Source organism: Streptomyces sp. NPDC012466, assembly GCF_042955215.1.
Classification (GTDB): Bacteria; Actinomycetota; Actinomycetes; order Streptomycetales; family Streptomycetaceae; genus Streptomyces.
Genome location: NZ_JBIBEQ010000001.1, coordinates 168,188 through 223,704, shown reverse-complemented (window position 1 = coordinate 223,704; position 55,517 = coordinate 168,188). Strand labels below are relative to the sequence as shown.

At 72.7% G+C, this 55,517-nt stretch carries 50 protein-coding genes, 2 pseudogenes and 1 riboswitch (2 of these 53 running past the window's edge); of the genes and pseudogenes, 18 read left to right on the top strand and 34 right to left on the bottom strand.

The window, feature by feature from the left end; genetic code table 11:
- Positions 1 to 571: the end of a PepSY domain-containing protein gene (locus ACFY9E_RS01035; protein WP_390978077.1), read on the top strand. 833 nt of this gene lie to the left of the window's left edge; only the last 571 of its 1,404 coding nucleotides appear in the window; the start codon falls outside the window, past its left edge; it ends in the stop codon at positions 569 to 571.
- Positions 572 to 638: 67 nt separating this feature from the next.
- Here the strand turns inward: ACFY9E_RS01035 and ACFY9E_RS01030 are convergent, their stop codons facing one another.
- The 3 genes from ACFY9E_RS01030 to ACFY9E_RS01020 form a co-directional block, all read right to left on the bottom strand.
- Positions 639 to 998 (bottom strand): tetratricopeptide repeat protein, encoded by a 360-nt coding sequence (locus tag ACFY9E_RS01030; protein WP_390978075.1) that lies wholly within the window; start codon positions 996 to 998, stop codon positions 639 to 641.
- A gap of 70 nt (positions 999 to 1,068) precedes the next feature.
- Positions 1,069 to 1,515 carry a MarR family transcriptional regulator gene (locus tag ACFY9E_RS01025; protein ID WP_390978073.1) on the bottom strand — a complete coding sequence of 149 codons (447 nt, stop codon included), beginning with the start codon at positions 1,513 to 1,515 and terminating at the stop codon, positions 1,069 to 1,071.
- Positions 1,512 to 1,994 (bottom strand): MarR family transcriptional regulator, encoded by a 483-nt coding sequence (locus ACFY9E_RS01020; RefSeq protein ID WP_390978071.1) that lies wholly within the window; start codon positions 1,992 to 1,994, stop codon positions 1,512 to 1,514. The genes ACFY9E_RS01025 and ACFY9E_RS01020 overlap by 4 nt, the downstream gene beginning before the upstream one ends.
- Positions 1,995 to 2,107: 113 nt before the next feature.
- Between ACFY9E_RS01020 and ACFY9E_RS01015 the strand changes: the two genes are divergently transcribed.
- Entirely contained in the window at positions 2,108 to 3,073 is a 966-nt protein-coding gene (locus ACFY9E_RS01015) for a pirin family protein (protein ID WP_390978069.1), read from the top strand.
- Positions 3,074 to 3,538: 465 nt separating this feature from the next.
- Here ACFY9E_RS01015 and ACFY9E_RS01010 read toward each other — a convergent pair whose 3' ends face one another.
- The 6 genes and pseudogenes from ACFY9E_RS01010 to ACFY9E_RS00985 all read right to left on the bottom strand — a co-directional run bounded on the left by ACFY9E_RS01010 (position 3,539) and on the right by ACFY9E_RS00985 (position 11,218).
- On the bottom strand, positions 3,539 to 4,066 hold the full coding sequence (locus tag ACFY9E_RS01010; protein ID WP_390978068.1) for a hypothetical protein: 528 nt from the start codon (positions 4,064 to 4,066) through the stop codon (positions 3,539 to 3,541).
- A 2-nt stretch (positions 4,067 to 4,068) separates the two neighbouring features.
- Complete coding sequence (locus ACFY9E_RS01005; protein ID WP_390980232.1) at positions 4,069 to 6,066, bottom strand: amidase domain-containing protein; 1,998 nt, start codon at positions 6,064 to 6,066, stop codon at positions 4,069 to 4,071.
- A 258-nt stretch (positions 6,067 to 6,324) separates the two neighbouring features.
- A pseudogene (locus ACFY9E_RS01000) lies at positions 6,325 to 8,160 on the bottom strand (DNRLRE domain-containing protein); the annotation flags it as partial.
- 347 nt (positions 8,161 to 8,507) lie between these two features.
- Positions 8,508 to 8,707, bottom strand: a pseudogene (locus ACFY9E_RS00995) (serine hydrolase); the annotation flags it as partial.
- 707 nt (positions 8,708 to 9,414) lie between these two features.
- On the bottom strand, positions 9,415 to 10,233 hold the full coding sequence (locus ACFY9E_RS00990; RefSeq protein WP_390978066.1) for a beta-glucanase: 819 nt from the start codon (positions 10,231 to 10,233) through the stop codon (positions 9,415 to 9,417).
- 289 nt (positions 10,234 to 10,522) lie between these two features.
- Positions 10,523 to 11,218 carry an ANTAR domain-containing protein gene (locus ACFY9E_RS00985; RefSeq protein ID WP_390978064.1) on the bottom strand — a complete coding sequence of 232 codons (696 nt, stop codon included), beginning with the start codon at positions 11,216 to 11,218 and terminating at the stop codon, positions 10,523 to 10,525.
- Positions 11,219 to 11,483: 265 nt separating this feature from the next.
- On the opposite strand from ACFY9E_RS00985, the gene ACFY9E_RS00980 reads away from it, so the two are divergent.
- The 8 genes from ACFY9E_RS00980 to ACFY9E_RS00945 all read left to right on the top strand — a co-directional run bounded on the left by ACFY9E_RS00980 (position 11,484) and on the right by ACFY9E_RS00945 (position 22,857).
- Complete coding sequence (locus ACFY9E_RS00980) at positions 11,484 to 12,287, top strand: endonuclease/exonuclease/phosphatase family protein (RefSeq protein ID WP_390980230.1); 804 nt, start codon at positions 11,484 to 11,486, stop codon at positions 12,285 to 12,287.
- Positions 12,288 to 12,491: 204 nt separating this feature from the next.
- A complete protein-coding gene (locus ACFY9E_RS00975) occupies positions 12,492 to 14,210 on the top strand; it encodes a SpoIIE family protein phosphatase (protein WP_390978062.1) in 1,719 nt (572 codons plus the stop codon).
- Positions 14,211 to 14,396: 186 nt separating this feature from the next.
- Positions 14,397 to 15,383: a hypothetical protein gene (locus ACFY9E_RS00970; RefSeq protein ID WP_390978060.1), complete on the top strand. Its 987-nt coding sequence runs from the start codon at positions 14,397 to 14,399 to the stop codon at positions 15,381 to 15,383.
- 193 nt (positions 15,384 to 15,576) lie between these two features.
- Positions 15,577 to 17,445, top strand: coding sequence for an HSP90 family protein (locus tag ACFY9E_RS00965; protein ID WP_390978058.1), 1,869 nt, complete (start codon positions 15,577 to 15,579; stop codon positions 17,443 to 17,445).
- 2 nt (positions 17,446 to 17,447) lie between these two features.
- On the top strand, positions 17,448 to 20,384 hold the full coding sequence (locus tag ACFY9E_RS00960; protein WP_390978056.1) for a hypothetical protein: 2,937 nt from the start codon (positions 17,448 to 17,450) through the stop codon (positions 20,382 to 20,384).
- A gap of 68 nt (positions 20,385 to 20,452) precedes the next feature.
- On the top strand, positions 20,453 to 20,983 hold the full coding sequence (locus tag ACFY9E_RS00955) for a GNAT family N-acetyltransferase (RefSeq protein WP_390978054.1): 531 nt from the start codon (positions 20,453 to 20,455) through the stop codon (positions 20,981 to 20,983).
- A 9-nt stretch (positions 20,984 to 20,992) separates the two neighbouring features.
- Complete coding sequence (locus tag ACFY9E_RS00950; protein WP_390978052.1) at positions 20,993 to 21,526, top strand: AAA family ATPase; 534 nt, start codon at positions 20,993 to 20,995, stop codon at positions 21,524 to 21,526.
- Between the two features lie 173 nt (positions 21,527 to 21,699).
- Positions 21,700 to 22,857 carry a Rieske 2Fe-2S domain-containing protein gene (locus ACFY9E_RS00945; protein WP_390978049.1) on the top strand — a complete coding sequence of 386 codons (1,158 nt, stop codon included), beginning with the start codon at positions 21,700 to 21,702 and terminating at the stop codon, positions 22,855 to 22,857.
- Positions 22,858 to 22,921: 64 nt separating this feature from the next.
- On the opposite strand, the gene ACFY9E_RS00940 is transcribed toward ACFY9E_RS00945, so the two are convergent.
- Positions 22,922 to 23,761 carry an alpha/beta fold hydrolase gene (locus ACFY9E_RS00940; RefSeq protein WP_390978047.1) on the bottom strand — a complete coding sequence of 280 codons (840 nt, stop codon included), beginning with the start codon at positions 23,759 to 23,761 and terminating at the stop codon, positions 22,922 to 22,924.
- 64 nt (positions 23,762 to 23,825) lie between these two features.
- Between ACFY9E_RS00940 and ACFY9E_RS00935 the strand changes: the two genes are divergently transcribed.
- A complete protein-coding gene (locus ACFY9E_RS00935; protein ID WP_390978045.1) occupies positions 23,826 to 24,305 on the top strand; it encodes a MarR family transcriptional regulator in 480 nt (159 codons plus the stop codon).
- Between the two features lie 106 nt (positions 24,306 to 24,411).
- On the opposite strand, the gene ACFY9E_RS00930 is transcribed toward ACFY9E_RS00935, so the two are convergent.
- The 3 genes from ACFY9E_RS00930 to proP form a co-directional block, all read right to left on the bottom strand.
- Positions 24,412 to 24,720, bottom strand: a complete 309-nt coding sequence (locus ACFY9E_RS00930) for a hypothetical protein (protein ID WP_390978043.1) — start codon at positions 24,718 to 24,720, stop codon at positions 24,412 to 24,414.
- Positions 24,721 to 24,726: 6 nt separating this feature from the next.
- A complete protein-coding gene (locus tag ACFY9E_RS00925) occupies positions 24,727 to 25,140 on the bottom strand; it encodes an SRPBCC family protein (RefSeq protein ID WP_390978041.1) in 414 nt (137 codons plus the stop codon).
- Between the two features lie 115 nt (positions 25,141 to 25,255).
- Positions 25,256 to 26,752: a glycine betaine/L-proline transporter ProP gene (gene proP / locus ACFY9E_RS00920; protein ID WP_390978039.1), complete on the bottom strand. Its 1,497-nt coding sequence runs from the start codon at positions 26,750 to 26,752 to the stop codon at positions 25,256 to 25,258.
- A 227-nt stretch (positions 26,753 to 26,979) separates the two neighbouring features.
- On the opposite strand from proP, the gene ACFY9E_RS00915 reads away from it, so the two are divergent.
- Entirely contained in the window at positions 26,980 to 28,494 is a 1,515-nt protein-coding gene (locus tag ACFY9E_RS00915; RefSeq protein ID WP_390978037.1) for an MFS transporter, read from the top strand.
- A gap of 12 nt (positions 28,495 to 28,506) precedes the next feature.
- On the opposite strand, the gene ACFY9E_RS00910 is transcribed toward ACFY9E_RS00915, so the two are convergent.
- The 3 genes from ACFY9E_RS00910 to ACFY9E_RS00900 form a co-directional block, all read right to left on the bottom strand.
- A complete protein-coding gene (locus tag ACFY9E_RS00910) occupies positions 28,507 to 29,241 on the bottom strand; it encodes a hypothetical protein (RefSeq protein WP_390978035.1) in 735 nt (244 codons plus the stop codon).
- A 75-nt stretch (positions 29,242 to 29,316) separates the two neighbouring features.
- Positions 29,317 to 30,978: an amidohydrolase family protein gene (locus tag ACFY9E_RS00905; RefSeq protein ID WP_390978033.1), complete on the bottom strand. Its 1,662-nt coding sequence runs from the start codon at positions 30,976 to 30,978 to the stop codon at positions 29,317 to 29,319.
- Between the two features lie 21 nt (positions 30,979 to 30,999).
- Positions 31,000 to 32,496 (bottom strand): amino acid permease, encoded by a 1,497-nt coding sequence (locus ACFY9E_RS00900; protein WP_390978031.1) that lies wholly within the window; start codon positions 32,494 to 32,496, stop codon positions 31,000 to 31,002.
- A 194-nt stretch (positions 32,497 to 32,690) separates the two neighbouring features.
- Here ACFY9E_RS00900 and ACFY9E_RS00895 point away from each other — a divergent pair, with 194 nt between their 5' ends.
- Entirely contained in the window at positions 32,691 to 33,398 is a 708-nt protein-coding gene (locus tag ACFY9E_RS00895) for a TetR family transcriptional regulator (RefSeq protein ID WP_390978029.1), read from the top strand.
- Between the two features lie 5 nt (positions 33,399 to 33,403).
- Here the strand turns inward: ACFY9E_RS00895 and ACFY9E_RS00890 are convergent, their stop codons facing one another.
- Both ACFY9E_RS00890 and ACFY9E_RS00885 read right to left on the bottom strand, forming a co-directional pair.
- Positions 33,404 to 35,218, bottom strand: a complete 1,815-nt coding sequence (locus tag ACFY9E_RS00890; protein WP_390978027.1) for an ATP-binding cassette domain-containing protein — start codon at positions 35,216 to 35,218, stop codon at positions 33,404 to 33,406.
- A 243-nt stretch (positions 35,219 to 35,461) separates the two neighbouring features.
- Entirely contained in the window at positions 35,462 to 36,316 is an 855-nt protein-coding gene (locus ACFY9E_RS00885) for an oxidoreductase (protein ID WP_390978026.1), read from the bottom strand.
- Positions 36,317 to 36,390: 74 nt separating this feature from the next.
- Between ACFY9E_RS00885 and ACFY9E_RS00880 the strand changes: the two genes are divergently transcribed.
- Positions 36,391 to 37,047 carry a DNA-binding response regulator gene (locus ACFY9E_RS00880; RefSeq protein ID WP_390978024.1) on the top strand — a complete coding sequence of 219 codons (657 nt, stop codon included), beginning with the start codon at positions 36,391 to 36,393 and terminating at the stop codon, positions 37,045 to 37,047.
- Between the two features lie 32 nt (positions 37,048 to 37,079).
- Here ACFY9E_RS00880 and ACFY9E_RS00875 read toward each other — a convergent pair whose 3' ends face one another.
- The 15 genes from ACFY9E_RS00875 to ACFY9E_RS00805 all read right to left on the bottom strand — a co-directional run bounded on the left by ACFY9E_RS00875 (position 37,080) and on the right by ACFY9E_RS00805 (position 52,071).
- Entirely contained in the window at positions 37,080 to 37,664 is a 585-nt protein-coding gene (locus ACFY9E_RS00875) for a TetR family transcriptional regulator C-terminal domain-containing protein (protein WP_390978022.1), read from the bottom strand.
- Positions 37,665 to 37,952: 288 nt separating this feature from the next.
- A complete protein-coding gene (locus tag ACFY9E_RS00870) occupies positions 37,953 to 38,285 on the bottom strand; it encodes an anti-sigma factor antagonist (protein WP_390978020.1) in 333 nt (110 codons plus the stop codon).
- Positions 38,282 to 39,604 (bottom strand): SpoIIE family protein phosphatase, encoded by a 1,323-nt coding sequence (locus ACFY9E_RS00865; protein ID WP_390978018.1) that lies wholly within the window; start codon positions 39,602 to 39,604, stop codon positions 38,282 to 38,284. Before ACFY9E_RS00865 ends, ACFY9E_RS00870 begins: the two co-directional genes overlap by 4 nt.
- Entirely contained in the window at positions 39,604 to 40,407 is an 804-nt protein-coding gene (locus ACFY9E_RS00860) for an alpha/beta fold hydrolase (protein WP_390980228.1), read from the bottom strand. The genes ACFY9E_RS00865 and ACFY9E_RS00860 overlap by 1 nt, the downstream gene beginning before the upstream one ends.
- 73 nt (positions 40,408 to 40,480) lie before the next feature.
- Entirely contained in the window at positions 40,481 to 41,137 is a 657-nt protein-coding gene (locus ACFY9E_RS00855) for a maleylpyruvate isomerase N-terminal domain-containing protein (protein WP_390978016.1), read from the bottom strand.
- Between the two features lie 90 nt (positions 41,138 to 41,227).
- Positions 41,228 to 42,082 carry an ATP-binding cassette domain-containing protein gene (locus ACFY9E_RS00850; protein WP_390978014.1) on the bottom strand — a complete coding sequence of 285 codons (855 nt, stop codon included), beginning with the start codon at positions 42,080 to 42,082 and terminating at the stop codon, positions 41,228 to 41,230.
- Complete coding sequence (gene cbiQ, locus ACFY9E_RS00845) at positions 42,079 to 42,828, bottom strand: cobalt ECF transporter T component CbiQ (protein WP_390978012.1); 750 nt, start codon at positions 42,826 to 42,828, stop codon at positions 42,079 to 42,081. Before cbiQ ends, ACFY9E_RS00850 begins: the two co-directional genes overlap by 4 nt.
- A 5-nt stretch (positions 42,829 to 42,833) precedes the next feature.
- Positions 42,834 to 43,202 carry an energy-coupling factor ABC transporter substrate-binding protein gene (locus tag ACFY9E_RS00840; protein WP_390978010.1) on the bottom strand — a complete coding sequence of 123 codons (369 nt, stop codon included), beginning with the start codon at positions 43,200 to 43,202 and terminating at the stop codon, positions 42,834 to 42,836.
- Entirely contained in the window at positions 43,199 to 43,900 is a 702-nt protein-coding gene (locus tag ACFY9E_RS00835; RefSeq protein WP_390978008.1) for an energy-coupling factor ABC transporter permease, read from the bottom strand. Before ACFY9E_RS00835 ends, ACFY9E_RS00840 begins: the two co-directional genes overlap by 4 nt.
- Positions 43,901 to 43,929: 29 nt before the next feature.
- A riboswitch (cobalamin riboswitch) is annotated at positions 43,930 to 44,115 on the bottom strand.
- A gap of 129 nt (positions 44,116 to 44,244) precedes the next feature.
- Positions 44,245 to 45,636: a protein kinase gene (locus tag ACFY9E_RS00830; protein WP_390980226.1), complete on the bottom strand. Its 1,392-nt coding sequence runs from the start codon at positions 45,634 to 45,636 to the stop codon at positions 44,245 to 44,247.
- A gap of 294 nt (positions 45,637 to 45,930) precedes the next feature.
- Entirely contained in the window at positions 45,931 to 47,238 is a 1,308-nt protein-coding gene (locus ACFY9E_RS00825) for an MFS transporter (protein ID WP_390978006.1), read from the bottom strand.
- On the bottom strand, positions 47,235 to 49,112 hold the full coding sequence (locus ACFY9E_RS00820) for an ABC transporter permease subunit (RefSeq protein ID WP_390978004.1): 1,878 nt from the start codon (positions 49,110 to 49,112) through the stop codon (positions 47,235 to 47,237). Before ACFY9E_RS00820 ends, ACFY9E_RS00825 begins: the two co-directional genes overlap by 4 nt.
- A 20-nt stretch (positions 49,113 to 49,132) precedes the next feature.
- Positions 49,133 to 50,635, bottom strand: a complete 1,503-nt coding sequence (locus ACFY9E_RS00815; RefSeq protein ID WP_390978002.1) for an ABC transporter substrate-binding protein — start codon at positions 50,633 to 50,635, stop codon at positions 49,133 to 49,135.
- 23 nt (positions 50,636 to 50,658) lie between these two features.
- Positions 50,659 to 51,195, bottom strand: coding sequence for a GNAT family N-acetyltransferase (locus tag ACFY9E_RS00810; RefSeq protein ID WP_390978000.1), 537 nt, complete (start codon positions 51,193 to 51,195; stop codon positions 50,659 to 50,661).
- Positions 51,196 to 51,273: 78 nt separating this feature from the next.
- Positions 51,274 to 52,071, bottom strand: coding sequence for a VOC family protein (locus ACFY9E_RS00805; RefSeq protein ID WP_390977998.1), 798 nt, complete (start codon positions 52,069 to 52,071; stop codon positions 51,274 to 51,276).
- 178 nt (positions 52,072 to 52,249) lie between these two features.
- Between ACFY9E_RS00805 and ACFY9E_RS00800 the strand changes: the two genes are divergently transcribed.
- A complete protein-coding gene (locus ACFY9E_RS00800) occupies positions 52,250 to 53,098 on the top strand; it encodes a methyltransferase domain-containing protein (protein WP_390980224.1) in 849 nt (282 codons plus the stop codon).
- Between the two features lie 20 nt (positions 53,099 to 53,118).
- On the opposite strand, the gene ACFY9E_RS00795 is transcribed toward ACFY9E_RS00800, so the two are convergent.
- Positions 53,119 to 53,934 (bottom strand): SDR family oxidoreductase, encoded by an 816-nt coding sequence (locus ACFY9E_RS00795; RefSeq protein WP_390977996.1) that lies wholly within the window; start codon positions 53,932 to 53,934, stop codon positions 53,119 to 53,121.
- A gap of 72 nt (positions 53,935 to 54,006) precedes the next feature.
- On the opposite strand from ACFY9E_RS00795, the gene ACFY9E_RS00790 reads away from it, so the two are divergent.
- From ACFY9E_RS00790 to ACFY9E_RS00780, 3 genes are all read left to right on the top strand, one after another.
- Positions 54,007 to 54,483: a DUF4396 domain-containing protein gene (locus tag ACFY9E_RS00790; RefSeq protein WP_390977994.1), complete on the top strand. Its 477-nt coding sequence runs from the start codon at positions 54,007 to 54,009 to the stop codon at positions 54,481 to 54,483.
- Between the two features lie 63 nt (positions 54,484 to 54,546).
- Positions 54,547 to 54,915 carry a hypothetical protein gene (locus ACFY9E_RS00785; RefSeq protein ID WP_390977992.1) on the top strand — a complete coding sequence of 123 codons (369 nt, stop codon included), beginning with the start codon at positions 54,547 to 54,549 and terminating at the stop codon, positions 54,913 to 54,915.
- A gap of 144 nt (positions 54,916 to 55,059) precedes the next feature.
- A protein-coding gene (locus ACFY9E_RS00780; RefSeq protein WP_390977990.1) for a hypothetical protein crosses the window boundary here: on the top strand, positions 55,060 to 55,517 show its 5' portion. The gene runs 232 nt beyond the window's last position; the window shows 458 of its 690 coding nt (coding positions 1-458); the start codon lies at positions 55,060 to 55,062; its stop codon lies off the right edge, out of view.

Genomic DNA, 55,517 nt, shown 5'->3' with positions numbered 1-55,517 from the left:
TGACGCCGCGCACGGCGTGGGACTGGACAAGGTCCTTGCCGCGGCGCGGGCCGAGGGACTCGGTGACCCGGTGGAGATCGTGCCGCCCGCCGACGCCGAATCGGCGTACGTCGTGAAGCAGGTGCAGCGCGGCTGGCCCTCGAAGCAGGACGCCGTCGCGATCGACCCGTCCGACGGCGAGGTCACGGACGTCGTACGGTTCGCCGACTACCCGGTGCTCGCCAAGCTCACCCGGTGGGGCATCGACCTGCACACCGGCATTTTGTTCGGTCTGGCCAACCAGATCGCCCTGATGCTCCTCGCGCTCTCCCTGATCCTGCTGATCGTCTGGGGCTACCGCATGTGGTGGCAGCGCGGCCGCGGCACCGCCTTCGGCCGTCCGATCCCACGCGGCGCCTGGCAGCAGGTCCCGCCGCAGCTCCTCGTACCGCTGCTGGCGGGCATCGCCGTCCTCGGGTACTTCCTGCCGCTGTTCGGCATCCCGCTGGCGGGCTTCCTCGCCGCAGACATCGTGCTGGGGGAGATCGCCTACCGGCGGGGGCGGCGGTCGTACGGGACACCGGTCGAGTAGCGGACCGCCGCCGGTACACGGATGCCCGGCTCCTCGTGGAGCCGGGCACCCTCATGTACGGCGCGGGTCAGCGCTGCTCGAAGTCACCGCCGAGCGCCGAGGCGATCCGCAAGTGCGACTCCGCCTCCTCGTGCCGGTTCTGCCGCTGCAGGGTGCGGCCGAGCATCAGCCGGGCGTAGTACTCCACGGGGTCCCGCTCGACGATCGTCCGCAGCTCGCCCTCGGCCCGCCGCAGTTGGGCCGAGTGGTAGTAGGAGCGCGCCAGGAGCAGCCGGGGCCCGGTCTGCTCGGGCACCTCCTCGACCAGCCCGACCAGGACGCGCGCGGCGGCGGCGTAGTCCTTGGCGTCGAAGAACAGCTGCGCGCGCTCCCAGCGCTCGGCCGGGGTTCCGTGGGCGTAGTACGTGGTGTCCTGGGTGGTGTTCACTCGGTGCCTCCTTCGAGGCCGACAACCGCGCCCGGCGGTGCGATATTCCACTGGCCGGACGCGGCCCGGACTAGCGGGTCAGGGCGGCCAGTTCGGCGTCGGCCCGCTCGGTGATCAGGCTCAGCACGCGGCCCGTGACGGCCAGGTCCTGCGCCGGTATGCCGTCGTAGATCCGGGCCGTGATGGGCGCCGTCTCGCCGGAGGTCGTGGCGTACAGCTCGCGGCCGGCGTCCGTGATCCGTACCTCCGACGCCCCGGCGGGGGTCAGCAACTGCGCGGCGATCAGCTCGTCGAGCACGTGGTGCGCCTCGGCCGCGTCGATCTTCAGGGCGCCGGTGACACCGTCGGCGAGCTGCTCGCGCCGGACCGGGCCGTCGGCGACGGCGGCGAGCCGCAGGGTCACGGACTGCTGGAAGGTGATGCCGTGCCGGGTCAGCACGTTCTCGAGGAGAGCGCGGCCGGCGTAGTGGGCCAGGGCGATGACGCGTGGGTCGACGCGGGGTGTGGCGGTGGTCATGACTGCTCCGTCTCGTTCTCGCTGAAGGGATCAAGCTGTGTGTCGAGCAGGATCGTGAGGTCGCGCGTGAACTCCCGGGTGCGCGCGCTGTCGAGGCCGCCGAGCGGGTCGAGGAGCTGCTGGAGCAGCCCGTGGACGACCTCGATCGCCCGCCGGGTGACCTCCTGGCCCTGCTCGGTGAGCGCGAGCTGCACCGCGCGCGGGTCGCGGGGGTCCCGGGTCCGTTCCAGGAGGCCGGCGGTCTCCAGTGCCCGGGCGAGCTTGGACACGTAGAGCGGCTCCAGCCCGGTGTGGTCGGCGAGGCGGCGCTGGCTGGGCCGCTCACCGGAGCGCTGCATGCCGTGCAGCGAGGCCACCAGCGAGTACTGCGCGTGGGTGAGCCCCAGCGGGGCCACCGCACGGTCGACCGCGACCCGCCACTTCATCGACAGCCGCCACACCAGGAACCCGGGCGTCGCGCCTTCGGAACCGTTGCTCATGCCGGATACCGTACATGGCTACTATGTACATGGCTACTGTTTTACGAGGTACCTGCGGCGCGGCCCTGAGGTGACGCTGACGCGAGCCCCCGTGCCGGACTAGGTTGTGCGCCATGAGCAATCTTGAGCGCGAGGCGGCCCCGTCCCTGTGCGGCGGCCGTGGCTTCGTGGTGGCGGAGCCGGTGCGTGAACTCCTCAGCCCTCGCCAGGTCAAGCTGGGAGAGTCCAGCGAAGTCCGCCGGCTGCTGCCCAACCTCGGCCGCCGGATGGTCGGGGCCTGGTGCTTCGTCGACCACTACGGTCCCGACGACATCGCCGACGAGCCCGGCATGCAGGTGCCGCCGCATCCCCACATGGGCCTGCAGACGGTGAGCTGGCTGCACGAGGGGGAGGTGCTGCACCGCGACTCCACCGGCAGCCTCCAGACGATCCGCCCGCGCGAACTCGGCCTGATGACCTCCGGCCGGGCGATCAGCCACTCGGAGGAGAGCCCGCGCTCGCACGCCCGCTTCCTGCACGGCGCGCAACTGTGGGTCGCCCTCCCCGACAGCCACCGCCACACCGAGCCACGCTTCGAACACCACGCCGATCTGCCGGTCGTCACGGCCTCCGGCCTCACGGCCACGCTGATCCTCGGCGACCTCGACGGCGCGACCTCACCCGGCACCGCGTACACCCCGATCGTCGGCGCCGACCTGGCGCTGACCCGAGGTGCGGACGTCCGCCTCCCCCTGCAACCGGACTTCGAGTACGCCGTCCTGTCCATGTCCGGCGAGGCCCACGTCGACGGCGTCCCGCTCCTGCCCGGCTCCATGCTCTACCTCGGCTGCGGCCGCACCGAACTGCCCCTGCGCGCCGAGTCGGACGCGGGCCTGATGCTCCTGGGCGGCGAACCGTTCGAGGAGGAACTGATCATGTTCTGGAACTGGATCGGACGGACGCAGGAGGAGATCGAGCAGGCGCGCCGGGACTGGATGGAAGGGACACGGTTCGGCGAGGTGAAGGGCTACGACGGGGCGCCACTGCCCGCGCCGAAACTGCCGCCGGTGCCGTTGAAACCGCGGGGAAGGGTGCGCTGACCTGCGGAAACGCGTCAGCGTTGGTGATCGCAGGGCGGAAGGTGGTCGGGTCGTTCTCGCTGTCTTCCACCCGCTTGTCTGCGGGCGGCTGTGGCAGGACTCCTGCTGACCTGATGCCGACTTTGCTGACACCTCGTCAGGATCGGGCAGGGGCTGCGGCACCCTGGACGTCCTGTTGCCGATCGCCCAGGACTCCGACGCCTACGCCCGCCTGGTGCGCCAAGCCGGCCGCGGCCAACTGCACCGCTACCACCGCTACTACCGCGTCGACGACGGCACCCGCACGGACGCCCTCGTCGACACCTGCCCGGATCGTCTGCGCCGAACGTGTCCGGTGAGGGGCTTGCGGCGGTGTTCCCCGGATGGTGGACCTGCTTCGGGACGGCGGCGATCCGTGAGATGCGCAGGACCGCACCCCGGATGTCCGGAGTGCGGTCCTCGAAAGGCGGTGCGGGCAGGTGACCGCTAGCTCTCCGACGGGGTGCCGGAGGTGCCGGAACCGGAGCCGCCCGGTTTCGGCGGAGCCCAGGTGGGCTTGGCCGTCGCCTCCTTCGGGTCGGGCTCGGCGAGGGTGAGTCCCCAGGAGTCGTCCTCGCCGATGCGGGCCTCGATCTCCTTGACCTGGCCGCTCTTGGCGAAGTACAGGACCACGACCTGCCGCACGGACCCCTCGTCGTAGAAGTCCGCCGTCACGTCTCCCTTGGCGGCGGCTCCGAAGGCCTTGACCCAGTTGCGGGCCGTGGCGTCGGCGTCCGCGTCGTCGACGGCGAGCGCGGCCAGCCCGTCGGCGTCACCGTCGGCGAGCCGCCACACGGCCTTCTGAACCGTCTCCAGACTTCCCGTGGAGGGGTAGCCGACGACCCGCAGCGGCTGGTGATTGCTGTAATCCGTCTGATACGTCAGGGACGCGTCGTCCGACGAGCAGCCCGTCAGAAGTCCGCCCGCGAGGAGGCCGGCCAGTGCGAGGGCGGAGAGCCTTGCCTTGCGCACCATGATCAGGACCTCGCCTTCGGACGGAGGATGGTGACTCGCTCGATGTAGTTGGGCTTGCCGCGGTACCGCAGGATCGCAGCCGCGAGGCTGGTCCTGTTCGAGCTGCCGTGCTGGATCAGTTGGAGCCCGTGCCGCTTGCGCTCGACGATGGCCACGTGGTTGTAGCCCCGTTCCCGCTTCCACTTGAAGAGCACGAGATCTCCCGGCTTGGCGGACAGGGCCGTGACGTGTTTGGCCCCGCGGTAGCGGATCATGTGCCGGCGGAAGTTCTCGGCGGCGGCCCAGGTGTAGCTCTTGTTCTTGATCTTGCCGAAGAGGTAGTACTGCTGCCACCAGGCGCGGTCGTGCTTGCGCCCGCCGTGCCGCGTCTTCATCTTGCCACCGTGGTACAGCGCCTTGGACACGAAGTTGGTGCAGTCCTGGCCGTACTCCCAGCGGGTTCTGACGTTGTGGGAGGCCCACTTGACCGTCCCGGAGCCGGACACCTGCGCGGCGGCGCGCTTGACGCGCAGTGACGCCTTCTGAGCGGCCGGGGCGGGTTCCTCGACCGGCAGGCCGTCAGCGTCGAGCGCGATCGGCTCGTCGGGCACCTCGCTGATCGGACCCAGTGAGGCGTCGGTGGTCTCCAGGCCGTTGGCGGCCGAAGCCGACGCCGAGAGCACGGTCTCCACCGCCGGGGCGTCCGCCTCGACGTGGAGGATCGGCGCGCCGCTGTTGGTGCTGAAGGTGAAGCGCTGCTCCCGCCGTCCTTCCTCCGGTTCGCCGCCCGGGTCGCCCGGGTCCGCCGGGGTCCCGCCCGTCAGCACGGCCGAGTCCTCGAGGACCGCGCGCAGGAACACCGTGCCGTTGTCGTCGACACCGACCAGGACGTCGGACAGCTTGGTCGTCATCTCGGTGTAGCGCTGACCGCGCCGGGCCAGTATGTCCCGGGCCTCCGCGAGGTCCGCGGCCTGGGCGCCGAGCAGGTCCTGGAACGCGGCCCCGCGCGAGCTCGCCGTGAGCGCCGCCGCGGCGGTCGGACGCTTGTCGGTGAGGATCGCGCCACGGGCATCGACGTACTGCTGCACGATCTCCCGGTAGGTGGCCGCACCGCCCGGAACGGCCACGGGTGTGAGAGCTTCCGACGTCGTGCCGGGACCGGTGCCGTGCGGGGTGCGCGCCGTCACGGTCACTCGATGCGCGGTGCCGTTCTTGAGCCCGTCCACGACGATGTGCGCGTCGCGGGTGGTGGCCCTGGCGGCCTCGCTGCCGTCCGGCTTCGTGACGACGACGGTGTATTCCGCGCCGTCCGTCGACGAACCCGGATCCAGCGGCGGGTTCCAGGTCGCCAGGAGCCCGCCGTCACCGGCACTCACGCGCAGGTCCTGCGGTGCTCCGGGCGCGGTCGGTGCCACGTAGGTGATGACCAGCCGCGGCCGCTTCGCCTGGTCCGTGCTGCGGCTGGAGTGGTAGGCGACTGCCGACGCGGTGTCGGCGGCGGGCAGCCGCACCGCGACCCCATCGCCTGCCTGCTCGTCGATCCAGGACTGCACCAGTGGCGCGAGGTCCTGGGTGTCGGCGAGGGCGGATTCGGTGAACGGGGCGTCGTCCAGTACGTCCAGCAGACCGGTTCCGGTGCGCGGCGTGGCCCAGGGCTCGTGCAGCTGGTACACCTCGACCGGCCGCTGCGCGCAGGTGCCGGTGCCGCATTCGGCCGGAGTCAGCACGAGCCGGGCCCGGGTCACTCTGGCGCCTTCCGGCACCTTGCCGAGGTCCGGCTTGAGCCAGGCGGCCCGCTCACCGTCGGTGCCGCCGCCCAGCGTCAGCCGGCCGTCGGTGACGGCGGGGCAGCCGCCGTCCGCACAGGCCTTGGTGCCGACCGGCACCGTTGCGTCATCGAGGGAGGGGCCCGTGAGGGTGACGGACGTGGTGTCGGGTGCCTTCGGGTCGCCGGCGTCGGTAGCGGTGAACTCCTGCTCGTAGGACCAGGCCGAGCAGCCCCGGTCGGTGCAGGCGCGCATCGCCCAGAGGTACGTCGTGCCCGCGCGCAGTGCGCCATCGGGGACGCGTGCCGCGGCGCGCTGACCGCTGTCCACCCAGGCCTCCGGGACGCTCACCCCCGGAAGCTGCTTTCCGTCGGCGTCGCGCAGGACGAACTCGGCCCGAACGCGGCCCTGTTCGGGGCTGGATACCAGCCCGGACAGCAAGGGGGTGAGGGACTGTGTGGCCCCGGACTCCAGTGCCTGCGGCATGTCCGGCAGACCGCCGGGACGGCGCCCGGTGGCGACCGTGAAGGTGGCCCAGTCGGACCAGGCGAGGTTGAAGTGCGAGCCGTCATAGGGGCTGGTGCGGAACCGGTAGGTCGCACCGTCCTTGAGCGTACCGTCCGGGACCGTCACGGCCGCGGCGCGTCCGGAGTCCACTCGCGGCGAGACGAGGTAGTCCCCGACCCGCTTGCCGGTCGCCGCGTCGACGATTTCGAAGGTGCCGGTGACGCGGTCGCCGTCCTTGTCGGAGAACGTGTCCCGCAGCGTCGGCGTCGTGGTGTTGACCTGCCAGGCGCCCGAGGCGTCCGCGGTGAACGGAGGGCCGGCCTGGCGGTTGTTGCCCGACCGCGGGCGGAAGTTGTAAGTGACCGTCAGTTTGGGCGGGTTGCTGGTGGCGTTGGCGGAGTTGACCCGCTTCCACTGCCCGACGACCGACTCGTCGGCGGCCCTCAGGCCCATGCTGGACTGCGGCGCCTTCGCGGAGGCCCAGGTCTGCACGAGCGAGGTCACATCCGCGTTGATCCAGCCGCCCGCGCCGCACTTCGGATTGCCCTTGGTCTCGGTGGACGTCGAGTGCTGAGTGTGCAAGGCGGGCTGCGACGTCCAGCGGCTGGAGACCGAGGCCTTGTCGGCCGACCAGACAGCCCAGGGCTGGGCCTTGCAGTCGATGTTGCCCGAGTGGAAGTTCCACAGGCTGAGCTCGGCGCTCGTCACCAGGGCGTCCGCGAGGGGGGCCGTTCCCCAGGTGATGAAGGACCGTGCCGTGCGCGGTGTGCCGTTGGCGTTCTCCGTACCCGGGTTGCCGAAGTCCAGCTCGGTGTCGGTGGACCAGTCGCGGGCTTCTCCCTGCTGGACGTACGTGTCGAAGACGTTGCTGAGGACGGAGGTCGACGGGTCCACGGTGACCGGGTACCGCGTCGCGGGGTCGGCCAGGAACGCGGCGTCGGGTTTGACCACGAGGTCGATCTGCGAGCCCCGCTGCTTCACCTGCATCGCCACCGGCACGCGGCGGGTGTGCTCGCCGGACCGTTCGTCGACGGTCGCGTCCCACATCACCGGGGCGGGCATGACGGCCCGCTCCTGACCGGTCTCGCGGTCCGTGAACAGCACACTGCCGTCCGGCTGTTGATCGGCACGCAGTCCTTCGGCGCGCAGCGGGAGGGTGTAGCCGTAGTCCTTCGTGGACGGGCGCTGCTTGATCTCGACGTACTGCTCGAATCCCGTACGGGTGGCTTCCACGACGACGTCGGCGCCCGGGACGGCGTCGGGGTAGGTGGCGCGGTTGCCGTCCAGTTCGGGCTGCGGCAGGCCGCCCTTCCACTGGAGGGTGACCTGCTGCTCGCCCTCGCCGAGAGTGACGAGGTCGCGCGCACCTGCCGTGCGGGCGGCGCCGAGGGAGGAGGCGGGTGTCCCGCCCTTGCCCGCGAGGGTCAGTGAGGCGGGGTGTGCCTTGGGCGCCACGGTGCCGTCACGGCGTTCGGTGAGATCCGTGTCGACGGTGACCCAGCTGCCGTTGCGGTCGAACCGTACGGGACCGGCGGTGAGTTCGGTCGTCAGTGAGCCGTCCTGGTTGACCCACGTGGTGGTCGTCTCGGTGCGCTCGGACAGCGCCTCCACCCGCTTGCCGGAACGCTTCGCCTCGGCGAGGGCGGACGGCACGTCGGGAGCGGAGGGCTTCCCGGCCGACTCGTTCACGGCGGGTGTCGCCGCGACGGCCGGCCGGGGCGCCGTCAGGGCCGCCCCGCTCAGCAGCGTGAGTGAGAGGGTGATCAGAGCAGTGGTGCGCGGCAGGCGTCTGAGCGCACGCGAGGGGTGCCGTTCCCCCGGAACGGGCGGTGGTATGTGCATGGTGTGCATTCGACCCTTGGTCAGATGGTCATGGAGCAATGAAGAAGTCGCAAAGCTAATGCCTGGCTGGTGTGCACACATCACCGAGCGGGGTGTTTTGCTCCACTCTGATCATGGATGGGCTGCGGTGGGCTTTGTCACGGCGAAGTGAGGGAACCTCAGGCTCCCTCTGCCCTCCGCCCCTGCGGTGCCCTCGGATTCTGGCCCGGTCGTACCGTCCGCCACCTGAATTCCGGGTCAGCCGTACATCGCCACGCGGTACGGCGTCATAAGCGCGTCGTCGATCGGGTGGGGCTGCGGCTTGCGGGAGGGGTCGAGCTGCGAATGCGTCCCGGTGCGGTGCGGTAAACCGTGATCGCGGCACCGCGTTCTCCGGGACCGGCTTCGGAAGGTTCCGGCCGGTCGGTGTGTCGAGCCCGAGCTGACCGCTCTCGGCCTGCCGCAGCACCGCGGCGGCGGTGAACGTCTCGGTGATGCTGCCGACCCGGTGCCGCATGCCGACGGTGACGGGCCGGCCGGTGGCGACATCGGCGATGCGCACCCGGCCGGCCAACGGGCTCGGCCCGGCGGAAGGGGGCGAAGCGGGCGAGGAACGGGACAGGTGGGGGAGCCGGCCGTCCGGGAGGCCCCGGCATTCCCGGTCGGTTCCCCGCCCGGGGCGTACGGCAGCCATGCGCCGACGGCACCGGCCAGCAGCACGGCAACCGCCACCGCCTCCATCAGCGCGGGCTTCGCCACGGCCGAGCGGCGCGGTGAGGTGCGGCCCAGGTCGCCGGCCCCTTCGCGCCCGCAGGAACCTCGTCGGCGAGTCCGGCTACGGCTGGCAGGTCTGCACGGGCCCGGCCGGGCACCCGTTCCGCCTCTGCCGCAACCGGTCGTCGTGCCGGTCCGACGCGGCGCGGCCGCGGTCGAGGTCCGAGCCAGTCCCGCCGCTCGGGCCCGGAGACAACCGCCGGGCACGGACTGATGCACGGCGGTCGGTTGAGAAGGACCGGGAGAGCGCCTGCACCTGGCCCCCGAGCCGGCCGGGCCGGCCCAGCGGGCCCGGTCTAGCCCACCGAGTGGGAGACCACGCTCGGAAACGACTGCCTCGACACCGTGGACGGGACCCTTCTGCGCCGGGACTACGGGCTGGTGGAGCCAGGGCAGTCGGGTGTGGTCCGGCGTATCTCCCGCGTGGGGGAGCGAGGCGGGCTGACCGGACCCTCGGGACCCGCCCGCCCAACGCCTCGATCCTGATCTGCCTGGACTCGGTCACGGCGGCGGTTCTGTTTCCCCCTGCGGCGTGGCTGCTGGTCCGTGGTCGCTTGTGCCGGGGGCGAGCTCGTGCTCACGTGCTTCCGATGTGGCGCCGGCCGGGGTGTTGAACGTTGTCGGTCGTCGGACGAGAAGGTGGCTCACCTCGTACGACATCTCGGTCGTTCCCGGTCGCGGTGCTGGGTGGTACCGCCCGGCGCACACGGACAGGTTGACGATGAGATAGGCGTGCCAGGTCCGGCCGACACCTCGGCCGTCGGTGAAGACCGGTCTGCCGTTGAGCCACCAGTCCACCGAGCGGGTGCCGAAGACGGTACGCAGGTCCACCCATGCGCCCGGGCGGATTGCCTGGTCGCGGTGGTAGCGGTTGGTGCCGCGCACGTGGTTGGTGAATTCGAGGAGGTCGGGGTTGTCCGGGTGGTATTCGAAGATGTCGATTTCCTGGTCACCGTCGCGCCAGGTCCAGATCGCCGGCCACGCGCCGATCTCTTCCGGCAGACGCACCCGGGCTTCGAGAACATCCCCGGCACGAACGGTGAAGCCGTCCTGGCTTCCCTCGGTGGTGAGCAGTCCGGTGTTCCACCGGCCGTCCTGCCGTCGTCGGGCCCGGAAAACGCCGGAGCGGCTGTATACGGCGTCGGCCACCAGGTGGTCGAGCTTGTCATCGCGTGGGTTGACCGGGCCGCCGCCGGGATAGGCCCAGGAACGGCCCGCGACCCACTGGGTGGTGGAAGTGAAGTCGGCGGTGAAGACGACCGGTGTGGACGGTGGGCGGCCGGGAGCCGGAAGTGAGCCGGGCGGTAAGGATTCGGTCATGGCGAATTACTCACCGGTTGGCGGCCTGATATACGCCCACGCCCCTTCCCGGAAGCAGATTTGATCCCTTCAGGTGAATGGCAGGGAACAGGACCGTCGGGAGTTTACGCCCGTGCCGCTATGGAGCTTTCGAATGCCTGGATGTCAGTCCCGTGCGTTGAAGAGCACGCCGCCCGGCCGGTGACTCGTCGGCATAGCATCGCTGATCGCCTGCACCTGTCTCACCGGCGAGGTCGTCGTGCTCGACGGCGGGCTGAATCCGACCTGAGGAACCGTCCCGGTCGAGCCGTCACGCCGGATCACCGGTGCGCTTGTCACGGATCCGCTGTGCGACATCGCGCAGCTTGATGTTGTGATGCTGGGAGATGTTGCGCAGCACGTTGAAGGCGTCGTCCTCACTCATCCCGTGGCGTTCCATGAGCATGCCCATGGCCTCGCCGATGGCGTGCCGGGTCTCCAGAGCGTGCTCCAGCTGGTCGATGGTGCGGGCGTCCGCGAGGGCGACGGCGGCGTGCGAGGCCAGCAGCCAGCCGGCGGTGGCGTTCTCCTCGGTGAAGACCCCCGGGCGGTGGGCGTACAGGTTCAGCGCGCCGAAGTCCTCGTCGTGGGTGTAGAGCAGAATCCCGGTCATGCTCCCGATGCCCAGTGCGCGGGCGGCCTCGGCGTACCGCGGCCAGTCCGGCTGGGGCCGGGTCATGTCGGTGATCCGGAACACGCGGTCCTCGTCCGCGCGACGGGCGAGATCGAAGCACGGCCCCTCACCCAGTTCACCCTGCACCCGGTCGGATTCCTCGACCATGTCGCCGTAGGAGGACAGCGTGACGGCGCGGCCCTTGCGCACCGCGAGGATCCCGGCCGCGTCACAGCCGTCCACCAGTTTCACGGCCGACGCCGCGATCTCGTCCAGCGTCTGCTGCACCGAGTCCTGCTTGAGCAGGGTCCGGGCGAGCACGGCCATCTCCTCGGCGAACTTCTGCCAGTCCATGTGCCACCGCCCGTGTCGATCACCAGTTCAGTCACCCTACGCACAGCCTGGCCGCTCCCGGCCGAAGGCGCCAGGACCGGGGAGCGTGGCGCGGGCCCCGGCGGCGTCTCCCCGGGGCAAAGCGATACGAGAGGACTCCGCCCCCGCGTGCCCGACGACCCCGTCCCCTAACCTCGTACAAGGAGACTCGGACGTCGGGTGTATCCGCCGTGAGGAGGCGAGGGTGCTCGGTAGGGGGACGGGCGCGCGGTTGTTCGCGGGCGCCATGGCGGCGGTTTTCGTGGTGCTCGTCGGCCCCAGCGCACCGGGCGGCGCCTTCTACGCCGGGGCGCGGCGCGCCGACGCCGTCCGGGACGTCGTGGCGAACCGTGTCATGACGTGGAACATCTGCAACCCCTGCGAGACGAGCGACGTCGACCGGGCCGCGGAGATCGCCGCGTACGCGCCCCAGGTCATCGGCCTCCAGGAGGCGTGCGTGCGTGACGTCGAGAGGATCCGGGAGTACCTGGAGAACCTTTACGGGCTGGTCTACCGCGTCGAGTACGGGAGCGTGCTGCGGAAGTGGGGCCGCTGCGGCGGCGCGCCGTGGAGTCCGGGCGCCTACGGCCAGGCCATCCTCTCGGCCGCGCCGATGACGGACCCCGTCACCGTGGAGTATCCCGACGGCGGATCCGAGGACCGCGGGTACATGGCCGTGACCACCACCGTGGGCGACCGGTCCGTGCGGGTCTTCAACACACATCTCGCCCAACGGCGGCAGGAGGATGTCCGGGCCGGTCAGACCCGTGTGCTCGCCGCGGAGTTCGCCCGGCACGACCGTGCGATCCTGCTCGGCGACCTCAACGCCGTGCCGGAGGCCCCCGAACTCGGCCGGATATGGGCACTGGCCACGGACGCGGACCCGCAGTGCCGTCCGTCGCCCACCGGGGCCTGCCGGCCGACCACCGACTGGCAGAGCAAGTTCGACTACGTGTTCCTGCGGGGCATCGTCCCGCTCGGGCACCGTGTGCTTCCCAGTCCGTACTCGGACCACCACCCCCTGTACGCGGACCTGGACGTGACCCCCTGAGCGGTCGCCCGGCCGCCGCCGGGCCAGGGCCGACGTCGGCCCGGCCAGGTCCGGCCCGATTCCCCGAAACGCCAGGTCAGGGGCCCGCACGCTCTGCGCGTCGCCGTATGACGTGGAATTCTTCCTCGTAGGGGCATACGGGGAAGGCAAGCAAGCAGGGCATGCCGGCGACAGGACGCCGGTCCGATCAGCAGGGAGGCCGCGATGACGGGGCCGGAGCACACGGAGACCTTTCACGGGTCGTCCGTGCCGACAGCGTCCGTCGTGCTGGCCGGGACTCTGGAAGTCATCGGCACCGGTGCCTACGTCGTGAACGAGCAGGGCTGCATCGTCGCCGCGAACACCCGCGCCGAGCAGCTCCTGGGCCGCTCCGCCGACGAACTGATCGGCCATGACGCGCACGACCTGCTGCACCGAGGCCCGCAGGGGCAGCCCCTGCCGAGAACCCAGTGCGCCATGCGGCAGCCGTTCCACGCCGGGCGCACGGCCCAGGCCGACGAGGCCTACTTCGTCTGCGGCGACGGCACCCTGCTGCGCATCTCCTGGCTGATCACGCCGTACGACGTCGGTGGCCGGCACGCGGGCACGCTCGTCGTCTTCCACGCCCCCGGCCACCAGGACTTCGCCGACCCGCAACCGGAACCGGTGGCCCAGCCGCTGTCCGAGCTGCACCGGCTGGCGCTGCTCGCCGAGACCACCGCGCAGCTGACCTCCACGCTGGACGTCGACGAGGCGCTGCGCCGCCTGGTGGGCCTGGTCGTGCCGCGCCTCGCGGACTGGGTCGTCGTCGACCTGATCACCGAACGCGACGAGGTGTGGCGCAGCGTCGTGGTCCACGCCGAAGGTGACACGTTCACGCACCGCGAAGACCTCCAGGGGCCGATGCCACCGATCCCGGAGGAATCTCCGATGCCCCTGTCCAGAGCCCTGCGCGGCGTCGCGTCCAACCTGGCCGGACCGCAGACCTACCAGGGGCCACCGGATTCCGGCATCGCGGTCGAGCAGCGCCGCCTGTTCGAAGCCACGGGGATGCACTCGGCGGCCATCGCACCCATCCGCAGCACCCGCTCGGTCCTGGGAGCGCTGACCCTGGGGCGCGACGAGAACCGGCCGGCGTTCACGCCGGTGGATCTCCCGCTGATCGAGGACATCGCCCGCCGTGCCGGTCTCGCCCTGGACAACGCGCGCCTCTACCAGCGTCAGCGCAAGGTGGCCGAGACCATGCAGAACCATCTGCTGCCGCAGATGCCGGGCGTCACGGGCCTGGAGATGACCGTCCGCTACCTGCCCGCCCCCGACGCCTCACAGGTGGGCGGCGACTGGTACGACGCCTTCGCCCTGGCCGACGAGTCCACTGCCCTGGCCATCGGAGATGTCGTCGGCCACGACCTGGAGGCGGCGGCCGGCATGGCGCAGGTCCGCAACATGCTCCGCGCCTACGCCTGGTCCCAGCACGAACCCCCCAGCCGGATCGTCGAACGGCTCGACGAGGCGATCCAGCACATCACCGACGTCAGCATGGCCACGACGATCTTCGCCCGGGTCGAACCGGCCGACGACGGGCAGTGGAAGTTGTCCTGGACCAACGCCGGGCACCCTCCGCCGCTGCTCATCAGCCGGGACGGCCTGGCCCGCTACCTCACCGAGGGCCACGGCATCCTCCTGGGCACCCAGACGGGCACCCGGCGCCCTGACGCCACCGTGCTGCTCCCGCCCGGTTCCACCCTGGTGCTGTACACGGACGGCCTCATCGAGGCGCCCCGCCACACCCTCGACGAGGGACTGGAGCGACTGCGCCAGCACGCCGCCGCCCTCGCGCACCGTCCCCTCGCCTCGTTCACCGACCAGCTCCTGCGTCGTGTCCGGCCCGTCGGCAACGACGACGACGTGGCCCTCTTGGCGGTGCGCGTCCCCGCGAGCTGACCAGATGTGCGCCGCCGTGCCCGTGGCGCCCACCCCTTCCCCGACGGCAGGCGCGGCCGCGTCCGCCTCCTGCCGGGGCAGGCGTTCTGACCTGGTGAAGTGACGGTGAAAACCCGGTGGAGACAGTGTCGGTGGGTCCGCTTATGCTGCACCGGACGATCACGCGGGACCAGGGGAGGGCGCGGCATGTTCGGCAAGCTGTTCGGCAGGGGTGCGGAGAGACCGGCGGCGGATCCGCACGTCCTTCCGGCGCCACGCAGACAGAAGAACGGGATGTACACGCTGCGCGCGCTCGGGGACGCTCGAGTGCTCGCGCTGATCGAGGCGGCCGAGGCGGGCGACTGGGAGGCGGTCAAGGCGGCGCTGGTCCCCTTCGACCTCGGCCGCGACCACGGCGTCCTCGGGGAACTCGCCGAAGTGGACGGCGTGCAGGACTGGATCGGCCGGGCCGTCGAGGACGACAAGGAGCACCGGGCGACGGCCCTGCTGATATCCGGAGCGCGGCACATCACGTGGGGCTGGGAGGCGCGCACCGCCGAGCGGGCCGTGAACGTCACGCAGGAGCAGTGGCGGGTCTTCCACGAGCGGCTCGAGATCGCCGAGGAACAGCTCCTGGAGGCCGCCGAGTTGCGGCCGGAATGGGTCACGCCCTGGTGCCACCTCCTGACCTCCGGCCGCGGCATGTCACTGGACCGCGCCGTGACCGAGACCCGCCGCGACGCCGCCCTGCGCCGTGACCCGCTGGACCTGGAGACCCACCTCGAGTGGCTGTCGCAGCTCCAGCCCCGCTGGGGCGGCGAGCCGGGACAGGCCCTGGCGTTCGCCCAGGAGGCGTTCTCCCGCGCCCCGCACGGGCACCGCCTCGGGTGCCTGATCGCCATGGCGTACATCGAGGAGTGGGTCGAGGCGGATCGCGGGGACTACCTCGTCACCCCCGAGATCCAGGCCCAGTTGCGCGAGGCGGCCGACCACAGCATCCTCCACCCCGCCTACGTGTGGCGCCCGGGCTGGCAGAACGACTTCAACATGTTCGCCATGGCCCTGTCCCTGGCCGGTGAGCGCCACACGGTCCGGCGCGTCTTCCAGACCCTGGACGGTGCCTACACCAGGTGGCCGTGGACCTACTTCGCCGAGCCCGAGAAGCAGTTCGCCCGAGCGCAGCGGCGCGCCTAGCACGCCGACGCGAGCGCCCGCACCCCGGCGCCCGTGCGTGAGTGAGCCCGCGCGGCCGGCCCACCGCCCGTGCCCCAGCCCTCCGCGCGCCCTCCACGTCGCGCCGTCCGGCCTCACCGCCCGCTCGGCCCCCCGGTGCCGACCGCGGCCCACCACCCGTCACCCCGCCACCCTTCCCACCCCGGACTGCCTCATGACTCTCCCCGACACCGCCCCGACCCCGCCCGGCGCCGACCGCACCTTCCAGGTGGACCTGCGCGGCCTCGTCGATCTCCTCTCCCACCACCTCTACTCCAGCCCACGCGTCTACCTGCGCGAACTGATGCAGAACGCGGTGGACGCGCTGACCGCCCGGCACGCCCTCGAACCGGCCGCCCCCGCCGACGCCTTCGGTGTCCGGCTGTACGCCGACGGCTCGGTCGTACGCGTCGAGGACGACGGCGTCGGTCTCACCGAGGCCGATGTGCACAGCTTCCTCGCCACCATCGGCCGCAGCAGCAAGCGCGCCGACCGGATCGCCGAGCAGCGCGGGGACTTCATCGGGCAGTTCGGCATCGGCCTGCTCTCCTGCTTCCTCGTCGCGGACGAGATCCACGTCCTGAGCCGCTCCGCCCGTACCCCCGACGCGCCGGCCGTCGAGTGGCGGGGCCGCGGCGACGGCAGCTACACCGTCCGCACCCTGCCCGCCACCGCCCGCCCCCGTCCCGGCACCACCGTCACGCTGACGCCGCGCGCCGACGCGGGGGAGTGGACCCGTCCGGCCCCCGTGCACGCGCTGGCCCGTCACTTCGGCTCCCTGCTGCGCCACCCGGTGACCTTCGACGACGGCACAGGCGGCTCGGGCGCCGGCACCGGCGGTCCGGGCGTGTCCGTCAATCCCGAGCCCGCCCCCTGGGCACGTACGTACCCCACACCGGGAGCCCGTTCCCGCGCGCTCGCCGCGTACGGCGAGGAGGTCTTCGGCTTCAAGCCGCTGGACACCATCGAACTGGACCTGCCGGCCGTGGGCCTCAAGGGCATCGCCTGCGTGCTGCCCGAGACGGTGCCGGCCGGGCGCCGCCACGGCCATCGCGTGCACGTCAAGGGCATGCTGCTGTCCGAGCAGGCCGAGGAGATCCTGCCCGAGTGGGCGTTCTTCGTCCGCTGCGTCGTCGACGCCGAGAGCCTGCGTCCGACGGCGTCCCGCGAGTCCCTCTACGAGGACGACACCCTCGCCGCCGTCCGCGACGCCCTCGCCGAGCGGCTGCGCGCGTGGATCGCCCGGGCCGCCGCCAGCGATCCGGAGCTGCTGCACCGCTTCCTCCAGGCCCACCACCTGGCCGTGAAGTCCCTCGCGGTGCACGACGACGAGATCCTGCGGATGCTGCTGCCCTGGCTGCCGTTCGAGACCACCGACGGGCACACCACCCTCGACGAGTTCGCCCGCACCCACCGCACCGTCCTCGTCACCTCGAGCGTGGAGGAGTTCCGGCAGGTCGCGGCGATCGCCTCGGCCGCCGGACTCGGCGTCGTCAACGGCGGCTACACCTACGACCGTGAACTGGTCCACCGGCTGCCCGAGATCAGGCCCGAGGCCACCGTCGCCGATCTCGACCCCGCGACCCTCACCGCCCACCTCGACCCCGTCGACCGGGAGACGGAACTCGCCGCCGCGGCCTACCTCGCCCTGGCCCGTGACACCCTCGCCGTCTTCGACTGCGACGTCGCCCTGCGCACCTTCCAGCCCGTCTCCGCGCCCGCCCTCCTCATCGACAGCCGCGAGGCACGGCACGAGCGCACCCGCTCCCAGCTCGCCCGCGAGCAGGAGGGCGGCCTGTGGGGCGACATCCTCGGCGCCCTGCGCCAGGAGGCACCGCGGGCCCAGCTGATCCTCAACCAGCTCAACCCCCTGGTCCGCACCGCCGTCTCGATCGACGAACCCGAACTGGCCCGCACCAGCGCCGAAGCCCTCTACGGGCAGGCCGCGATGCTGTCCCGGCGCCCGCTCAGGCCCGCCGAGTCGAGCCTCATCAACCGCTCCTTCCTCGACCTTCTCGCCCACGCCCTCCGCAAGGACAGCTGACGATGCCGACGACCGCACCCCAGACCACCGACGAGCTGTACCAGGCGCTCCAGGACAACGACCGGCGCCCCTACGGCCGCACCCGCACCGTCACCGCTGAGGAACTCGTCGAGGCCGCCGAGCAGTTCGCGGAGCCCGTGCCGCTCGTCCACGCGCTCCTCGAACTCCAGGAGGCCTACACCTACGGCTCGGAGCCCCGGAAGTCGCCCGTCGTCTTCGCCCGCCTGCTCACCCTCTTCGACGAGCAGCCCGATGTCTTCGACGACCGCCTGCGCCACATGCTGTTCTGGCGGTTCAAGTGGGTGAGCCACGCCCTGCGCCAGCTGCCCGAGATACCGCTGGCCAGCCTGCGCCAGTGGCTGACGGAGATGCGCGACCGCTACGAGAAGGCCGGCCTCGGCCTCCACCCCTACTACGGACAGGCGTACCAGCTCGCCGTCCACGTGGGTGAGGACACCACCCACGCCTACGAGTTGTGGGCGGGCCGCGCCCGCACCCGGCTCAGCGACTGCGAGGCCTGCGAGATCTGCGAGCGCGCCCTGCACCACCTCACCGCGGGCGACGACGCGCGGGCGCTGCGCGCCTGGGAGCCCGTCCTGGCCGGCAAGGAATCCTGCCAGGAGGAGCCGGCCCGCTCCCTGTCCTACGCGCTGCTGCCCCTGCTGCGCACCGGCAGCGCCGACCGGGCCCGCGAGCTGCACCTGGCCGGTTACCGCGGCTGCCGCCGCAACCCCTCGATGTCCGGGGAGGTCGGCCGGCACCTGGAGTTCTGCGCGCTGAGCGGCAACGAGGCGCGCGGACTGGAGCTGCTCGCCGAGAACCGGAGCCTGTTCGACGAGGTCGACTCGCCGCTGGACCAGCTCGACTTCCTCACCGGCGTGGAGGTCCTCCTCCAGCGCGTCGAGGTCCTCGGCCACGGCGACCTGCCCGCCGCCGGGTACGCGGGCCGCACCTGGACCGTGGCCGGTCTGCGCGCGGAGGTGCGAAGCCGCGCCGACGACCTCGCCGCCCGCTTCGACGCCCGCAACGGCACCACGGCCCACACCGACCGCCGCCGGGTCCGCCTCGACCGCGCCCCGCTCCTGGACACACTGGAGCTGACCCTGCGCACCCGCAGCCTCGACGACGTGGCCCCGGCCGCCCCCGTCGCCCCCGCCACCACCCGCCCGGCCGCCGCCGTCCCCGACTCCCTTCCCGAACTCATCCTCAGGGCAAGGACGTTGGACGAGCAGGGACACCCGGACGCGGCGGCCTGCTGGGCGCGGCTGCGCACGCTCGTCGCCGCCCGCGACTACAGCCACCCCGACGACCCGGCCGTGGGCCCGCTCGCGCGGCTGCGCGCGGACCTGCTGGCCGACGAGGCGAACAAGGCGGGTGAGAAGGACGAGTTCGCCGAAGCCGCCGCCCTCCACGACGAGGCCGCAGGCCTGTACGACGACGCCGGCGCACCGGGTGACGCGGCGCTCGCCCGCGCCGCCGTCCTGCTCGCCACGGCCGAGATCCCCGCCGAGGGCACCGACGAACCCGAGGCGAAGGCCGCCGCGCTGACCACCGCCCACGCCTCCATGGTCCGCCTGCACGAGGAGACCCCCGGTCTCACCCCGCGCCAGGAGGCCCGCCTGCTGCGGCTGCGGGCGACCGCGCTCGCGCTCCGCCTGCAGACGACGCGCAGCGAGGAGCACGTCGCGCCGGTCTTCGCCGAGGCGGACCTGCTGAGCGCCTTCGCCACCCGGCACGACATCGCCGGACAAATCTCCGGTGCCCGACTGCTGCGGGCCACCACGTACGCCCTCTCCGGCGACCTGCCCGCCGCGGTCACCGAGACCGACGCCCTCCTCGACCGACTCAAGGCGCAGGGCCCCGCCTGGCACCTGCCTCGCACACTCGGACTGCGCGGCCGGCTCCAGCTCGTCCTCCAGGACCCCGAGGCCGCGTACGGCGACCTGGCCGAGGGGCTGCGCCTGGCCGCCGACTGGCCGGCCGAGACGGTCGGAGCCACCCGTCTCCACGCCGACCTGGCCGAGGCCTGCATGCGCCTGGGCCGCCCCGACGAGGCACTGCGGCACCTGACGCGCTCGGCTGAACTGGACCTGCGCGGCGGCAACCGTACCGACGCCTACTGCACCTACAGCAACGCCGCCCAGCTCAGCCTCGACCTGGGTCGTGTCGAGGACTGCATCGCCCTGCTCGACTCCCTGCTGGCCGAGCCGGACGTCGCCGCCGGAGAGCTGGACGACCGGCTCGTCGCCCAACTGCGCCTGACCCGCGCCCGCGCCCTGCACGCGGGGGAAGACCTCAAGGCCGCCACGGCGGAGTTCGTCGCCCTCGCGTCCGAGTCGGCCGGCTGGGACGACGACCCGGGCAGCCACGCCATGATCGCCGCGGAGACGGCCGTACTCCTCGCCGAGTCCGGTGAGTTCGGCCGGGCCCGCGAGGCCGCCGACCAGGCACTCGCCGCCCACGCCCGGGACCCGCGCTACGAACTCCTCAGCAACTCCCTGCGCGAGATCGCCCGCCTCCAGGCACAGCGGCAGGGCCCCGACGGTCTCCCCGACGCCCTCGCCCTGCTCGCCGACGCCGGCCGGATCGCCGACGAGGCCCGCGCCGCCGGGTACGAGGCGCACGGCCGCTCCCTGGACACGGCCCTGGCCTACGAACACGGGCGGGTCAACGCCTACGCCGGCGCGTACGAGGACGCCCTGGCCGCCCTGGAGAAGGCCCTTGCCCTGCTCGGCGAGCCGGGCCGGGAGGACGACCGCGTCGGCGAGTGGGCCGAGTGTGTCCGCCTCGCGGGAGCGGTGGAGGGCCTGTACCTGGAACGCCCCGCTCCCGCCCTCACCCGCCTGGACGCGGCGATCACCCGGCTGACCGCCCTGGGCCACACCGGGGAGACGGAGTCGCTGGTCTCCCTGGCGGGCAGGCTGCGCGACGAGGAGTGACACGGGGGCACGGGGCCGGGACGGAAATTCGCTGTCCGTGGGCCATGGCGCGCGCTCATACTGACGCGGTGGATCCAGTGACTCTTGAGACCGAGCGTCTGGTACTGAGGGCCTTCGAGCCGGGAGACGCGGACGCCGTGCTCGACGCCTGCCAGGACGAGGACATCCAGTTCTACACGCCGGTCCCCGTGCCCTTCACACGACAGCACGCCGAGAAGAAGGTCGGTGAGGAGTGGCCCGAGGGCTGGTCCACCGACAAGGACTACGTCCTCGGAGCGTTCCGCAAGGACACCGCGGCGCTCGTCGGCTCCTACTGCCTGACCAAGGTGAGCCAGGGCGTCTACGAACTGGGCTACTGGGCGGTCAAGGAGCAGCGTGGCCAGGGCTTCTCGGTCGAGGCCGCGCGGGCGCTGTGCGACTGGGGGTGGGCCACGCTCGACGTCCACCGCATCGAGTGGTGGGCCATGACCGGGAACACCGGCTCACGGGCCGTCGCCGAGAAGCTCGGCTTCACCGTGGAAGGGACACTGCGCCACCGCGGCATCGCCAACGACGGCAAGCCCCACGACTGGTGGGTCGGCGGACTGATCAGGCCCTGACGTGGGGGCGTGGTAGGGAGCGATGAGACCCGGCTGGTCGTGTTGCGGGGCAACAGCGGGTCGGGGAAGTCGTCCGTGGCGGCCGGGGTCCGTGAGAGGTTCGGGCGGGGGCTGGCGCTGGTCGGACAGGACCATCTGCGCCGCGTCGTGCTGCGGGAGAGGGACCGGCCCGGCGCGGCGAACATCGGTCTGATCGACCTGACCGCCCGTTACGCGCTCGACGCCGGGTACCACGTCGTGGTCGAAGGGCTCCTGTACGCCGACCACTACGGCGAGATGCTCACCCGGCTGCGGGCCGACCACCGGGGGCCGACCCACGCGTACTACCTGCACGTGCCCTTCGAGGAGACCCTCGTCCGCCACGCCACCAAGCCGATCGCGAACGAGGTCGGCGAGGCGCGGTTGCGGGACTGGTACCGGGAACTGGACCTCCTGCCCGGCGGCATCGAGACCGTCATCGGCGCCGACAGCACCCTGCGGGAGAGCGTGGACCGCGTCATGCTCGACACCGGCCTGGCCGGTCTGCCCGCACGCGACCTCTAGTCCTGCCCTCGGCTCGTCTCCCGAGTGCACCGGGGTCACCCGTCCGTACGCGCCGGGCAGGGCGTGACCGGCGCGCCGCGACCAGGATGGGCGGTGCCGGGGCGTCCGCCGGCAGCTCGGTGCTGCCTGATGTGACGCGCGGCTGTCGCTGCCCGTACGCGCGAGGGAGAGGTATGACCGAGACCGACGAGGCCGGGACCTTCTCTGCCGGGGCCGAGTGGCCCTCGGAGCATCGCGACCCGGTCACCGGCACCATCGACCTCCGGCGAGTCGGGGCGAACCCGGACTTCTGGTATCCCGTGGCGCTGTCGAAGAACGTGCGCAGCAAGGGGACGTTCGCGACGACGTTCGCCGGGGAGCGCATCGCGCTGTACCGCGGCGAGAGCGGCACCGTGTACGCGCTGGAGGACCGCTGCGCCCACCGTCAGGTGCCGCTGAGCATGGGCGTCGTGGAGGGCGAGGCACTGCGCTGCTGCTATCACGCCTGGGCCTACCGCGGTGACGGCCGCATCTCGCAGATCCCTTACCTCTCCAAGGGCGACGGCCGGCCGCCGCGGGGCGTGCGCGGCTACCCCGTCCGGGAGGCGTACGGCCTGGTGTTCGCGTTCCCGGGCGACCCCGACAAGGCGGCCGACACGCCGCTGCCCGACCTGCCGGCGTTCGGGTCACCGCGCTACAAGACCATGACCTACTCCCGGACCGTGCACTGCCATTACTCGTTCATGCACGAGAACCTGCTCGACATGAACCACCAGTTCCTCCACCGGGGCGTCGTCGGCAGACTCCATCCCGAACTGCTGGACTACCGGACCGACGAGCGGTCGGTGGAGGCCAGGTACCTCTTCCGTCATGCCGGGGGCAAGCGGAACCGCGGGGCCAGCCTGCTGGCCTCCGAGGGCATCGGCGGCAGCGACTCCCGCGACGTCATGACGATCCGCACCGCGTACCCGTACCAGACCCTCGATCTGGTCCCGGAGAACGCGGAGCGGCCCGCCTTCCGCCTCTGGGTCGCCTACGTGCCCGAGGACGCCGAGCAGCGCAGGTGTCACACCTTCGGCCTGCTCATGATCGAGAAACCGCGGGTCCCCGGCGCCCTGCAGCTCGCCTGGCCCCTCATCAGGCGCTTCACCGAGCGTGTGTTCGCCGAGGACCGGATGGCTGTCGAGGCCGAGCAGCGGGCCTGGGACGAGCAGGGCGAGGACCGCAACCGCGAGGTGTTCTCGCTGATCCTGGACGTCCGCGAGGTACTGCGCACCAACGGTGTCCCCATCCGCCCCCGGCCTGCCGTGTGCGGCGCCGCCTCGGTGTGCGACGGCCGGGGGCGCGGCTAGACGGAGGGGCGGCGGGTGCCGCAGGCCCCGCGCTCCGGACCCGCGGACGCGGACCCGCACGGCTTCAGGCCAGGAACTCCGTCAGCAGCCGGTTCAGCTCCGCGGGCCGTTCGGTGGGGAGGGAATGGTGAGAGGCGCCGGGCAGGGTGACGACGCTCGCCGCGGGCAGAAGCCGGCGTGCGGCGGTCGCCGCGCGTCGCGGATCGTGGGCTCGGCTCCGTTCGGCCAGGACCACCAGGGCCGGCACGGTGCACGTCGCGAGATCCCGCGCCGTGGGGCGCCGCATGGCGACGACCTTCGACCGGCGGACGGTCGCGGTGCTCTCCAGGAACGCCTGCCACACGGGATCCTCCGGGGCCCGGCCGGTCTCCCACCGGTGGAAGGCGCGCACCCGCTCGGCGGTGGGCCTCAACAGCATCGGCAGGGCGTGCGCGAGGTAGCGCGGGCTCATGCCGGTGAAGCAGTTCACCGGGTCGAGCAGCGCGAGCCTGCCGAGCCGACGGGGCGCGTGCAGCGCGTAGCCGAGGGCGATCCGGGCTCCGTAGGAATGGCCGCACAGGTGCGCGCCGTCCAGGCGCAGGGCGTCGAAGAGGGCGTCGAGCCAGGCCGTCAGGTCGGCGGCGCCCCGTAGCGGTGCTCCGTCGTGCACGCTGCGGCCGATGTCGCCCATCAGATCGACCGCGTGGATCCGGTGAGTGGGGGCCAGGGCGCCGACGTTGGCGAACCAGGCGGTCGAGGTCGTTCCGCCGCCGGGCAGCAGGACGAGCGGCACACCGTCCTCGCGCCCGCTGATGTGGACCCGGGTGCTGCCGTAGGGGGTGGGGACGTCGACGCCGTGCACCTCGACGGGCCAGCGCCGGAGCACCGCGTCGTACGCCGCCAGGAAGGTCGCCTTGTCGTCCATGGTCCCACCCCGTATGACTCGTTCACCGATAGTCTCGACCACCGAGATATTAGGGGAGTGAACCATGGACGACCAGGATCCCGGGCTGCGACTGGTCCATCTGCTGCGAGCCGTGACGCTGGAACTGGACCTGTTCGCAGCGGAGTTCGCCGGCCGCAACGGCCTGCATCCCACGGATGTGCGCGCGTTGATCCACCTGCTCGACGCCGGCCGCGAAGGGGTGCGGGCCACGCCCGGGTGGCTGGGCGCGCAGTTGGGGCTGAACTCGGCGTCGACCACGGCCCTGGTCGACCGGCTGGAGCGGCTGGGGCTGGTGCGCCGGGAACGGGACACGCAGGACCGTCGGCGCGTGCTGCTGGTCGTGCGGGAGGAGGCCGTCAGTCTGGGCTGGTCCTTCTTCGGGCCGCTGATCCACGAGATGGTCGACTCGATGCGCTCCTTCGACGAGGCGGAGCTGGCCGTGGTGCGGCGCTTCCTTCTGGCCATGCGCGATGTCGCCGCGGCGGGGCGGCGGGTCCAGCGGGACGGCCCCGGGGAACGGTGAGGTTCCGGCGGCGACGGTCCGGACAGGGGCGGGACCGCCCCCGGCACGCGGGTCGGAGCGCGACCCGCACGGCCGGGCTCGGGCTCCGGCGCAGCCGGGATCGGCCTCACGGACGAGGACGGGTGCGCTGCCACCGCGGGCGGGCATCGGTGCCCCGGCGTCCCGCCACCGAGGCGCAGCGCGGGCATTGCCGCTGTACCCGGTCGGCCGCGCCGCCCGACTCCGGGAAGGTGTCCGGCCAGTCGACGTGCGGGAAACGGACCAGCCGGGAGCGGCTGAGGGACAGGCCGCAGACCGTCTCGTTGCGGCCGGGCACCCACGCGTGCACCTCACCGGCGGGCAGCCTGCGCCGGCCTTCCTCCTCGTCGGTCCACTGCCCGGACGCTGCGACGCCGTACCTCTTGGCGCGCGCCATGGCGGCTCAGCCGGCCGCGTGGTCGACGTGCAGCCGCACCTGCTCCTCCAGCCGCCGCAGGCTGGTGTCCAGGGCGTCGGCGACGGCCCGCTCGCCCGGGTCATGGCTGTCGTCGAAGAACGACAGGTGCACGGTCACCTCACTGGCACCGCCGTCGATCCCGGCCACCTGGAGCCAGCCCGCGTAGCCGCCCTGGTCGCGGGTCCCCCACTCGAGCCGCATCTGGTCCCGCCGGGCGCGCAGCAGGGCCGAGGTGTCCTCGTCGGTGCGGTCCTCGTGCACGGTGACGGCCGGCAGTTCCCCGGCCTCCACGTGCAGGGCCTCCGGCAGCCAGCTGTCCAGCCGGCCGACGTTCGCGGCCTGGTCGAAGACCTGCTCGGCCTGTGTGGGCATCGTGCGGGAACGTTCGTCCTCGGTCATCGCCTCACCGGCCCTCGCCTCGGGTGTCGTGGCGCGTACCGCGTTCCCGGCCCGGCCGGGCCCAACCGGGAAAGGCCCCGTCCGCGTTCCGTGCGGACGGGGCCTTTCGCGTCGGTCAGAACCGGGGCTGGGGGGACTGCGCCTGGACGAGTTCCCGCGCTTCCGCCTCCGTCTCCACGGACGGCGGAGACCCTGCCAGGGGCTTGTTCGCGGTCTCCCGCATGCACAGCACCGCGATGACGCCGACGACCGCGGCGCCGGTGGCGTAGTACGCCGGCATGAGGGTCGAGTCGAAGGCGCTGATCAGGGCGGTGATCACCAGCGGTGTGGTGCCGCCGAAGATCGAGGTGGCCAGGTTGTAGGCCACCGAGAGCGACCCGTAGCGCACCTGGGTGGGGAATATCGCCGGGAGCGCCGCCGACATCGTGCCGAGCATCGCCACCAGCGAGAGCCCCATCAACAGCAGGCCCAGGGTGATGAGGACGACACCGCCCTGCCGGATGAGCAGGAACGACGGCAGGGACAGGAACAGGAACCCGAGCATCCCCGTCATCAGCAGCGGCTTGCGCCCGAAGCGGTCCGAGAGCCGTCCGACCTGGTTGATGAGGCACATCTGCACCACCATCACGACGAGCAGGATCAGCAGCCCGTGGTTGGTGCCGTAGCCCAGCTCGTCGGACAGGTACGTCGGCATGTACGACAGCAGCATGTAGTCGGTGATGTTGTACGCCGCGACCAGCGCCAGGCACAGCAGCAGGGGCCGCCAGTACCGGGTGAAGATCTTGCCGAGGTCGGCCGCCGCCGAGGTCTCCACGGCGTCGGCTGCCTCGCTCGCCTTGGCCTGGCCGCCCTCCAGCTTCTGGAAGGCGGGCGTCTCGTCCAGCTTGAGCCGCAGGTACAGGCCGATGAGGCCGAGCGGGGCCGCGACCAGGAACGGCACGCGCCAGCCCCAGGCCAGCATCTGCTCGTCGCTGAGGAGGGTCTGGAGGGCGACGACGAGGCCGGAGGCCCCGACGTATCCGGCGAGGGTGCCGAGCTCCAGGAAGCTGCCGAAGAAGCCGCGCCGCTTGTCGGGCGCGTACTCCGCGATGAACGTCGAGGCGCCCCCGTACTCCCCGCCGGTCGAGAAGCCCTGCACCAGCCGGAAGAAGATCAGCAGCGCCGGGGCCCACAGACCGATCACGGCGTGCGAGGGCACCAGACCGATCGCGAAGGTCCCCACCGCCATCAAGATCATGGTGAGGGAGAGGATGCGCTTGCGCCCGACCTTGTCCCCGAGCGGCCCGAAGACCATGCCCCCGAGAGGACGCACCAGGAAGGCCACCGCGAAGGTCGCGAAGGAGCCCAGCAGCTGGGCGGTGTCGTTGCCCGAGGGGAAGAAGACCCTCCCGATGGTCGACGCCAGATAGCTGTAGATGCCGAAGTCGTACCATTCCATCGCGTTGCCGAGAGCGGCGGCCTTGGTGGCGCGCTTGACCGCCGCCTCGTCGGTCACCGTGATGTCGCTGCGACGCAGCTTCGGATTGCGTCGTTTGTCGATCGCCCGGAACAGCACCCGGTGTCGTCTCACAGCCGCGGGATCCACCGACTCGTCGTTGTCGGTCGCCGCCATCACGTGGTTCCTTTCGCCGTTCGTCTTTCCCGCACCACGCCTGCACAGATCTCGTGCACTCAAACGAACCCCTTCGCGCGGCGTCCGTCCGAACACGCAACGTGATGCACGGGCGCTCAGGGTGAGTAGGGCGGGCGCCGCGCCGGGAGGATCCCCGGCGCGGGGTGTGCCCCCGAGACGGCGGGGAACCTGGTTCGCCGGGTGCGTGCCTGGTGAGAGGAGCCCAAGTGACGACGTCGGCGGCGGGCGGCCGGAACCGGGGCGGGCAGGAGGACGGCTACGCACCGGACCCGAACCGGTGGCGGGCCCTGTGGGTCACGCTGGTGGCCGGCTTCATGAGCCTGCTGGACGTGTCGATCGTGGCGGTCGCCCTGCCCACCGTCCAGGAACAGCTGCACGCCTCCGCGGCCGAGGTGCAGTGGGTGGTGTCCGGCTACGCCCTCTCCTTCGGCCTCGCCCTCGTCACCGCCGGCCGGCTCGGCGACGCCCTGGACCGGCGCCGCATCTTCCTGCTCGCCCTCAGCGGCTTCGTGCTGTTCAGCGCGGCCTGCGGGGCGGCCCCGAACATCACCTTGCTGGTGGTGGCCCGGCTCGCCCAGGGCCTGGCGGCCGGCTTCATGGCGCCGCAGAACTCCGCGCTCATCCAGCAGATGTTCCGGGGCGGGGAGCGCGGTCGGGCCTTCGGCTTCTTCGGCGCCACCGTCGGCATCTCCTCCGCCGTCGGCCCCCTCACCGGCGGTCTGATCCTCGCCCTGGCCGACGGCGCCCAGGGCTGGCGGTGGATCTTCTACGTCAACGTCCCCATCGGCATCCTCGCGGTGCTGCTCGGCCGCCGCCTGCTGCCCCGCACCCGGCGCTCCGGCCGCGAACACGTCGACCTGCCCGGTGTCCTGCTCCTCGGCCTCGGCGTCCTGGCGCTCATGTACCCGCTGGTCCAGGCGGAGACCGGCGGCCTCACACGGCTGTGGTGGCTGTTCCCGGCCGGCGCCGCGCTCCTGTTCGTCTTCACCCGCTGGCAGCGCCGCCTGCTGAACCGCGGGAACCAGCCGCTGCTCGACCCGCGCCTGTTCACCACCGTGCGCGGCTACGCCGTCGGCGCCGGCGTCGGCACGCTCTACTTCATCGGCTTCAGCGGCGTCTGGCTGGTCTTCGCCCTCTTCTACCAGCACGGCCTGGGCTTCTCCCCGCTCAAGTCGGGTCTCGCGGTCACTCCCTTCGCCCTCGGCTCGGCTCTGGCCGCCGCCGTCTCCGGGCGCCTCGTGGACCGGCTGGGCCGCCTGCTCACCGTGGGCGGGCTCACGGGCGTCATCCTCGGGCTGGGCGGCACCGCGCTGCTGCTGCGCTTCGCGCCCCTCGACGTCGCCCCCTGGATCGCCGCCCCGGTCCTGTTCCTCGGCGGTGTCGGCGGCGGGTGCGTGATCTCGCCCAACATCACCATGACGCTGCGCGAGGTGCCCGTGCACATGGCGGGAGCGGCGGGCGGCGCCCTGCAGACCGGGCAGCGCCTGGGCGCCGCGGTGGGCACCGCCACCCTGCCCGGCCTCTTCTACCTGGTGCTCGGCAGCAGGAGCGACGACTACCGCGGTGCCCTCTTCCTCGCGATGGCCGCCGGGCTCGTCGGGATGGCCGCGTCCCTGGCCCTCGCGGCCTACGACTGGCGGCGCGACCGGCGGACGCGGAAGCCGCACCGCCGGTGCCCGGACGATGTCGCCCACAGTCCCGTGCACGCCCGGCAGACCTGAGCGGTCACCCGCTCACGAGGTCTGCGGCCGGGGCCCCCGCGGGGCGGGCGCGTCCTCGTCCAGCTCGCCGCGCAGCGCGCCGAGGGCGAAGGCCGTCATGGACGCCAGGAGCAGCAGCGCGAGCGGCCCCCAGATCGCCGGGATGGCCCACAGCGGCCAGTCGTTGGAGGCCTGCGCCCAGAGCGTCAGGATGGCCGTGGCACCCAGGCCGACGCCGTGCCACCGCACCATCTTCGCCGCCGTCACATGACGCCCCTCGCCGCGCGCGAAGAGCGGCCACAGCCCGCCCACGAGGGCCGCCAGCCCGAACGAGACACAGGCCAGCGCACCGCCCAGACGGTCCTCGGGCCATCCCACGGGCCCGTCGGACGTCTGCTGCCGCCGGTCCTCGGCGTCCCGGACCTCGACGACCCGGCCGTGCCAGATCACACCGACGACCTTCTCGCCCGGCTCCATCTCGGACATCACGGGCTCGGTGCGCAGGAACGTCACCTCCCACGGCTCGCCGGACGGCGGCACCAGCTCCGCCTCCGGAGACTCGCCCCGCTCCCCGCGGTTCATGTCGGCGCCGCGCACGGTGAACTCCTGCTCCCACACGCAGCCGGACGCCTCGACGGGGACGGCGGCGCAGTCCGGCGCGGCGCGGTACTCCCGCTCCCGCTCCAGGGCCCCGCGGATCTCGAGGGCCGACGCCACCCCGACGCCGAGCGCCACGACGGCGAGCAGCACCCACATCACCGACCGCATGGCTCCGTGCCCCGACGACCCCACCGCGCCTCATCCCCCTCCGGACGTGGAAACCCCGGAGCATTGGACCACGCCTCAGGCAGCGGTGTGGACGCGCCGGCCCTCCACGAAAGTCTCCAGGACCCGAGTGGCGGCGATCTCCTCGGGCGGGCCCGCGAACGGGTCGCGGTCCAGGACGACGAGGTCGGCCGCCTTGCCGACGGTGATGCTGCCGGTGATGTCGTCGAGGTGGTTCACATGGGCGCTGCCCGCTGTGTACGCGGCGATGGCGGCACCCAGGTCGAGGCGCTGTTCCGCAAGGAAGGCCGGGGTGCCGTCGGGGGCTTCGGGGGAGACGCGGTTGACGGCGACATGGATGGCCTGGAGCGGATCGGGGCTGCTGACGGGCCAGTCGCTGCCCGCCGCGAGAGTGGCCCCGGCCCGCAGCAGATCCCCGAAGGGGTACTGCCGCGCGCCGCGTTCCGCCCCCAGGAAGGGCAGGGTCAGCTCGTCCATCTGCGGTTCGTGGGCGGCCCACAGCATCTGCAGGTTGGCGCTCGCGCCCAGCGCGCGAAAACGCGGCAGGTCGCCGGGGTGGACGACCTGGAGGTGCGCCAGGTGGTGGCGTGTGTCGCGGTTGCCGTTGGCGGCCCGGGCGGACTCCACGGCGTCGAGCGCCTCACGCACGGCGCGGTCGCCGAGCGCGTGGAAGTGGACCTGGAAGCCGTGTGCGTCCAGCTCGGTGACGTACTTCCGCAGCTCGTCCGGCTCGACGAAGCTGATGCCGCTGTTGTCCGAGGCGCAGCCGCAGCCGGTCAGATAGGGGTCCAGCATGGCGGCGGTGTGGTTCTCGGCGATGCCGTCCTGCATGATCTTCACGGTGCCGGTGCGGAACCGGTCCCGGCTCAACTCCTCCCTCCGGGCCACGAGTTCGGCGATCTGCTCGGCGCCGCGCTCGCGGTCCCACCACAGGGCGCCGACGACCCGGGCGGTGAGCAGGCCACGGTCCAGGGCCGTCAGGTAGGCGGGAGCCGGGTCGGTCAGGTTGGCGTACGTGCCGACGATGGCGTCCTGCCAGGCGGTGACGCCATGGGAGTGCAGCACGGCCTGGGCGCGCAGCAGGCCGGCGAGCTGCTCCTGCGGCGTGGGGTCGGGCACGAGCCTGCCCACCAGGTGGACCGCGCCCTCCTGGAGCATCCCGGTGGGGTTGCCCTCGGCGTCGCGCTCGATCCGGCCGTCGGCGGGGTCGGGGGTCTGGGCGTCGATGCCGGCGCGTTCCAGGGCCCGGCTGTTGACCCAGGCGCCGTGGTGGTCGCGGTTGGGCAGGAAGACGGGCCGGCCGGGGACGATCGCGTCGAGGGCGGCGGCCGTGGGGGAGCCGCCGGGGAACGCCTCCAGGGACCAGCCGCCCCCGGTGATCCATTCGGCGTCCGGGTGGGCATCGGCGTACGCCCCGATCCTGCGCAGGTACGCGTCCGCGTCGGTGGTGTCGCCGAGATGGCACAGGCCGAGTTCGAGGCCCGCGCCCATCGGATGGACGTGGGCGTCCTGGAAGCCCGGCAGCAGCAGCTTCCCGGCGAGGTCGACGACCTCGGTGCGCGGCCCGATCAGCTCGCGCACCTCGTCGTGGCCGACGGCGGCGATCCGCCCGCCGCGCACGGCCACCGAGGTGGCGCGGCTGCGGGCCGGGTCGACCGTGTGCACGGGACCGCCGGTCAGGACGAGGTCCGCGGGTCCCTGGGCAGGGGGGTGTGACATCGGGGAGAACTCCAAGGAGGGTCAGACCGCCGTGCGGTCCATCGGCAGGGTGAGGGCTTCGGCGTCCGTGCCGCGCCCGGTGGTGAAGTAGGGCGAGCGCCGGACGTACTTGGCCACGGCGGCCATGCCGAGGCCGGCGAGCACGATCACGGCGGGCAGCGAGAACATGAACCAGCCGTTGTCCGGGCTCAGTTCGAAGTGATCGCTCATGGTGAGGTACGAGTATCCGAGGTAGCCGCCGAGGCCCAGCAGCACCAGCCCGGACACGGCGGGCACCCCGACGGCGAGCAGCGCCTCGCGCGGCCCTTGGTGCCGGGCGGTGCGGAAGCGCACGGCGCAGGCCAGCGCGGTGAGGCCGTAGTAGAGGGCCACGATCAGGCCGATGGCGTTGACGGCGGCCAGCAGCATGTCGCTCAGCCTGGGGATGGCGAAGGCGAGCAGGGCGATCACGGCGGCGACGGACATCACGACGGCCGTCCCGGCGGCCGGTGTGCCGTAGCGCGGGTGGACCCGGGTCCACAGCCGGCCCATCGTGCGGTCGCGGCCCATGGCGAGCAGGCCGCGCGCCGTGGGGATCAGGGTGGCCTGCACGGAGGCGACCGCGGAGAACATCAGGGCGAGCAGGGGCAGCGTGGCCCAGGGCTCGGCGGCCAGCTTCTCCCCGAGGTGGCCGAGGGCCTGCGGGCCGTTGCGGACGAGTTCGGCCAGGCTCATCTCCCGCTGGAAGGCGACCGAGGCGAACAGGAACAGGCCGAGCATCGCGAACAGGGCGATGAGCCCGCCGCGGGCCGCGTCGCCCGGTTCCTTGGTCTCCTCGGTGACGCTGAACGCCGCGTCCCAGCCCCAGAAGAAGAACACCGCGAGGACCATGCCCTGGGCGAAGGCGGTGCCGCTGGAGATCTCGAACGGGTTGAACCAGGACAGGGAGACGGCGTGGTCGCCGGTGACCAGGGCCCAGCCGCAGAAGCCGAGCAGCACCGCGTACTCGAAGACCAGCAGGCCGAACTGGAAGCGGGTCGCGCCCCGGACGCCGGTGACGGCCAGCGCGGTGAGGGCGAGCAGGATCACCAGCCCGACCGCCGTGCAGACACCCGTGGACGTCGGGTCCAGGGCGACGCCCGCCAGACTGCGCAGTCCGGCCTTGTTGGCGAAGGCCAGCACGACCGAACCCATGATCGCGCTGGTGTAGGCGCAGAAGATGACCGAGCCGACCAGGGTCACCCAGCCGGTCAGGAACCCGGGCCAGGGCCCCAGGGATCTGCCGACCCAGGTGTAGCCGTTGCCGCAGTTGGGTTCGGAGCGGTTGAGGCGGGCGTAGGCCAGGGCGATGCCCAGCACCGGCAGGAAGGCCAGCAGCAGGAGCGCGGGGGCCTGAAGGCCCACGACGGTCGCGATCGTGCCCATGCCGATGGCGATGCTGGTGGTGGCCGCGGTGCTGGACGCGGCGATGGCGACGCCGTCGACGACGCCGAGGGAACGGCGCAGCGCGGGGCGTGGCGGGGGCGGGACGGACGACATGATGGGCTCCTCGGGGACGGGGGTGGGAAGAGCCGCGCGGGACTGTGATGGAACAACCGGTGTCCACATTCGGTCAACCCTGTTGACGTAAGGCGCTCACGGGTCGTTCACTGCGTGACGCGGGGACCCGCCGTCCGGCGAGAAACCCTCGCAGGACGGGAAGCCTTCGGTGCGCAGGGGAGAGGAGTCCGGTCATGACCACCCGTGTCCCGGGGGAGCGCCGGCGTCGCAGACCGACCCGGTCGGGGGTCCTGCTGTCGGAGGACCTGATCGTGGAGACCGCGTTGCGGCTGATCGGCGAGCACGGACCCGAGGCGCTGAGCGTGCGCCGGCTCGGCGCCGCCCTGGGCTGCGACCCGACCGCGCTGTACCGCTACTTCCACGGCACCGACGACCTGGTGCTCGCCATCGCCGACCGGATCATCGGCGACGCCATGGCCGGATTCGTCCCCGGGGACGACTGGGCGGCCTCGCTGCGCGAGATGGCCCTCAGGGTCCGTGCCGGGTACCTCGCCCATCCCCGGGCGGCCGCCATGGCCGCCCACCGCGTGACCCGGCGCCGCAACGAGATCCGTGCCGTGGAGACCGGGATCGGCCTGCTGCTCACCGCGGGCTTCCCACCGGCCGACGCCGCACGGCTCTATCTGGCCTTCATCGACACCGTCCTCAGCCACGCCGCCACCGAGGCGGCGTTCCACGCGCTTCCCCCACAACGGCGCGAGGCCGACCACAGGTCGTGGCGAGACGTCTACCAGGACCTCGATCCGGCGACGTACCCGTCCCTGACCGCGGTACGCAGGGAGCTGCCCGCGATGGCGGACAGCTCCTTCGAGGAGGCGGTGGACCTCCTGCTGGAGGCCCTGGAGGCCCGGGCCCGTGCCCTCACCCGGCGGCCGGCGTAGCGGCGCTACGGCACCTCAGCCCCTCCAGGGGTGTCGTCCAGGAAGCCACCCGACTGGTGCTGCCACAGCTTCGCGTAGGCACCCTCCATCGCGAGCAACTCCTGATGGGTGCCCTGCTCGACGATCCGGCCGCGGTCGAGGACGACGAGCTGGTCCATGCCGGCGACCGTGCTCAGCCGGTGCGCCACCACCAGCGCGGTCCGCCCGTCCATGAGCCGCCACAGGGCCTCCTGGACCAGCAGTTCGCTCTCGGAGTCCAGGGCGCTGGTCGCCTCGTCGAGCAGCAGGATCGGCGCGTCCCGCAGGATCGCCCGGGCGAGGGCGACTCGCTGGCGCTGACCGCCGGACAGCTTGACGCCCCGCTCGCCCACCATGGTGTCGAAGCCGTCCGGCAACGCGTCGGCGAACTCCGTGACATGGGCCGCCTCGGCCGCCCGGCGGATGTCGGCGTCCGTGGCGTCCGGCCGGGCGAAGGCGATGTTGTCCCGCAGGGTGCGGTGGAACATGGCCGGGTCCTGCGGAACGTACGCGATCCGACGGCGCAGGTCCGCCTGGCGCACCCGGCTGATGTCCTGGCCGCCGATCAGGATGCGGCCGCCGTCGATGTCGGTCATCCGCAGCAGCAGCCGGGTGAGGGAGGTCTTGCCGCCGCCGGACCGGCCCACGAGACCGAGTTTCGCCCCGCTCGGCACGGCCAGGTCGAGTCCCTCGAACAGTGGCCGCCCTCCCCGGTGGGCGAAGGTCACCTTCTCGAAGCGGACGTCGGCGGCCCGGGGCCGCAGCGGTTCCGGCGCCGGCGGGTCGAGCACGGTCGGCGGGGTCAGGAGCAGTTCGGTGAACTGCGCGGCCTCCGTCATCGAGCTCTCCAGCCGGCGGTAGATCTGATTGAACTCGAACATGATCCGGGTCGCGTTGTTGTAGTAGGCGAAGGCGACCACGATCGCCTCGACGCCGTGCGCGCCGCCGCCCAGCGTCACGGCGAGCAGCAGGCCCATCGCGTTGGTGAGCACGGACATCGGCGCGACCAGTGTGTCGATGCGCAGGTTGCCGTAGTCCCACGAGCGCACGGTGAGGCGGCGCGACATCGCGACCCGCGACCGGTGCTCGGCGGCCTCCCGCTCCTCCGCGGCGAACGCCCGCACCGTGTCCATGTTCATCAGGCTGTCGGCGACATGGCCCGACACCCGGGCGATCGCCTCCTCACGCTGGTCGACGAGCGCCTGGCGGCGCCGGATCAGCGGCACGACCAGCACCGCCGTCAGCGTGATCATCACCAGGAGACCGACGACGAGCAGCGGTTCGTAGCGCCACAGCACCACCGCCCCGAACGCCAGTGGCACGAAGCTCCCCACGATCTGGAACGTCAGCGTGTCGACGAACTGCTCGAAACGGGAGGCGAAGCTGAGGACCCGCTTGGTCAGCGAACCGGCGAAGTTGTCGTGGAAGAACGCGGCGTCCTTGGCGAACAGTTCGTCCATCCCGATCACGTACAGATGCTCGATGCCCAGGGCGTCGAGACGGTTGAGGCAGTGCAGCGCGACGCGCCACAGCGCCTCCGCCACCAGCAGGACACCGGCGAAGGCGAGCACGTACGGCAGCATCGAGCCGGCCGTGATGTCCTTGTTCCCCGCGATGTCGCCGACGAGCTTGGCGACGATCAGCGGGGCGACGTAGTTGATTCCGATGTTGCCCAGCGCCGAGAGCAGCATCGCGGGTGCCGTCCACCGGCGCAGCCGGGACAACTCCCGTCCGTAGTAGCGAAGTGCGAGCAGCACCGAGCGCCTGCCCGGTAAAACCCTGTGTGTTTCCGGCGTTTCCATCCCACCCCTGTGTCGTCCTGTGGCCGCCCGCCACGCCGCGCGTGCGGGCAGGGGCCATCGCCGCAACGGATGTGTGAGGTTTCGGGTCGAGTCCGGAAGTGTCCCGCGATGCCGGCGGCGGCGTCCAAGCGTTTTCCGGCCGGGGGGTGGTGTGCGGGGAGCGCCCTGGGGCGCGGCGGGCGGATTCGGGGTGGGACGGTCGCGCGCGCCGGTGAGCGACGTGAAGGCGCCCCTGCCGGTGCGTCAGACGAGGTCGGAGAGGTCTTCCGGGGTGAGGGTGATCGACCGGGCGGCCATGTTCTCCTCCAGGTGGGTGAGGGAGCCCGTGCCGGGGATGGCCAGTGTGACGGGGGAGGACGCCAGCAGCCAGGCCAGGGCGATCTGCGGGACGCTCGCCCCGTACCGGTGCGCCACCTTGGTCATACCGTCACCGCTGAGGTCGCTCATGCCGCCGCCCAGCGGGAAGAACGGCACGAAGGCGATGCCGGCCTCCTCGCAGGCGGCAAGGAGCCGGGCGTCGTCGCGCCGGCCGGCGTGGAAGTGGTTCTGGACGGCCGCGACGGGCGCGATCGTCCGCGCCTCGGCGAGGTGACCGGAGTCGATGTTGCTCAGCCCGAGGTGGCGGATCAGGCCCTCCTCGCGCATCGCGGCCAGTGCTTCGAAACGTGCGGCCACCGACTCGCCGTGCGGCGCTCCCATCAGGCCGATGCGCAGATAGACGAGGTCGAGGCGGTCCACGCCGAGGGTTTCGAGGTTCTCCTCGACCAACGGGCGCAGCGCGGCGGGGTCGGTGGTCTGGGTCACGCCGCCGTCGGGCGTGCGGGCGGGGCCGACCTTGGTGGCGATGACCAGGTCGTCCGGGTAGGGGTGCAGGGCCCCACGGATGAGGTCGTTGGCGCGCACGGTCCGGTCGTCGCTGACGTAGAAGGCGGCGGTGTCGATGTGGTCGACGCCGAGTTCGACGGCACGGCGCAGGACGGCGCGGCCGGTCCCGGGGTCCCGGGCCGGGCCGGTGAAGCCGTTCGCGGACAGGCGCATGGCGCCGAAGCCGATGCGGCCGACCGGAAGGTCGCCGCCGAGGAGGAAGTCGTTGCTCATGAACGCAGCCTCGGCAATGAGGCGTCCGGGACGCCAACGCGTGGCAGTTAGCTGCCACGAGGCAGAATGGCCGGGTGGCAGACATCGTGACGGTCCGCGGTGACCTCGATTTCGTCGCGCGCACCGAGCACCTCTTCTCCTCCGTCCGCGAGGAATTCATCTGCGCCGTGCGGGATCTCGACACCTTCTCCGAGCTGCGTCGCGCCCGGCAGGCTTCCTACGGATGGCTGCGCGAGCCCGGCGGCCGGCAGGTCCGCAAGCTGTGCAGCCCGGCCGCGCTGGCCGACGAGCGCGGCCGTGAGCACCTGCGTGACATCGCCGCCAAGGGCGCCCGGGTCCGCGTCGCCGCGACAGCTCTGCCTCACGAGACGATCATCATCGACCGCAGGTACGCGATCCTCGCCGGCCTGGACGCCCCGGGCGGCCGCGAGTACACGCTCACCTCGGGCGCCACCCTGGTCGGCGCCGTGTACGCGCTCTTCGAGGCCGCCTGGGAGAGCGCCCTCGACCTCGATGCCTTCCTCGACATGGACAGGCCGCGGCTCGACGCCGTCGGCAGCAGGGTTCTGCGCGCGCTGGGGTCGGGCGCGACCGACACGGCGGCGGCCAAGGAACTCGGCATGTCCGTGCGGACCTATCGCCGCCGGGTCGCCGAACTGCTCGACACCCTCGACGCGGGGTCACGGTTCCAGGCCGGTGTGCGCGCGGGGGAACTCGGCCTCAGCGGCTGACGAACCGGCGGGGGAGTCCGGGGCGGAAGCGGTCAGTCCCCGATCGCGGCGGCGATGAGCGCCTGGAGCTGGGCGGCCGTGTGGTCCAGCGGTTGCGTGCTGCGCTTGGCGCGGCACATGGCCACGGTTCCCTCGACCGCCGCGACGATCAGCGTCGCGAGCTGGGCCGCCTGCGCGGGTTCGGCGCCGTGCTCCCGCAGCGAGCCGGCCAGCAGGCCCTCCCACTCCTCGAACACCTCGGCGGCCGCCGCCAGGGCGGTGGGCGTCGCGTCGGCGGGGGGTTCCTCGATGGAGACGGCGAGGACCGGGCAGCCCGCCCGGAAGTCGCTGTCCACCACGATCCCGCGCCACAGGGCGAGGAAGGCCCGCAGCCCGGCGACCGGCCCCGCCTCGAGCTCCTCGCGCAGGCTGCGGGCGGCCCAGGCACCGGTGAAGCGCACCGCCTCGGTGGCCAGTTGCTGCTTGCCCTCGGGGAAGTAGTGGTACGTCGAGCCCAGGGGCGCCCGGGCGTGCTTGGCCGTCTCGCGGATGCTCGTCGCGTTCAGACCGCGTCGGCTGATCATGTCGGCCGCACCGGCCACGATCCGCTCCCTCGCCGTCGGGCTGGGCTTGGTCACGTCCACGGTCCCTTCCGAGCCGAGCGCTATAACAGCCGTCATAGCCTAGCGTGGCCGTGCTTTATAACGACTGTCATAGAGCTGCGTCGCCCGACACGACGCCCGAAGAGAGAGGCCTGCCCATGCCGATGATCCGGCTCACCGCCCCCGCCGTGGCCCTGACCGCAGAGGCCGCGCCGGCGTCCAGCGTGATCTCGCCACGGTGCTGCTGCGCTGGAGGACCTGCCGGCCGCGCTGCCGGAGAAGCACCTCAAGCCGGTGTTCGTCCGGGCCGCCGGCCAGGACGGGTCATGACGCGGCGCTGGAGTCCGGGCGCAGGGTGAAGACCTGATCGAGACCGACCAGGGTGAGGACGCGCAGCAGGTTCGCCGGTACGGCGGCCAGGACGACGTCGGCGCCGGCGGCCAGGGCGCGCTGCCGGGCGGCGAGGAGCGCGGTGATGCCCGAGGAGTCGCAGAACTCCAGTCCGGACAGGTCCAGGACCAGACACTGCCCCGGTGCCAGGGAGAGCTGGTCGAGCCTGCCGCGGAGTTCGGGGGCCCGGTCGTAGTCCAGATCGCCGGTCACGTGCAGAACGGGGCCGGTCGCGGTGGCGTGCTCTCTGATGGTGAGCGGCTTCATGAGGTGTGACCCGTTCCCGGGCCCATGAGGGAAGGTGCGGCGGGAACGCCGAGGGCGAGCAGGGCGGTGTCGTCGTCCAGACCGTCGCCGAAGCTCTCGAGGAGCCCGGTGAGGGCGTTGATCGCCTCGCGCGGTGCGGCGGGAGCGTGGTCGGCGGCGAAGGCGTGCAGGGCGTCCTCGCCGTACAGGTCGTCGCGGCCGGCGCCGATGCGGGCCTCGGTGAGGCCGTCGGTGTACAGCACGACCGTGTCGCCGGGGGCGAGGACGGTCTCGGCGGTGCCGATGGGGGCGCCGGGGAGGACGCCGATGAGCAGCCCACCGGGGGTGGGCAGGAACTCGGCGCTGCCGTCGGACCGCAGCACGAGCGCCGGCGGGTGGCCGCCGGAGGCCACACGCACGGTCGTCGGCCCGTGCTCGCCGCCCGGCTCGATGATCCCGAAGATGCAGGTGCAGTACCGGGGGTCGCCGTCGGCGGTGTAGCGCTCGTGCAGGACGGCGTTCAGCGTGGTCAGTGCCGAGGCCGGATCCGGGTCGTGGTGGGCCGCGGCGCGCAGGGTGTAGCGGGTCAGCGAGGTCAGGGAGGCGGCCTCGGGGCCCTTGCCGCACACGTCGCCGAGGAAGAAGGCCCACCGGTCGCCGGCGACGGGGAACAGATCGTAGAAGTCGCCGCCGAGCTGGTCCGGCGCGGCCGTGTGGTAGTGGACGGCCGTCTCCACGCCCGGCACGGCGGGCAGCGAGTCCGGCACCAGGGAGCGTTGCAGGACGGCGAGCGCCTCGGCCAGCCTGGCCCGGTCGGCCTCGGCCTGCCGCCGGGCCTCGTCCGCCTCGGCGCGGGCCCGCTCGGCCTCCTGCCGGCGGTGCAGGAGTTCCTTCTCGTAGGCGCGGCGGTCCGAGGCGTCGAAGACGGTGATGCGGATCAGCAGGGGCTCGCCCTCGGTCCCGTACTTGATCACGGCGGAGGCCAGCACCGGCAGCCGGCCGCCGTCGCCGCGCCGCAGTTCCAGGGCGATCCCCCGCAGCTCGCCCTGCATGCGCAGCAGCGGAGCGAAGTGCGTCTCGTGGTACAGCTTCCCGCCGACGGTGAGCAGGTCCGTGAAACGCTTGCGGCCCGCCACGGCCTCTCGGTCCAGACCGAGCCAGTCCAGCAGGGTGTTGTTGATCTTGGCGATGGTGCCGTCCATCAATGTGGACAGGTAACCGCACGGCGCGTACTCGTACAGGTCCTCCACGCTGTCCTCCAGCAGCGCTGTGAAGGCCGCGTCCGTGCTCGCCTCGCCCCCCGTTCCGGCGGGCTCCGGCACGCCGCCCGCACGACACATCACTTCAGGGACTCCAGGAAGTCGAGGATGGCCTCGGCGGTGGCCTCCGGGGCGCTGAGCTGCGGGCAGTGCCCGGTGGCGGCGAGTGTGACCAGGCGGGAGGCGGGGATCGCCGCGTGCACGTAGGCGCCGACCTCGCGCGGCGCGATGGCGTCCTGCTCGCACTCCAGTACGAGCGTCGGCACGGACACATCCTTCAGGTCCTCACGGCTGTCGGTGAGGAACGTCGTACGGGCGAAGACGCGGGCGATGTCGGGGTCGGTGGCGCAGAAGCTGTTGGTCAGTTCCTGGCCCAGCTCCGGCCGCTCCGGGTTGCCCATGATCACCGGCGCCATCACCGACGACCAGCCCAGGTAGTTCGCCTCCAGCGAGCCGAGCAGCTCGTCGATGTCCTCGGTGCTGAAGCCGCCGCGGTAGCCCTCGTCGTCGATGTAGCAGGGCGAGGGGGTCACCATCACGAGCGCCCCGATCCGCTCCGGCGCGGCCTGCGCCGCCAGCACCCCCACCATGGCACTCACCGAGTGCCCCACGAACACCGCCTGCCGCAGGTCCAGCTCCTCGCAGACGTCGACGACGTCTGCGGCGTAGCCCTGGAGCGAGGAGTACCGCTCCTCGCTCCAGGCCGCGAGGTCCGAGCCGCCGGAACCGACGTAGTCGAACAGCACCACCCGGTAGCGCTCGGCAAGCACCGGCACCACCAGCCGCCACATGTTCTGGTCGCAGCCGAACCCGTGTGCCAGGAGCAGCACCGGCGCGTCGTCGCGGCCGATGACGTTGACGTTGTTCCTGCTGCGGATGTCCATACCGACCATGCTCCCACCTCAGCCGGAGCGCTTCGACGGCGGGCCCGTGAGCAGGGCCTTCGCGACCGCGAAACTAGCCCAGGTACAGCGGCACCTTCGAGGCCAGCGCGCCGAGCCGGGCCTGTTCCGCCCCGGTCGGCGCCCGCCTGCCGGTGCCGATCAGCAGCGCGTCCACGTCGTGGAAGGCGGCCGGGAAGGGGCTCCCCGCGATCCGCTCCAGCATCTCCCGGGACCGGGCGAGCCCCTCCGCCGGCGGCTGCCGCGCGTCCGGGAGGTGGGCGATCAGGTCGAGGTGGTGCAGCGTCCACTCCATGACGTACGTGGAGAGGAAGTCGCCCACGGTCAGGACTTCGCCGCGGGTGGCGACCCGGCCTGCCGGGTCGGCGAGCAGGGCGGCGCGGCCGGCGGCGGAACCGACGTCGTCCAGATGGAACGTCAGCAGACGCGGATCCTCGTACGCGGCGGCCAGCCGGACGGTCAGCGCGTCGAGCGGGTCGTCACCCGTCGGCGGGGTGTCGGAGATCTCCCAGTACGTCAGCGCGTCACGGGTCGGATCCCGGTCGGACGGGGTGGCCAGGGTGATGAGGACGTCCTGGGCGTCGACGATCAGATGGCACACCAGGTCGCGCACCAGCCAGCCCGTGCAGCCGGAGGGCCGCCCGAAGTCCTCGTCGGCGAGATCCGCCACCGCCGCGCGCAACGCCGTCCAGGTGCGTGAGAAGAGATCCACCTCGGAACCGTAGTGCGGCTCCGCGAGCCGGACAAGCACGTTTCGGGCGACTGCCGGCGTCGTGGACGCGGTCGTCCGCCCCGGCGCCCCTCACCCTCCGGAGGCTCCGAGCCGCGCTGTCGTGAGAGCGGCGAGTTCGTCCGGTGTGCGCGGTCCCGCTTCCGTCTCGGCCAACAACCCCTGGACGCGCAGGAGTTCCGCCGTCGCGGCCCCCCAGGGCAGACGTAGTCCCGCCTCCCGCAGGAGGTCGGTGCGGGCCAGTGCCGTGGCCGCGGGCCCGGTGCGGACACCGGACGGGGTGAGGAGCGCCGCGTCGTCGGCCCAGCGCAGGGCCAGGTCGACGTCGTGCGTGGCCATCACGACCGTGGTGCCGGCGGCACGGAGCCCGTCGAGGGTCGTGAGGAGCCGTTCCTGCCCGTCGGGGTCGAGTCCGGCCGTCGGCTCGTCGAGGACGAGGACGCGGGGCCGCATGGCGACCGCGCCGGCGATGGCGGTGCGTTTGCGCTGCCCGTAGGAGAGGAGATGGGTGGGCCGGTCGGCCAGGGCCGTGATGTCCAGGGCGGCGAGCGCCTCCGCCACCCGCGCCCGCACCTGGGTGTCGTCCAGGCCGAGGTTCAGCGGCCCGAACGACACATCCTGCTCGACGGAGGCCGCGAACAGCTGGTCGTCCGGGTCCTGCACCACCAGCTGCACGGTCGTCCGCAGCCGGGTCAGGCCCTTGCGGTCGTACGACACCGGCCGGCCCTCGACCGTCAGCACGCCCTCGTGGGGCCGCAGCCCGCCGGACAGCAGCCGCATCAGCGTGGTCTTGCCGCTGCCGTTGCGGCCGAGCAGCGCGAGCGCGCGCCCCTCGCGGATCTCGAAGTCGAGGCCGCTGAGCACGGCCGGACCGTCCTCGTAGGCGAAGGACGCGCCCCGCAGGGCGACGAGGGCGGGCTCGCTCATGTCAGCGGCCTTTCCAGTACGAGGGTGAGGACGGCCAGCGCCGCGAGCAGCGCGCAACTGGCCGCCGTGAAGCGGACGGAGACCCGGGCCTTGGGCACCAGGACGCGCAGGGTGCCGTCGTAGCCGCGCCCGGCGAGCCCGGCCTGAAGACGGGTGGCCCGGTCGAAGGCCCGGACGAACGCGGTCGCGCCCAGCCCGGCCAGGGAACGCCACTCCGCGCTCCGGCTGGTGTGCCCGAGCCGGGCCGCCTGGGCCTCCCGGATGCGACGCACGGAGTCCAGCAGCAGGAAGCTCATCCGGTACGTCACCAGCGCGACGTCGACGACCGGCGCGGGAATCCCGGCCCGGACCAGGCGCGGCAGCAGGTCGGACATGGGGGTGGTGAAGGCGAACAGCAGCACGCCCAGCGAGGCCGCCGAGGTGCGCAGCAGCAACTCCCCGGCCCGCAGCGGCCCGTCGGCGGCGAGGGAGACGAAGCCGCCCGGGCCGCCCACCTGGACGAGCAGTGTGACCGCGCCGGTCACACAGAAGCCCAGCGGCACCCGGTAGGCCCGCCACAGCCGCCGCCCGGGCACACCGGCCGGCCCGAGCAGCACCACCAGGGCGGTCAGCAGCACCAGGGCCGCGCCCGGCCAGGGCGGCAGGGAGATCGCGAGCACGGTCAGGCCGAGCCCGAGCACGGCCTTGTCCACGGGATGGCGGCGGCGCCAGCGACTGCCGTGCGCCGCCGCGTCGATCGGCAGCACCCGGCTCAGTCCTGTTCCGCGGTGGACTTCCCCGCGGCGCCCGCGAGCGCGCTGCCGGCCTCCCGCTCCAGCGCCCGCCGCTCGCCCTGCCGGCGTCCCCGGCGCAGGCCGAAGTAGTAGGCGAGGACTCCGGCACCGAGAGCCGCCTGGAGGGCGAACAGAGCCGACTCGATCTCTCCGGACGGCGGCTCGTACAGCGGCGAGAACCACGGCTCGTAATCCGGCTTCAGCTCGGTGATCGCCGTCTCGGCCTCGGCATCGGATCCCGTGAACGGCTCCTTCTTGTGGTCGCCGAGGCCGAGTGCCAGGGGCAGCACCGCGAGCGCGGCCACGGCGAACAGCAGCACCAGGTTGATCTTCGTGTTCCTGCTCATCGGGCCACCGCCTCGGTCTCGGTCCGGGTCTGCTTCTTGGTGAGGAGTACGCCCAGCCGGGTCAGTTCGCCCTTGCTGGACTGCACCAGCAGCCGCATCACGAGCACGGTCAGCAGGCCCTCGCTCACCGCGAGCGGGATCTGGGTGACGGCGAAGATGGAACCGAACTTGCCGAGCGCGCCTAGGAATCCGCTGCCCGGGTCGGGGAACGCGAGCGCCAGCTGCACGCTGGTGACGCAGTAGGTGGACAGGTCGGCGACGAACGCGCCGGAGAACACGGCCACCATCAGCGGCGCGTTGAAGCGCCGCAGCAGGGCGTAGACGGCGTATCCGGCCCAGGGACCGACGATCGCCATCGAGAAGACGTTGGCGCCGAGCGTGGTCAGGCCGCCGTGCGCGAGCAGCAGCGCCTGGAAGAGCAGGGTGATGGTGCCCAGCACCGCCATGATGGGCGGCCGGAACAGGATGGCTCCGAGGCCCGTGCCGGTGGGGTGCGAGCAACTGCCGGTGACGGACGGCAGTTTCAGGGCGGACAGGACGAACGTGAAGGCGCCGGACGCACCGAGGAGCAGGGTGCTCTCGGGGTGCTCGCGCACTTCACGGGTGAGCGACCGGACCCCGTGGACGACGAACGGCGCCGACGCGACGCCCCAGGCGACCGCGTGCGCCGGAGGAAGGAAACCCTCGGCAATGTGCATGGCTCAGCAGACCCTCTCCAGCACCTCGTGGATGGTTGACGCGCCTTGGCCGGTCTCCTGGCTGACGGGTACCACCGCCCGAACTCCGCCTTCCCGGGTCGCGAGGACCCAGTGGCTGCCCGTGAGGGCCGGAGCCGGACTTCCCGATTCACAGTGGCGAGGGCCGCACCGGCATCACACCGGATTTCCCGTTCACCAAGGCCTGGTGACAATAAGGCCGGGGTAAGGGCGATGACAAGCCACCCCTGGGGGCGCGCGAGGGGGCGCCCGCTCGCACACCGGCGCATCCCCCGGCTGATCCACGCGCTGCGGGAAGGGTCCCGTCACGCGATGTCCGGGCCGTGTCAGTCGTCGCCCCCGTCGTCTCCGCCGTCGTCGCCCTCCCCGCCTTCCCCGGCGGGGCCCGGCTTCTCCGGCTTCGGCTGCTCCGGGCCGCCGTCGCCCGCTTCCCCGGCGGGAGCCGGGGTGCCGGACGCGGGCGCGGGAGGGGGCGGGGAGGCGGCCGGCGTGGACGGAGTGACATCGGCCACGGTGCCGGTGCCCGGCGTGCCGGCGGCCCCCGGAGCGGCTGCCGGGCCGGCGTCCTGGTCGGGGGAGACGGACGTGGCGGAGTCGGTGGCCGGCGTGGCGGCGGGGCTGCTCGCGGACGGGGACGCGTCGGGTTCCGTGCCCTCCGCGGTGGTGTCGGGCGAGAACCAGCGCATGCCGAGGAGCATCGCGGCGAGGAAGAGTGCCGCGGCGGCGGCCGTCGCGACCACCCGGGAGCGGTTGCCGGGGCCGCCGCGCCCGCGTGAGCGCCCCGAACGACCCGCCTGGGCCGCCCGGGCCGCGGTGCGGTGTCCCGTGGTCGCGGGCAGCGCGTACGTGGTCGGGCTGCTGGTCTCGGCGGTGTACGGGCCCGGCCCGGCGGACGGCGCCGCGGACGCGGTCTTCGGCCGCAGCGGCGGCGAGACCTCCGGCAGCGGCTCGGGCAGGCCCCGCCAGGCGCCCCCGGTGAACCACTCGGCGGCCTGCTGGGCGGTGGGACGGTCCTCGGGCTGCTTGGCGAGCAGGCCGAGGAGGTAGTTCTCGAACGCCGGCGGCAGTCCGGAGACCCCGAGTTCGCGAGGCGGCACGGGAGCCGAGTCGAGATGCTGGTGGAGCAGGGCGACGGCGGTGTCGGCCTGGAACGGCGGGCGGCCGCTGAGGAGCTGGTAGAGCACGCAGCCCAGGGAGTACATGTCGGAGGCGGGCCCCGCGGGCTTGCCCAGGGCCCGTTCGGGCGCGAGGTAGAGGCCGGTGCCGACGATCTGGCCGGTGGCGGTCAGCGCGGCGCCGGGGTCGTCGAGGAACCGGGCGATGCCGAAGTCGCCGATCTTCAGCGTGCCGTTGGCGTCGAGCAGCAGGTTGGCGGGTTTGACGTCGCGGTGCACGATGCCCTGCCCGTGCGCGGCGGCGAGCCCCGCGGACGCCTGCGCGGCGAGATGGGCCACCCGCTCGGCGGGCAGCGTGCCGGAGCCGTTCAGCACCCCGGCGAGACTGTCGCCCTCGACCAGCTCCATCACCAGGTACAGCCGGTTGTCGAACTCGCCGAAGTCCAGGACGCCCACCACGTTGGGGTGGTTGAGGCGCCCGGCGGTCTGCGCCTCCAGACGGAACCGGGAGGTTGCCGTGGCGTCGGTGTCCTGGGGCAGCAGCAGCTTGACGGCCACCGCTCTGGCGAGCGTCTCGTCGTACGCACGCCAGACCTCTCCCATTCCACCGCGCCCGATCTCAACATCCAGCCGGTAGCGGCCCGCTAGCAGCACTCGTCCTCGTCTCATGCGTGTGGGAAGGTCATCGCCGCAGGCCGAACTCCCCGCTTCCGCACGGGGATTGGTGGGGGGGTGCCGCAGCCGACCCAGGATACTGGCGCGGCACGGCCCATGATCGCCACAGTGGTCTCCCCGGACGGTGCGCTCCCGGAGATCCCCGAGCGGGGAGAGCGTCCGCCGGGGTGACACTCCCGCGCGCCGGTCGCCGGGGCGCGCCGGGCGCCTCCCGGCGCCGTATCAGGCCGCCGCGCCCGCCCCCTCCGCCCGGCGCGGCAGCAGGGCCACCGCCAGGGCGGGTACGGCCGCGAGGGCCAGCCACGGCACGGCGGCCGGCAGGTCCAGGTCGAGCAGGGAGCCCGTGGCCGCGCTGCCGGCGAGGACGATCAGGCCGGAGACCGACGACAGCGCACCCATGTAGAGGCCGAGCCGGCCCTCTTCGGCCAGGTCGGGCACCCAGGCGCGGGCGGCGGGCACGACCAGCATCTGACCCACCGTGAGCAAGATCACGAAGCCCGCGGCCGGCAGCAGCCCGGCGACACCCGTCCAGCCCGCGGGCCGCGCCACGGCCACCACCGCGAAACCGGACGCGATCAGCAGCAGCCCCGCGGTCATGGAGTGGCGCAGATCGAGCCGGTCGCCAACCCAGCGCGTCACCGGCAGCTGGGTGAAGACCACCAGCACGGAGGACAGCGCGAAGAGCCAGGACAGGGGCGCCTGGGAGCCGGTCGCGCGCTGCACCTCGTCCGGCAGGGCCAGGTACAGCTGGTTGTAGGCGAGGAGATAGGTGCCGTACGCGCAGCACAGGGCGAGGAAGCGGCGGTTGCGCAGCAGGACGCGGGCCCCGCCCCGCTCCCGGACGCGGACCCGGCCGGGGATGTGCTGCGGCATCAGCCACAGGTGCCCGGCGAGGACGAGCACGAACACCGCGGCACCGGCGAGGCACGCCGTGCGGAAGTCGACGGCGAGCAGCAGCGCGCCGAGCAGCGGCCCGACGAACGCCCCGGCCTGGCCCGCCACACTGAACAGGGCCAGGACCCGGGTGCGCGGGCCGTGCCCGTCCTCCTCCCAGACCACCGCCTGGCGGGCCACCTCGGACTCCACGGCGGGGGAGAACAGCGCGGCGGCGAAACCGATCACCAGCACCGCCCCGATCACGGCCCCACCGGTCTGCGCGTACCCGAGCCAGGCGAACCCGGCGATGCGCAGCACACAGCCCGCCAGCACCACCGGCCGCACCCCGAACCGGTCGACGAGCCAGCCGCCGACCACGAACAGGCCCTGCTGGCTGAAGGTGCGCAGCCCGAGCACGAACCCGACCAGCCACCCCGCCATGCCGATCGCGGTGCCGAGGTGCTCGGCGAGGAACGGCAGGACGGCGTAGAAGCCGATGTTGAAGGCCAGCTGGGTGAGGATCAGCAGCCGCAGCAGCGGTGACAGCTCCTTGCAGAGCCGCCAGGTGCTCTCGCGCGGCGGCCGGGACGCCTCCTTGCCGGTGGACGCGCGGGCGGTCTTGCGGGCCAGTACGCGGGAGATGAGATCGGTCATCGTTCTTCTGTCGGTGAGGCGGACACAGGGGTCAGGAGGGCGTCGGGGCGGTCCGGCCGCCGCTGCGGGGCGGGGGTGCCCCGGTCCCCGGGCGGTAGGGCCGGGGCCGTGGGCCGGGTGCGCCGCCGGGGCCGTCGCAGGCCGCCGGCGGCCGTCACCGCGAGCGCCCCGAGCAGGGCGAGCACGGCGGCGGGGAAGAGGACGGCCCACGGGGCGCGCTCGGCGTACGGCTGGTTCTCGGCCAGCAGCAGGCCCCACTCGGGGGACGGCGGCTGGGCGCCCAGCCCGAGGAAGCCGAGCGCGGCGAGGCTCAGGGCGATGCCCGGCAGCCGGAGCAGGGCGTGCCGGGCGACCGGGGGCAGGACGGCGGGCAGCAGTTCGTGCCGGAGCAGGTACCAGCGGCCGGCGCCCAGGGCCCGGGTGGCCGTCAGATGGACGGTCGCCCGCTCCTGCCGCAGCAGCGAGGAGGTGTGCGCGGCCAGCGGGGACCAGGCGACGACGGCCACGGCCAGCGCGGGCGTCCAGGGCCCGCTGCCCGCGATGCCGGTGACGAGGAGGCCGGCCAGCACCGGCGGCAGCGCGCTGAGGGTGTCGACCAGCGGTCCGGACAGCCTCGGCAACAGGCCCAGCAGGAGCCCCGCGACGAGGGCTGCGGCGCTCACCGCGAGGGCGAGGCCGAGGGTGGTCAGCGCCCCGTGGGAGATCCGGGCGAGGACGTCCCGGCCGAGGGCGTCCGTCCCGAAGGGGTGTGCCACGGAAGGGGCTCGCAGCCGGGCGAGCGTGTCCAGGGCGAGCGGGTCGCGGGGCAGCCCGAAACCGATGACGGCCGCCAGCAGCCCGCCGTAGAGCAGCGGGAGCGCGCGGGGCGCGGGCGGCCGGGGCCGGTGCAGGGACTGCAGGGCGCCGTCGCGCAGCGCCGGCCCGATCAGCAGCCGGGCGGCGAGCCGGGCGAGGACCCCGGCGGTGGCCGCGACCAGTACGAGGGCGAGCGTGCCGGTCTGCAGGACGGGCAGGTCCTGGGCGAGCGCGGCGTGCAGGGTGAGCCGGCCCAGGCCCGGGATGTCGAAGATCTGCTCGACGGCGACCGATCCACCGGTCAGACCGACGACGAACAGGCCCAGGTTGGGCAGCAGTCCGGGCACGCAGCGGCGCACCGCCTGCCGCGCCACGGACCTCTGCGGAACACCGCGTGCCGCGGCCGCCATGGCCCAGGGTTCCGCGAACGCGCCGGGCAGCAGGTCGTCGAGCATCCGTCCCAGGACCGCCCCGGCGGGCAGGCCGAGGGCGAGCGAGGGCAGCACCATCCACTGCGGTCCGTACCAGCCCAGCGCGGGCAGCCAGCCCAGTTGCACGCCGATCACCGAGACCAGCACCGAGGCGACGAGGAACTCGGGCAGCGCGGCCAGCACGGCCGTCGCCGTCCCGCCGGGACGGCGCGCCCCGAGCCGGCCGCGCGCGCCCAGCCGGAGCGTACGGGCGCAGACGGCGGCGGCCGTGCCCGCGGCGACCACCAGGGCACCGGCCATCAGCAGCAGCGACACGCCGAGCGCCGGCGCCACGCCCGGCAGCACCTGGCTGCCGGACACCCACGACGTGCCCGCGTCCCCGTGCAGCAGCCCGGCCAGCCAGCGGCCGAGCAGCGGCAACGGGCCGTCGTCGAGGCCCAGTTGGTCCCGGATGGCGCGCAGGGTCTCGGGAGTGGGGTCGCGGTCCGCCGACCGCGCCCTGAGCACGGTCAGCGCGGGATCCGTACGGGACAGCCACGGCAGCAGGCCGATCCCGCACACCAGGGCGGCCACGAGCGCGGTCCGCCACAACAGTGCCGGGGCGCCGCTGCGGGCCAGTGCGCGCAGACCCGCGGCGGCACGTTTCATCGGGGGCGACGTGTCGTTGTTCAGCGCCGGGTCCCCGTACCGATGAGGGTGCGCTCGTACGGATCGGGCAGCGCGCCCTGCACGGTCGTCGCGATGCCCGCGACGAGCTTGAGATGCACCAGCGGGATCACCGAGTCGGTGCCGAGGACGGCCGCCTCCGCCTTCATGGCGGCGTCCTGCCGCTCGGCCGTGTCGGACTCGTTCTGGGCGGCGGCGACCAGCTTGTCCACGTTCTTGTCGCACAGGAAGGACAGGTTGTTGGAGCCGTCGCAGGTGTAGTCGCTCGCGAGGACCGTGACCGGGTCGCCGGTGTCCAGCATCATGTTGCGGGAGAAGACGACGGCGTCGAACTTCCCGGCCAGCATGTCGCCTTCGAGGCGTGCGTACGTACGCACCTCGAGCTTCACCTTGAAACCGGCCTTCTGCAGCTGCTGCTGAAGTATCTGGGCGGCCTCCGGCATCTCGGGCCGGTCGGTGTAGGTGGCGAGGGTGATGCCCTTGCCCTCGGGGTCCGTCGCCTTCGCCCGCCCGGTCGGCTCGGTCCGCTTGCCGGCCGCCCAGGTCAGGGCGGGCCCGTAGAGGCCCTGGGCGGGCACGGCGTATCCCTCGTAGGCGCCCTTGGCGATGACCGAGGTGTCGATCGCCTCGCGTGCGGCTGCCCGCAGCCCCGCGTCGGTGAAGGCGCCGGACTTGGTGTTGAGGTAAAGGCTGGTGTTGCGCGCGGTGTTGACCTCGTGGACGTCGTCCTCGTCCAGGGAGGCGACCTGGGCGACGGGAAGGGACTCGGCGATGTCGACGTCGCCGGTGCGCAGGGCGTTGGCGCGGGCGGTGCCGTCGGAGACGAACCGGGCGGTGACGCCGGCCGCCTGGGCCCGGCCGCCCCAGTAGTCGTCGAAGCGGTTCAGTGTGGCCTCGGTGTCACCGTCGATCTTGGCGAGTGCGAAGGGGCCGGTGGCGGTGCCGACGACGTTCACCGTGCCCTTCTTGTCGTACGCCTTCGGCGCGAACACGGCGAGGGACGGGTTCGACAGCCGCAGCGGCAGGACGGGGTCGGCCTGCGCGGTGCTGACCCGGACCCGCTTGTCGTCCTCGGCCGTGGCGGTCAGCTTCACGCCGGAGAGGGCGGACGGTGCCGGGTCGGCCTTCCCGGCGGCCGTGAGGGCGGCGGCGACGGCCTTCGCGGTGACGGCCTCGCCGTCCTGGAACCTCGCGTCCCGCAGGGTGAACATCCAGCTCCTGCCGCCGTTCTCACTGCTCCACGACTCGGCCAGCGCGGGTACCGCCGTGCCGTTGGCGTCCAGCTTGGTCAGCCCCTCGACGACACCGAGCCGGGACAGGAGCATCGCGTCCTGGCCGTACGGCGAGTAGTTCTCGGTCGGGGCGAAGGGGAGGGCGACACGCAGGCGTGCGCCGCCGGCCGAGCCGGAAGAGGCCGGGACGTCGTCGCCGGAGGACGCGAAACAACCGGAGAGCAAGGGCAGCGCGAGCAGGCCGGACAGGAGCCGACGGCGGGAGGTTCTCATAGCGTATATGAATATCATTTTCGTTAGATGAGCGGTATCTCGAAGTGCACGGCGCCGCTGCCCCCGCCGGGCACCTCCTCCCGCTCGTCGCACAACTCCTTGCCCAGCGCCCGCCACAGGCCCATCGCGCCGGGGGAGTGGGGGTACGTGTGCAGATACACGGCCCGGTATCCGCCGTCGGTCCGGGCGAACTCCAGCAGGGCTTCCACCAGGTGGCGGGCCAGCCCGCGCCGCCGGTGCTCCGGGCGCACGTACACCCGCCGGAGCTGGGCGGTCTCACCCGACGGGAATCGCTCGGCCAGCCAGCGCGGGTTCGGCGGGTGCGCCGGGCCGCGCGCGTCCAGGGCCGCCGTGGCCGCCACCGTCCCGTCCCGCTCGTCCACGGCGACGAGGAGGGTGTGCCGGGGCGGCGTGACGTAGAACGACACCGGATCGATGATGTCGGCGTGCCACCGCGGCACGTAGCCGGTGGCGAAGTCGCGGTACACCGTGTCGAGCATCACCGCCCGGGCCCCGTCGATGTCGGCCGCCGCGGCTTCCCTGATGCTGTAGTCGCGCATTTGCACATCATATGCAAAAGGGTTCCGGGTGATCGCTGCCCACCCCTGACCCCGTACTCCCCGGCGACGGGCCGGACTTCAGCTCTCGGACGGGGTGAGCACCACGAAGTCCGCGTTCGCCGGGTCGAGACAGACGGCGAGCCGGCCGACGCCCGCCACGTCCTCCGGGCCCATCTGCACGCTGCCGCCGCTCTCGGTGACCGTGGCCACCGCGGCGTCGCAGTCGCCGACGGCGAAGACCGGGTGCCAGTACGGCCGCCCGCCCGTCAGCGTCAGGTCCTCCGCGCGAAGCTGCATGAGGCCGCCGTGCATCCGGTCCTCGGACAGCCCGGCCGGGGTGATCAGGGTGTAGGTGCCCGCGTCCCCCGGCAGCGGCATGTCGCTGAACTGCCAGCCGAACAGGGTGCCGTAGAACTCCCGCGCGCCCGCCGCGTCGGTCGTGAACAGTTCGGTCCACGACAGCGAGCCCGGCTGGTCCACCAGTTCCAGGCCCTTGTTCGTCCCCGGCTGCCAGACGGCGAACTGGCCGCCCAGCGGGTCGCTGTACTGCGCCATCCGGCCCCAGTCGTCGAGGTCCATCGGCGCGACCCGCACGGTGCCGCCCGCCTGTTGTACGGCCTGTGTCGTGGCGTCCGCGTCGCTGACGCAGTAGTAGAGCATCCAGGCCGGGCGGGCGCCCTCCTCGGTGAGCTTGCCGAGCCCGGCGACGATCTTGCCGTCCTTCTTGAACATCCCGCCCTCGAAGTCCTCGCTCTCACCCATGGACTCGTAGTCCCACCCGAGGACCGCGCCGTAGAAGTCGGCGGCGGCCCGGACGTCCGGAGCGCCCAGGTCGAGCCAGCAGGGGGAACCGGGGACGTACTCCGTGGTGATCATGGCGATGCTTCCCTTCCGCGGGTCGTGTCTGCCCAGCGTGACACCGGGCACCGGCCCTCGCCCGTCGGCCGCTCCCCGTTCGGGGGAGTGCCGGTGGCCGGGCCGGGCGTGGAAGCATCGGGATCATCACCCCGGGCGGGTGGTCGCGGACCTGCGTGCGGTGAGGGCGGTGGTGGGCGTGGTGGCCGGCTGGGAGTGGGACGACACGTTGTTCGCGGGGACCGCCGCCCACTACGGGCGCGGCCGGCTCCCGTACGCCCCCGGGCTCGCGGACACGCTGGCCGAGGCGCTGCGGCTGGACGGGCGTGGGCGGCTGATCGACGTGGGCTGCGGTCCCGGCACCATCGCCCTCGGCCTCGCCCATCTGTTCGGCGAGATCGTCGGTGTGGACCCGGACCCCGGGATGATCGACCAAGCCGGACGCGCCGCCGCCGGGCGCGCGGTGGCCGGGAAGTGCCGGTGGGTGCGGGCCCGCGCCGAGACCCTGCCCGCGGGGCTCGGCACCTTCACCGTCGCCTCGTTCGCCCAGTCCTTCCACTGGATGGACCGTGACCCGGTGGCGGCGAGAGTCAGGGACATGCTCCGGCCCGGCGGGGTCCTGCTGCACATCGCGGACCTGAAGACGGAGCCCCGGGCCGTCGACGGCCTGCCGCACCCGGCGGTCCCCTACGCGGCCCTCGAGGACCTGGTCAAGCGGTATCTGGGGCCCGTGCGGCGGGCCGGGCGCGGGGTGCTGCCGCACGGGACGCCGGGTGGCGAGGCCGAGGTGTTCGCCCGTGCGGGATTCTCCGGCCCGCGCCGGCTCGTCGTCCCCGGCGGGCAGGTGCTGGAGCGGACCTGCGACGACGTCGTCGACCAGGTGTTCTCGATGTCGTTCTCCGCTCCGCACCTGTTCGAAGGGCGCCGGGACGCCTTCGAGGCGGACGTACGGCGCTCGTTGCGGGAGGCATCACCGTCGGGCCGGTTCTCCGAACGGGGGCCCAGCACAGAGGTCTTCGTGTGGTGGAAGGACTCGCCCGGAGGGTGACCCGGCCGCCGGGGGCGGCATCAGTGGACGGACAGCCCGCCGTCGACGAAGACCGACTGCCCGGTGACGTAGGCGGAGGCCGCACTCGCCAGGAAGACCGCCGCGCCCGCGAAGTCCTCGGGCAGGCCGTTGCGCCCCACCATCGTGCGGGCGGCGAGGGCGGCCACCTTCTCCGGGTCCGACGACAGGCGCGCGTTGAGCGGTGTCATGACGAAGCCCGGCACCAGGAGGTTGCAGGTGACGCCGCGCGGCGACCACGCCTCGGCCTGGGAGCGCGCCAGTGCCTCCAGCCCGCCCTTGGACGCGCCGTAGGCGCCGCTCTGCACGAACGCGCGATGCGCCTGCTGCGAGCTGATGTGGATGATCCGCCCGTACCCGCGCTCCGCCATGCCGGGGCCGAAGCGCTGCCCCAGCAGGAACGGCGCCTCCAGGTTGACGGCCATCGTGGCGTCCCAGACGTCCTCGGTGAGCTCGTCCATCGGCGGACGCAGGTTGATCCCGGCGCTGTTGACGAGGATGTCGGGCTCCCCGAACGTCTCGACCGCCCGCTCGGCGGCCGCCCGCACCCCCTCACGGGTGCTCAGATCCGCGCTGACCCACGCGGCGCGGCAGCCCTGTCCCGTCAGCTCCTCGACCGTCGCGGTCAGGTCGGCCTCGCCACGGGCCACGACCACCACGCTCGCCCCGGCGCGTGCGAGGGCGCCGGTGATGGCGCGGCCGATGCCGGAACTGCCACCGGTGACCACCGCGACCCGCCCTTCGAGGGAGAACAGCTCCGCCAGGTAGGCCCGAGCTGCGGGCGTCGGCTGTGTCGGTGGGGTCGGCTGCGTCGTCATGGCGGCCCACTCTATGTCGATCACCGTCTCGGGTCTCGCGTGCATACCCCTAGGGGGTATATAGTCGGGGTCATGGACCACACCGCTCACGAACCCGGGAAGCCCGCGCACGGGACCGCGTCCTGGGGGACCGCCGTGAAGGCGACCCTGCACTGCCTGACCGGCTGTGCCGTCGGGGAGATCCTCGGCATGGTGATCGGCACGGCACTGGGGTGGGGCAACGTGCCCACGATGGTTCTGGCCATCGGGCTCGCGTTCCTCTTCGGCTACTCGTTCACCCTGATCGCGGTGGTCCGGGCCGGCCTCGACCTGAAGGCCGCGATCCGGGTCGCGCTCGCCGCGGACACCGTCTCGATCGCCGTGATGGAACTCGTGGACAACCTGATCATCGCGCTCACCCCGGGCGCGATGGACGCCCATCTGTCGGACGGCCTCTTCTGGTCCGCGCTCCTGGGCGGCTTCGCGGTCGCCTTCCTGATCACGACCCCGGTCAACAAGTGGATGATCGGCCGCGGCAGGGGGCACGCCGTGGTCCACGCCCACCACTGACGCGACGTCACCGGTCGTGCGCCACCGAGGGAACCCGGCGGGGCCACGGGCCGTTGTCCCGGCATGACGCATACCGTCTGGGCGGGTCAGCTGCTCCCGCTCCTGATCGTCGTGGGTGCTCTGACCGTCGTCATGGGCTTCCTGACCTGGCTCGCGTCCGTGGTCCGGCGTCGCGGGCTCGCCGGCTCCGGAATCAGCGCGGCCATGGCCTCGTACGAAGAGGCCTTCAAGGTGACGGCCCACGACGCCCACTACGAGATCCAGGCCCGGGCGCAGGCCCTGAGTCCCACCGCGGTGCCCGGCGACCCCTGGCGCCCCGCCCGGGACACCCCGGCCCCGGGCGGCGCCGGACGATCACGGCGCACCCGCCACCGGAGCGGACTGCGCCGCCGCCTCGGGACGTGGCAGCGGAGCATCACTCGGGATCGGTGACGCGGTGGATCGCGCCCTCGTTCGACCGCGGGCGCCGAGTCCACGGCAGTGGCCTGGATCACATGGCTGGGATTGAGTGCCCGGCCCCGGCGATGTCCGTACTCATGGGTGTCGGAGCGGGGCCGGATGCGAGGATGAGGCGCCATGACAGCTGGGTGGTGTGCTCGCACGATACGGGCCGCGGTGTTCGCGGCCGTCTGTGTCGTGCTCGCCGCCCTGGGGCACGTCATGATGTCCGGCGATCATGTGCCCTTGCCGACGCTGGTGGCCGGCTGGGCCGTCACGGGCGTGGCGGGCTGGTGCCTGGCGGGTCGCGAGCGCGGACTGCGGACGGTCGTGGCCGTCGCCGTGGCCGTCCAGACGGCTCTGCACTCGGCGTTCTCGCTCGGTCCGCCGGCGTCGACGCCGGCCGCGCGTGGGACGCACTCCATGGACCTGGCCTCCATGGGCCACGCCTCCGTGGGCCACACCATGCCGTCCACGGGGCACGACATGGGATCCATGGCGCACGACATGGGCTCCCTGCCCCTTCCGATGGGGCATGCGGGGCACACGCCGGGCGGTGACGCGTCCCTCGGCATGCTCGCCGCCCACCTCCTGGC

Bases quoted from the DNA above. Each gene is read 5' to 3' on its own strand.
- ACFY9E_RS01025 (WP_390978073.1), bottom strand. From the start codon at position 1,515: ATGACCACCGCCACACCCCGCGTCGACCCACGCGTCATCGCCCTGGCC.
- ACFY9E_RS01020 (WP_390978071.1), bottom strand. From the start codon at position 1,994: ATGAGCAACGGTTCCGAAGGCGCGACGCCCGGGTTCCTGGTGTGGCGG.
- ACFY9E_RS01015 (WP_390978069.1), top strand. From the start codon at position 2,108: ATGAGCAATCTTGAGCGCGAGGCGGCCCCGTCCCTGTGCGGCGGCCGT.
- ACFY9E_RS01010 (WP_390978068.1), bottom strand. From the start codon at position 4,066: ATGGTGCGCAAGGCAAGGCTCTCCGCCCTCGCACTGGCCGGCCTCCTC.
- ACFY9E_RS01005 (WP_390980232.1), bottom strand. From the start codon at position 6,066: ATGCGCGCCTGCACCGACCGGGGCTGCTCGGCCTGGTCCTACGAGCAG.
- ACFY9E_RS00990 (WP_390978066.1), bottom strand. From the start codon at position 10,233: ATGACCGAATCCTTACCGCCCGGCTCACTTCCGGCTCCCGGCCGCCCA.
- ACFY9E_RS00985 (WP_390978064.1), bottom strand. From the start codon at position 11,218: ATGGACTGGCAGAAGTTCGCCGAGGAGATGGCCGTGCTCGCCCGGACC.
- ACFY9E_RS00980 (WP_390980230.1), top strand. From the start codon at position 11,484: ATGGCGGCGGTTTTCGTGGTGCTCGTCGGCCCCAGCGCACCGGGCGGC.
- ACFY9E_RS00975 (WP_390978062.1), top strand. From the start codon at position 12,492: ATGACGGGGCCGGAGCACACGGAGACCTTTCACGGGTCGTCCGTGCCG.
- ACFY9E_RS00970 (WP_390978060.1), top strand. From the start codon at position 14,397: ATGTTCGGCAAGCTGTTCGGCAGGGGTGCGGAGAGACCGGCGGCGGAT.
- ACFY9E_RS00965 (WP_390978058.1), top strand. From the start codon at position 15,577: ATGACTCTCCCCGACACCGCCCCGACCCCGCCCGGCGCCGACCGCACC.
- ACFY9E_RS00960 (WP_390978056.1), top strand. From the start codon at position 17,448: ATGCCGACGACCGCACCCCAGACCACCGACGAGCTGTACCAGGCGCTC.
- ACFY9E_RS00945 (WP_390978049.1), top strand. From the start codon at position 21,700: ATGACCGAGACCGACGAGGCCGGGACCTTCTCTGCCGGGGCCGAGTGG.
- ACFY9E_RS00940 (WP_390978047.1), bottom strand. From the start codon at position 23,761: ATGGACGACAAGGCGACCTTCCTGGCGGCGTACGACGCGGTGCTCCGG.
- ACFY9E_RS00935 (WP_390978045.1), top strand. From the start codon at position 23,826: ATGGACGACCAGGATCCCGGGCTGCGACTGGTCCATCTGCTGCGAGCC.
- ACFY9E_RS00930 (WP_390978043.1), bottom strand. From the start codon at position 24,720: ATGGCGCGCGCCAAGAGGTACGGCGTCGCAGCGTCCGGGCAGTGGACC.
- ACFY9E_RS00925 (WP_390978041.1), bottom strand. From the start codon at position 25,140: ATGACCGAGGACGAACGTTCCCGCACGATGCCCACACAGGCCGAGCAG.
- proP (WP_390978039.1), bottom strand. From the start codon at position 26,752: ATGGCGGCGACCGACAACGACGAGTCGGTGGATCCCGCGGCTGTGAGA.
- ACFY9E_RS00910 (WP_390978035.1), bottom strand. From the start codon at position 29,241: ATGCGGTCGGTGATGTGGGTGCTGCTCGCCGTCGTGGCGCTCGGCGTC.
- ACFY9E_RS00905 (WP_390978033.1), bottom strand. From the start codon at position 30,978: ATGTCACACCCCCCTGCCCAGGGACCCGCGGACCTCGTCCTGACCGGC.
- ACFY9E_RS00900 (WP_390978031.1), bottom strand. From the start codon at position 32,496: ATGTCGTCCGTCCCGCCCCCGCCACGCCCCGCGCTGCGCCGTTCCCTC.
- ACFY9E_RS00895 (WP_390978029.1), top strand. From the start codon at position 32,691: ATGACCACCCGTGTCCCGGGGGAGCGCCGGCGTCGCAGACCGACCCGG.
- ACFY9E_RS00890 (WP_390978027.1), bottom strand. From the start codon at position 35,218: ATGGAAACGCCGGAAACACACAGGGTTTTACCGGGCAGGCGCTCGGTG.
- ACFY9E_RS00885 (WP_390978026.1), bottom strand. From the start codon at position 36,316: ATGAGCAACGACTTCCTCCTCGGCGGCGACCTTCCGGTCGGCCGCATC.
- ACFY9E_RS00870 (WP_390978020.1), bottom strand. From the start codon at position 38,285: ATGAAGCCGCTCACCATCAGAGAGCACGCCACCGCGACCGGCCCCGTT.
- ACFY9E_RS00865 (WP_390978018.1), bottom strand. From the start codon at position 39,604: ATGTGTCGTGCGGGCGGCGTGCCGGAGCCCGCCGGAACGGGGGGCGAG.
- ACFY9E_RS00860 (WP_390980228.1), bottom strand. From the start codon at position 40,407: ATGGACATCCGCAGCAGGAACAACGTCAACGTCATCGGCCGCGACGAC.
- ACFY9E_RS00850 (WP_390978014.1), bottom strand. From the start codon at position 42,082: ATGAGCGAGCCCGCCCTCGTCGCCCTGCGGGGCGCGTCCTTCGCCTAC.
- ACFY9E_RS00840 (WP_390978010.1), bottom strand. From the start codon at position 43,202: ATGAGCAGGAACACGAAGATCAACCTGGTGCTGCTGTTCGCCGTGGCC.
- ACFY9E_RS00835 (WP_390978008.1), bottom strand. From the start codon at position 43,900: ATGCACATTGCCGAGGGTTTCCTTCCTCCGGCGCACGCGGTCGCCTGG.
- ACFY9E_RS00830 (WP_390980226.1), bottom strand. From the start codon at position 45,636: ATGGGAGAGGTCTGGCGTGCGTACGACGAGACGCTCGCCAGAGCGGTG.
- ACFY9E_RS00825 (WP_390978006.1), bottom strand. From the start codon at position 47,238: ATGACCGATCTCATCTCCCGCGTACTGGCCCGCAAGACCGCCCGCGCG.
- ACFY9E_RS00820 (WP_390978004.1), bottom strand. From the start codon at position 49,112: ATGAAACGTGCCGCCGCGGGTCTGCGCGCACTGGCCCGCAGCGGCGCC.
- ACFY9E_RS00815 (WP_390978002.1), bottom strand. From the start codon at position 50,635: ATGAGAACCTCCCGCCGTCGGCTCCTGTCCGGCCTGCTCGCGCTGCCC.
- ACFY9E_RS00810 (WP_390978000.1), bottom strand. From the start codon at position 51,195: ATGCGCGACTACAGCATCAGGGAAGCCGCGGCGGCCGACATCGACGGG.
- ACFY9E_RS00805 (WP_390977998.1), bottom strand. From the start codon at position 52,071: ATGATCACCACGGAGTACGTCCCCGGTTCCCCCTGCTGGCTCGACCTG.
- ACFY9E_RS00795 (WP_390977996.1), bottom strand. From the start codon at position 53,934: ATGACGACGCAGCCGACCCCACCGACACAGCCGACGCCCGCAGCTCGG.
- ACFY9E_RS00790 (WP_390977994.1), top strand. From the start codon at position 54,007: ATGGACCACACCGCTCACGAACCCGGGAAGCCCGCGCACGGGACCGCG.
- ACFY9E_RS00785 (WP_390977992.1), top strand. From the start codon at position 54,547: ATGACGCATACCGTCTGGGCGGGTCAGCTGCTCCCGCTCCTGATCGTC.